Annotated in this window: 57 protein-coding genes (1 of these 57 running past the window's edge); 28 read left to right on the top strand and 29 right to left on the bottom strand. The window is 43.0% G+C overall.

Going from position 1 to position 57,671, the window contains the following annotated elements:
- On the bottom strand, positions 1–659 hold the 5' portion of the coding sequence (locus DS891_RS12160) for an AraC family transcriptional regulator (protein WP_174169928.1). The gene continues 310 nt to the left of window position 1, outside the view; the window shows 659 of its 969 coding nt (coding positions 1–659); it begins with the start codon at positions 657–659; the stop codon falls past the left edge of the window.
- A gap of 121 nt (positions 660–780) precedes the next feature.
- On the opposite strand from DS891_RS12160, the gene DS891_RS12155 reads away from it, so the two are divergent.
- Positions 781–1,629: a sterol desaturase family protein gene (locus tag DS891_RS12155; RefSeq protein ID WP_174169927.1), complete on the top strand. Its 849-nt coding sequence runs from the start codon at positions 781–783 to the stop codon at positions 1,627–1,629.
- A 2-nt stretch (positions 1,630–1,631) separates the two neighbouring features.
- On the opposite strand, the gene DS891_RS12150 is transcribed toward DS891_RS12155, so the two are convergent.
- The gene (locus DS891_RS12150) at positions 1,632–2,543 is read right to left on the bottom strand and encodes a LysR family transcriptional regulator (protein ID WP_174169926.1); all 912 of its coding nucleotides are present in this window, start codon (positions 2,541–2,543) and stop codon (positions 1,632–1,634) included.
- A 96-nt stretch (positions 2,544–2,639) separates the two neighbouring features.
- On the opposite strand from DS891_RS12150, the gene nfsB reads away from it, so the two are divergent.
- The 3 genes from nfsB (at position 2,640) to DS891_RS12135 (ending at position 5,994) form a co-directional block, all read left to right on the top strand.
- Positions 2,640–3,299 carry an oxygen-insensitive NAD(P)H nitroreductase gene (gene nfsB, locus DS891_RS12145; protein ID WP_174169925.1) on the top strand — a complete coding sequence of 220 codons (660 nt, stop codon included), beginning with the start codon at positions 2,640–2,642 and terminating at the stop codon, positions 3,297–3,299.
- A gap of 387 nt (positions 3,300–3,686) precedes the next feature.
- Entirely contained in the window at positions 3,687–4,799 is a 1,113-nt protein-coding gene (locus tag DS891_RS12140) for a M35 family metallo-endopeptidase (RefSeq protein WP_010606245.1), read from the top strand.
- A 133-nt stretch (positions 4,800–4,932) separates the two neighbouring features.
- A complete protein-coding gene (locus DS891_RS12135) occupies positions 4,933–5,994 on the top strand; it encodes an endonuclease/exonuclease/phosphatase family protein (RefSeq protein ID WP_174169924.1) in 1,062 nt (353 codons plus the stop codon).
- 104 nt (positions 5,995–6,098) lie between these two features.
- Here the strand turns inward: DS891_RS12135 and DS891_RS12130 are convergent, their stop codons facing one another.
- The 4 genes from DS891_RS12130 to DS891_RS12115 all read right to left on the bottom strand — a co-directional run bounded on the left by DS891_RS12130 (position 6,099) and on the right by DS891_RS12115 (position 10,087).
- Positions 6,099–7,967, bottom strand: a complete 1,869-nt coding sequence (locus tag DS891_RS12130; protein ID WP_174169923.1) for a DUF885 family protein — start codon at positions 7,965–7,967, stop codon at positions 6,099–6,101.
- Between the two features lie 255 nt (positions 7,968–8,222).
- Positions 8,223–8,909 (bottom strand): transposase, encoded by a 687-nt coding sequence (locus tag DS891_RS12125; protein ID WP_102057280.1) that lies wholly within the window; start codon positions 8,907–8,909, stop codon positions 8,223–8,225.
- Positions 8,910–9,319: 410 nt separating this feature from the next.
- Positions 9,320–9,493, bottom strand: coding sequence for a hypothetical protein (locus tag DS891_RS12120; protein WP_157782802.1), 174 nt, complete (start codon positions 9,491–9,493; stop codon positions 9,320–9,322).
- Between the two features lie 129 nt (positions 9,494–9,622).
- Positions 9,623–10,087, bottom strand: a complete 465-nt coding sequence (locus DS891_RS12115; RefSeq protein WP_010606241.1) for a CreA family protein — start codon at positions 10,085–10,087, stop codon at positions 9,623–9,625.
- Positions 10,088–10,426: 339 nt separating this feature from the next.
- On the opposite strand from DS891_RS12115, the gene DS891_RS12110 reads away from it, so the two are divergent.
- The 3 genes from DS891_RS12110 (at position 10,427) to DS891_RS12100 (ending at position 15,536) form a co-directional block, all read left to right on the top strand.
- Complete coding sequence (locus tag DS891_RS12110) at positions 10,427–12,874, top strand: TonB-dependent receptor (protein WP_174169922.1); 2,448 nt, start codon at positions 10,427–10,429, stop codon at positions 12,872–12,874.
- 54 nt (positions 12,875–12,928) lie between these two features.
- Entirely contained in the window at positions 12,929–14,413 is a 1,485-nt protein-coding gene (locus DS891_RS12105) for a sulfotransferase (protein WP_174169921.1), read from the top strand.
- Between the two features lie 64 nt (positions 14,414–14,477).
- Positions 14,478–15,536, top strand: a complete 1,059-nt coding sequence (locus DS891_RS12100) for a hypothetical protein (RefSeq protein ID WP_174169920.1) — start codon at positions 14,478–14,480, stop codon at positions 15,534–15,536.
- A gap of 6 nt (positions 15,537–15,542) precedes the next feature.
- Here the strand turns inward: DS891_RS12100 and DS891_RS12095 are convergent, their stop codons facing one another.
- Positions 15,543–16,124 (bottom strand): YqaA family protein, encoded by a 582-nt coding sequence (locus DS891_RS12095; RefSeq protein ID WP_102057285.1) that lies wholly within the window; start codon positions 16,122–16,124, stop codon positions 15,543–15,545.
- A gap of 156 nt (positions 16,125–16,280) precedes the next feature.
- Here DS891_RS12095 and DS891_RS12090 point away from each other — a divergent pair, with 156 nt between their 5' ends.
- Positions 16,281–16,877, top strand: a complete 597-nt coding sequence (locus DS891_RS12090) for an ACP phosphodiesterase (RefSeq protein WP_174169919.1) — start codon at positions 16,281–16,283, stop codon at positions 16,875–16,877.
- Between the two features lie 174 nt (positions 16,878–17,051).
- On the opposite strand, the gene DS891_RS12085 is transcribed toward DS891_RS12090, so the two are convergent.
- Positions 17,052–18,497 (bottom strand): serine hydrolase, encoded by a 1,446-nt coding sequence (locus DS891_RS12085; protein WP_174169918.1) that lies wholly within the window; start codon positions 18,495–18,497, stop codon positions 17,052–17,054.
- A gap of 104 nt (positions 18,498–18,601) precedes the next feature.
- Complete coding sequence (locus DS891_RS12080) at positions 18,602–18,985, bottom strand: rhodanese-like domain-containing protein (RefSeq protein WP_174169917.1); 384 nt, start codon at positions 18,983–18,985, stop codon at positions 18,602–18,604.
- Positions 18,986–19,218: 233 nt separating this feature from the next.
- Here DS891_RS12080 and DS891_RS12075 point away from each other — a divergent pair, with 233 nt between their 5' ends.
- Complete coding sequence (locus tag DS891_RS12075; RefSeq protein WP_174169916.1) at positions 19,219–20,100, top strand: LysR family transcriptional regulator; 882 nt, start codon at positions 19,219–19,221, stop codon at positions 20,098–20,100.
- Here the strand turns inward: DS891_RS12075 and DS891_RS12070 are convergent.
- Positions 20,078–20,464 carry an MmcQ/YjbR family DNA-binding protein gene (locus DS891_RS12070; RefSeq protein ID WP_010606232.1) on the bottom strand — a complete coding sequence of 129 codons (387 nt, stop codon included), beginning with the start codon at positions 20,462–20,464 and terminating at the stop codon, positions 20,078–20,080. The genes DS891_RS12075 and DS891_RS12070 overlap by 23 nt on opposite strands.
- A 132-nt stretch (positions 20,465–20,596) precedes the next feature.
- Positions 20,597–21,607 carry a hypothetical protein gene (locus DS891_RS12065; protein ID WP_174169915.1) on the bottom strand — a complete coding sequence of 337 codons (1,011 nt, stop codon included), beginning with the start codon at positions 21,605–21,607 and terminating at the stop codon, positions 20,597–20,599.
- Between the two features lie 155 nt (positions 21,608–21,762).
- Here DS891_RS12065 and DS891_RS12060 point away from each other — a divergent pair, with 155 nt between their 5' ends.
- From DS891_RS12060 to DS891_RS12050, 3 genes are all read left to right on the top strand, one after another.
- Positions 21,763–22,080 (top strand): hypothetical protein, encoded by a 318-nt coding sequence (locus DS891_RS12060; protein WP_010606230.1) that lies wholly within the window; start codon positions 21,763–21,765, stop codon positions 22,078–22,080.
- Positions 22,081–22,112: 32 nt separating this feature from the next.
- Positions 22,113–22,853 carry a YafY family protein gene (locus DS891_RS12055; protein ID WP_174169914.1) on the top strand — a complete coding sequence of 247 codons (741 nt, stop codon included), beginning with the start codon at positions 22,113–22,115 and terminating at the stop codon, positions 22,851–22,853.
- A 111-nt stretch (positions 22,854–22,964) separates the two neighbouring features.
- Positions 22,965–23,519 (top strand): hypothetical protein, encoded by a 555-nt coding sequence (locus DS891_RS12050; protein WP_174169913.1) that lies wholly within the window; start codon positions 22,965–22,967, stop codon positions 23,517–23,519.
- Positions 23,520–23,689: 170 nt separating this feature from the next.
- On the opposite strand, the gene DS891_RS12045 is transcribed toward DS891_RS12050, so the two are convergent.
- The gene (locus tag DS891_RS12045) at positions 23,690–24,058 is read right to left on the bottom strand and encodes a hypothetical protein (protein ID WP_010606227.1); all 369 of its coding nucleotides are present in this window, start codon (positions 24,056–24,058) and stop codon (positions 23,690–23,692) included.
- 95 nt (positions 24,059–24,153) lie between these two features.
- Between DS891_RS12045 and DS891_RS12040 the strand changes: the two genes are divergently transcribed.
- From DS891_RS12040 to DS891_RS12025, 4 genes are all read left to right on the top strand, one after another.
- Positions 24,154–24,408: a helix-turn-helix transcriptional regulator gene (locus DS891_RS12040; RefSeq protein WP_010606226.1), complete on the top strand. Its 255-nt coding sequence runs from the start codon at positions 24,154–24,156 to the stop codon at positions 24,406–24,408.
- The gene (locus DS891_RS12035; protein ID WP_174169912.1) at positions 24,408–24,794 is read left to right on the top strand and encodes a hypothetical protein; all 387 of its coding nucleotides are present in this window, start codon (positions 24,408–24,410) and stop codon (positions 24,792–24,794) included. Before DS891_RS12040 ends, DS891_RS12035 begins: the two co-directional genes overlap by 1 nt.
- A 9-nt stretch (positions 24,795–24,803) precedes the next feature.
- On the top strand, positions 24,804–25,403 hold the full coding sequence (locus tag DS891_RS12030) for a hypothetical protein (RefSeq protein ID WP_174169911.1): 600 nt from the start codon (positions 24,804–24,806) through the stop codon (positions 25,401–25,403).
- Positions 25,404–26,566: 1,163 nt separating this feature from the next.
- On the top strand, positions 26,567–26,854 hold the full coding sequence (locus DS891_RS12025; RefSeq protein WP_010606223.1) for a hypothetical protein: 288 nt from the start codon (positions 26,567–26,569) through the stop codon (positions 26,852–26,854).
- Positions 26,855–26,982: 128 nt separating this feature from the next.
- On the opposite strand, the gene DS891_RS12020 is transcribed toward DS891_RS12025, so the two are convergent.
- Positions 26,983–27,939, bottom strand: coding sequence for a GlxA family transcriptional regulator (locus DS891_RS12020; protein ID WP_095729380.1), 957 nt, complete (start codon positions 27,937–27,939; stop codon positions 26,983–26,985).
- Positions 27,940–28,033: 94 nt separating this feature from the next.
- On the opposite strand from DS891_RS12020, the gene DS891_RS12015 reads away from it, so the two are divergent.
- Positions 28,034–28,441 (top strand): MAPEG family protein, encoded by a 408-nt coding sequence (locus DS891_RS12015; protein WP_174169910.1) that lies wholly within the window; start codon positions 28,034–28,036, stop codon positions 28,439–28,441.
- A gap of 180 nt (positions 28,442–28,621) precedes the next feature.
- Entirely contained in the window at positions 28,622–30,103 is a 1,482-nt protein-coding gene (locus DS891_RS12010) for a diguanylate cyclase (protein ID WP_254605853.1), read from the top strand.
- A gap of 3 nt (positions 30,104–30,106) precedes the next feature.
- On the opposite strand, the gene DS891_RS12005 is transcribed toward DS891_RS12010, so the two are convergent.
- Positions 30,107–30,289 (bottom strand): alternative ribosome-rescue factor A, encoded by a 183-nt coding sequence (locus DS891_RS12005; RefSeq protein ID WP_010606219.1) that lies wholly within the window; start codon positions 30,287–30,289, stop codon positions 30,107–30,109.
- Positions 30,290–30,501: 212 nt separating this feature from the next.
- Between DS891_RS12005 and DS891_RS12000 the strand changes: the two genes are divergently transcribed.
- Both DS891_RS12000 and DS891_RS11995 read left to right on the top strand, forming a co-directional pair.
- Positions 30,502–31,509, top strand: a complete 1,008-nt coding sequence (locus DS891_RS12000) for an alpha/beta fold hydrolase (RefSeq protein WP_174169908.1) — start codon at positions 30,502–30,504, stop codon at positions 31,507–31,509.
- A gap of 248 nt (positions 31,510–31,757) precedes the next feature.
- Positions 31,758–33,302, top strand: a complete 1,545-nt coding sequence (locus DS891_RS11995) for a basic secretory protein-like protein (protein ID WP_174169907.1) — start codon at positions 31,758–31,760, stop codon at positions 33,300–33,302.
- Between the two features lie 86 nt (positions 33,303–33,388).
- Here DS891_RS11995 and DS891_RS11990 read toward each other — a convergent pair whose 3' ends face one another.
- From DS891_RS11990 to DS891_RS11970, 5 genes are all read right to left on the bottom strand, one after another.
- Complete coding sequence (locus DS891_RS11990) at positions 33,389–33,706, bottom strand: hypothetical protein (protein WP_010606216.1); 318 nt, start codon at positions 33,704–33,706, stop codon at positions 33,389–33,391.
- Between the two features lie 9 nt (positions 33,707–33,715).
- Positions 33,716–34,438, bottom strand: a complete 723-nt coding sequence (gene bla / locus DS891_RS11985; protein ID WP_174169906.1) for a subclass B1 metallo-beta-lactamase — start codon at positions 34,436–34,438, stop codon at positions 33,716–33,718.
- Positions 34,439–34,558: 120 nt separating this feature from the next.
- Positions 34,559–35,689 (bottom strand): sodium ion-translocating decarboxylase subunit beta, encoded by a 1,131-nt coding sequence (locus DS891_RS11980; RefSeq protein WP_102057296.1) that lies wholly within the window; start codon positions 35,687–35,689, stop codon positions 34,559–34,561.
- A gap of 10 nt (positions 35,690–35,699) precedes the next feature.
- Complete coding sequence (gene oadA, locus DS891_RS11975) at positions 35,700–37,481, bottom strand: sodium-extruding oxaloacetate decarboxylase subunit alpha (protein ID WP_174169905.1); 1,782 nt, start codon at positions 37,479–37,481, stop codon at positions 35,700–35,702.
- A 12-nt stretch (positions 37,482–37,493) separates the two neighbouring features.
- The gene (locus DS891_RS11970; RefSeq protein ID WP_010606212.1) at positions 37,494–37,742 is read right to left on the bottom strand and encodes an OadG family protein; all 249 of its coding nucleotides are present in this window, start codon (positions 37,740–37,742) and stop codon (positions 37,494–37,496) included.
- Between the two features lie 440 nt (positions 37,743–38,182).
- On the opposite strand from DS891_RS11970, the gene DS891_RS11965 reads away from it, so the two are divergent.
- A complete protein-coding gene (locus DS891_RS11965) occupies positions 38,183–38,695 on the top strand; it encodes a YcxB family protein (protein WP_248298742.1) in 513 nt (170 codons plus the stop codon).
- A gap of 76 nt (positions 38,696–38,771) precedes the next feature.
- Here the strand turns inward: DS891_RS11965 and csrA are convergent, their stop codons facing one another.
- The 6 genes from csrA to ribA all read right to left on the bottom strand — a co-directional run bounded on the left by csrA (position 38,772) and on the right by ribA (position 45,041).
- The gene (csrA, locus tag DS891_RS11960) at positions 38,772–38,957 is read right to left on the bottom strand and encodes a carbon storage regulator CsrA (RefSeq protein WP_010375935.1); all 186 of its coding nucleotides are present in this window, start codon (positions 38,955–38,957) and stop codon (positions 38,772–38,774) included.
- 90 nt (positions 38,958–39,047) lie between these two features.
- Positions 39,048–40,271: an aspartate kinase gene (locus tag DS891_RS11955; protein ID WP_010606210.1), complete on the bottom strand. Its 1,224-nt coding sequence runs from the start codon at positions 40,269–40,271 to the stop codon at positions 39,048–39,050.
- Between the two features lie 7 nt (positions 40,272–40,278).
- Complete coding sequence (alaS, locus tag DS891_RS11950) at positions 40,279–42,882, bottom strand: alanine--tRNA ligase (RefSeq protein WP_174169904.1); 2,604 nt, start codon at positions 42,880–42,882, stop codon at positions 40,279–40,281.
- A 4-nt stretch (positions 42,883–42,886) separates the two neighbouring features.
- Positions 42,887–43,375 (bottom strand): regulatory protein RecX, encoded by a 489-nt coding sequence (locus DS891_RS11945; protein WP_010375943.1) that lies wholly within the window; start codon positions 43,373–43,375, stop codon positions 42,887–42,889.
- A complete protein-coding gene (locus DS891_RS11940; RefSeq protein WP_227386932.1) occupies positions 43,375–44,172 on the bottom strand; it encodes a BPSS1780 family membrane protein in 798 nt (265 codons plus the stop codon). Before DS891_RS11940 ends, DS891_RS11945 begins: the two co-directional genes overlap by 1 nt.
- Positions 44,173–44,414: 242 nt before the next feature.
- Entirely contained in the window at positions 44,415–45,041 is a 627-nt protein-coding gene (gene ribA, locus DS891_RS11935) for a GTP cyclohydrolase II (RefSeq protein WP_010606207.1), read from the bottom strand.
- Positions 45,042–45,201: 160 nt separating this feature from the next.
- On the opposite strand from ribA, the gene DS891_RS11930 reads away from it, so the two are divergent.
- The 3 genes from DS891_RS11930 to DS891_RS11920 are packed head-to-tail and all read left to right on the top strand — an operon-like array spanning position 45,202 to position 48,405.
- Positions 45,202–46,425, top strand: coding sequence for a hypothetical protein (locus DS891_RS11930; protein WP_174169903.1), 1,224 nt, complete (start codon positions 45,202–45,204; stop codon positions 46,423–46,425).
- Positions 46,425–46,847 carry a hypothetical protein gene (locus DS891_RS11925; protein WP_010606205.1) on the top strand — a complete coding sequence of 141 codons (423 nt, stop codon included), beginning with the start codon at positions 46,425–46,427 and terminating at the stop codon, positions 46,845–46,847. The genes DS891_RS11930 and DS891_RS11925 overlap by 1 nt, the downstream gene beginning before the upstream one ends.
- Positions 46,840–48,405 carry a sensor domain-containing diguanylate cyclase gene (locus DS891_RS11920; protein WP_010606204.1) on the top strand — a complete coding sequence of 522 codons (1,566 nt, stop codon included), beginning with the start codon at positions 46,840–46,842 and terminating at the stop codon, positions 48,403–48,405. The genes DS891_RS11925 and DS891_RS11920 overlap by 8 nt, the downstream gene beginning before the upstream one ends.
- A 54-nt stretch (positions 48,406–48,459) precedes the next feature.
- On the opposite strand, the gene DS891_RS11915 is transcribed toward DS891_RS11920, so the two are convergent.
- Both DS891_RS11915 and DS891_RS11910 read right to left on the bottom strand, forming a co-directional pair.
- Positions 48,460–50,274 (bottom strand): DUF3413 domain-containing protein, encoded by a 1,815-nt coding sequence (locus DS891_RS11915; protein ID WP_227386931.1) that lies wholly within the window; start codon positions 50,272–50,274, stop codon positions 48,460–48,462.
- A gap of 110 nt (positions 50,275–50,384) precedes the next feature.
- A complete protein-coding gene (locus tag DS891_RS11910; RefSeq protein ID WP_174169901.1) occupies positions 50,385–50,891 on the bottom strand; it encodes a DUF3087 domain-containing protein in 507 nt (168 codons plus the stop codon).
- A 168-nt stretch (positions 50,892–51,059) separates the two neighbouring features.
- Here DS891_RS11910 and DS891_RS11905 point away from each other — a divergent pair, with 168 nt between their 5' ends.
- The 3 genes from DS891_RS11905 (at position 51,060) to DS891_RS11895 (ending at position 53,158) form a co-directional block, all read left to right on the top strand.
- The gene (locus DS891_RS11905; protein WP_174169900.1) at positions 51,060–51,695 is read left to right on the top strand and encodes an energy transducer TonB; all 636 of its coding nucleotides are present in this window, start codon (positions 51,060–51,062) and stop codon (positions 51,693–51,695) included.
- Positions 51,696–52,002: 307 nt separating this feature from the next.
- Positions 52,003–52,560 carry an RNA polymerase sigma factor gene (locus DS891_RS11900; RefSeq protein WP_010606200.1) on the top strand — a complete coding sequence of 186 codons (558 nt, stop codon included), beginning with the start codon at positions 52,003–52,005 and terminating at the stop codon, positions 52,558–52,560.
- On the top strand, positions 52,553–53,158 hold the full coding sequence (locus tag DS891_RS11895) for a hypothetical protein (RefSeq protein WP_174169899.1): 606 nt from the start codon (positions 52,553–52,555) through the stop codon (positions 53,156–53,158). The genes DS891_RS11900 and DS891_RS11895 overlap by 8 nt, the downstream gene beginning before the upstream one ends.
- Positions 53,159–53,167: 9 nt before the next feature.
- On the opposite strand, the gene DS891_RS11890 is transcribed toward DS891_RS11895, so the two are convergent.
- A complete protein-coding gene (locus tag DS891_RS11890) occupies positions 53,168–54,544 on the bottom strand; it encodes a Na+/H+ antiporter NhaC family protein (protein ID WP_174169898.1) in 1,377 nt (458 codons plus the stop codon).
- 212 nt (positions 54,545–54,756) lie between these two features.
- On the opposite strand from DS891_RS11890, the gene DS891_RS11885 reads away from it, so the two are divergent.
- Positions 54,757–55,605 carry a MurR/RpiR family transcriptional regulator gene (locus DS891_RS11885; RefSeq protein WP_174169897.1) on the top strand — a complete coding sequence of 283 codons (849 nt, stop codon included), beginning with the start codon at positions 54,757–54,759 and terminating at the stop codon, positions 55,603–55,605.
- A 55-nt stretch (positions 55,606–55,660) separates the two neighbouring features.
- Here the strand turns inward: DS891_RS11885 and DS891_RS11880 are convergent, their stop codons facing one another.
- The gene (locus tag DS891_RS11880) at positions 55,661–56,821 is read right to left on the bottom strand and encodes an exo-beta-N-acetylmuramidase NamZ domain-containing protein (protein WP_174169896.1); all 1,161 of its coding nucleotides are present in this window, start codon (positions 56,819–56,821) and stop codon (positions 55,661–55,663) included.
- Between the last annotated feature and the right edge of the window lie 850 nt (positions 56,822–57,671).

Here is a 57,671-nt window from a genome sequence, read left to right as displayed (position 1 = left end):
AGCGCTGATACGCTTTTGGCAACCGCTTGCTCAATATGTTCGTGCATTAGGCTGTCGACGGTAGCGACTGGCATGGTAAGAAAATCTAACGGAAACGACAGCGTATTTTCAGGGCAGTTTTGTGATACGGGGCAGCCAAACCAACTTTGCAAACGCTGTAATTCTAGGCCACACACGCTAAAGCTAAGCTGGAGTTGGTTAGGCGATAAAGTTGAACGCAAAAGCTGCCTTGCAGCGCTCACCCAAGCGGTCATATTACGCAAAATGGCTTGCTTACCCAGCGGGGTTTTTGGTTGCCAAGTTAACTTGGCATTGTCACTATCACTTGTGAATACGGCGAGGCCAATATCGGCGACAATTGCGTCGTAATGCAATAATGAGGCTATAGCCTGCTGCAAGTCTTTACTGGTTTCGACCAAGTAGCCAAGCGCCCCATAGTCATGCAACTGAATGGCTTTACCCAGTTCAAAACCAATTAAGGGATCGCCGCTTAACTCCTGCCCTACCTCAAGCAACCGCTCGTACTCAACGAGTGTTACACGTTCAGGCCGTGACGCTACCAGCTCAGCAAACTCGCCTTGCAGTCTCTTGTCATCGGTAAAATAATCATGAAGATAGACCCACGCACTATAAAAATATACAAACGAAGTGGAGTGCATTGCAGTTCCTTTTGTCGTATTTGGACAAATTGTTGGCGCAGTTTGGCAGGATTGTCAATGGCTAACCCGTTACGCTAGTGCATATAAAGTACCAAAACTATGGCTAAAGAAGGAGCTATATATGATTGATGTATCGCTAATTTTACTGGCACTCAGTCCCGTCTTTTTACTTTGTGTTGTCTGGGAGTATATCAAGCACCACGAACACTATGATTGGCGAGATTCATTACTCAATGCCCTACTTGCGTTGCTACATCAAGGCAGCGACGCGTTGGCTTTACTTGTACTGATGCCGCTCTTTTACTGGCTCCATCAATTTGCCTTATTCACAATCGAATTAAATACCTTCACTTTGCTCTTTGGGTTTATCTTGCAAGATTTTTTGTATTACTGGTTTCACCGCGCATCACATTGTATTCACTGGCTTTGGAGTGCACATGTGGTCCATCACAGTTCTAACAACATGAACTTTACCACTGCATTTCGCCAAAGCTTGCTATACCCAATTGTCGGTATGTGGCTGTTCTGGCTGCCTATGATACTTCTTGGATTTACCCCGACCTTGGTATTTACCATCGTCGCAATCAACTTAGCTTTTCAATTTTTTGTTCATACACAAACGGTTAATCGATTAGGGATGGTAGAGCGAATTTTTAATACGCCTTCCCACCACAGAGTCCATCACGCCAGTAATCCTGACTATATAGATAAAAACTTTGCCGGGGTGCTGATCATTTGGGATAAGCTTTTTGGCACCTTTATCGAGGAGCGTGAAGACATACCAATTTGTTATGGAATAAGAGGTGCGGCACCAAAGCAGACCCCTTTAGATGTTAACTTTGCTCAGTGGCGTCATATGTTCCACCGCTTTTCACAAGCAAACACTTTAAAAGGCAAATGGTTGGCGCTGTTTGGTTATCCAACCCACTTACCCGACAAGCTAAAAAATACGGACTCTGCCAAATCCTAGAGCTATTTATACCGCTCGGCCTTTTCTACAAGCGCTTGGCAGTACTTTCTTAGTTTATCGCGCAGCACTCTCACACTTGGGTTGATCATTTGCTTTGACGGGCAGATCAACCACAGCGGCTTACATTCAACGCGATAGTCATTTAATATACTTTGCACCACACCTTGTTCTATTTGGTCTGCTACGTCTATCGCGGATCGCAATGAAATACCCGCTCCTTGCGCACACCAGCGCTTTACCACATCCGCATCATTACTGGTTCTACGCCCTTTAAGCACCACTTTGTAAGTTTGCTCATTTTTCGTCAGTTTCCACGTATCAAACTTACTGCCTCTGATCAAAAAGAATAGCCCTTGGTGCTCGCTTAATTCCTCGTGATCCTTTGGCGTGCCTTGTTTTTCTAAGTATTCCGTAGAGGCACAAAGCAGTAATGGCACATCACAAATTTTAAAGCCGTAGAAGCTACTGTCTTCAGGCGCACCATAGCGCAGCGCGATATCAACACCGTCACGATAAAAGTCGAGATTGTGATCATTAAGAATAAGCTTCAGGGCAAGTTTGGGGTATTCATCAAGTAATTCGTCTAGCCAAGGAAGGAGAATATTACGGCCAAAATCTGACGGAGCGGTTAACCTTAGCTCACCGTCAATTTCGTTGTCGTTATCGAGCACCTGCTTTTTGCCATCAGCCAAAAGCGCAAGTGCCTGCTCGCAAATTGGCAAATAGGTTTCACCTTGCTTTGATAGCCTTAAGCTACGCGTAGAACGCACAAAAAGTTGAAAGCCAAGGTGCTTTTCCACTCGCTTTATCGCAGCGCTCGCCGTGGCAACTTGCATATCTAACTGCGCAGCCGCCGCACTAATATTGCCAAGCTGAGCCGTTTTCATCACGACGATTAAATCTTGTGTATTCATTTTCAAAAAATTTTTGAAACTATTTAACTCATTATCATCTTTTTATTGATTATGTAAAACCCTATTATCTCTTGAAAGCAATTTTAGGAGTCTGTTATGTACACATTACGCGATGCAATTCACAATCGTTATTCCACAAAAGCCTTTGATCCTAATAAAAAAATTAGTGATTCAGATATTGAGCTACTTAAGCAAGTACTAAGGCTGAGCCCATCTAGTACCAACGTTCAGCCATGGCATTTCGTCATCGCAAGTACTGAGACAGGCAAAACTCAGGTGGCTAAAAGCACACAAGAGAATTACAAATTTAATGAAGCCAAAGTACTTAACGCATCACATGTTGTTGTATTTGCTGCAAAACAAAATATAGATGATGCACATTTAGATAAAGTGCTTGCCAAAGAAAGTGCCGACGGCCGATTTGAAAAAGGCTCTGAAGTAGAAGCACAAATGAATAATGGCCGTCGCTATTTTGTCGGCTTAAATCAAACCAGCGATGAAGCAATCAAAGCATGGACTGGCAAGCAAGTTTACTTAAATCTTGGGCAATTTTTGCTAAGCACTGCACTACTCGGTATAGACTCTGTACCCATTGAGGGTTTTGACGCTGAAATTCTCAGCAATGAACTTGGGTTAACTGAGCAAGGCTTTGATGCCCTTGCCATTGTCGCATTGGGCTATCGAGACGAAGGTGATTTTAATGCTAAATTGCCTAAATCTCGCCTTGCTATCGACGATATCATTACCGAAATCTAATACCCAGTTTGGCACTGATAATGGTTTGCTAGATAACATCAGTGCCACTCCAGCTTCTGTTGGAATACCATTTCAAACACCACAATGTAAATCAATGTGAATGAAACAATAAATTCACAACTTTCCTTTCCTCAGTTTTGTATTAAATTTATCCATACTTTTCAATAACATTACAGTTATTTGAAATTATTGGTAATTTTTTAATGTAAACTTTTTAGCTCTATTGTGAAAATTCTGCTTGAAACATCGAATATATTATTGTTAATTAAAAGTGAAGAGTGAATTCACCTTTAAAAATAACGAAATGACAACAAGTAAACTCAGTCCTCACAACTGGTTTTGTACCTGCCAGCCGAGAGACTGTAGCAACCTCAACAGGAAGAAATAATGAAGCTACTATCACGCACACTATCTACCGGGTTACTCGCAGCAGCCGTAACCGCATCACTGAATGCTCAAGCAATGAATAAAGACCTAGCGGTAAGCGTTGATGTCGACACAAAAAGCAATGGCGATGTTATTGCGACGCTAAACATCACCAATCAGGGTAAAGGTAACCAAAAAATCTTAAGCTGGTATACAGATCTCGAAGAAGAGCATATTTTTAAAATTACGCGTGATGGTAAAGAAGTTAATTTCTTTGGCCCTCACTACAAACGCCCAGCTCCTACCGAAGCTGACTTTATCAAGCTAAAGTCTGGCGAAACGCTCACTAAATCATTTGAGCTTTCGGGCCTTTATGATCTTAGCCAGCCAGGTAACTACGAAATTAGTTATGATGTTGAATCATTTGACCTTTTCGGTAAAAAAGAAATCCCAAGCATGACTACAAGAACGATGGGGCAGCAATCGATGATGCGTGCCGATGTAGCAGAACTCAGTTCAAATTCGGTCAATCTTTGGCTTGAAGGTGTAGCATTAAGCAAAGGTAACCTCCAAGTTAACGCAAAACCAGTCGCTGGTGCAGCAGACTGTACTGATGGCACTTGTTTTACAGGTCGTTGTAGTAACAGTGAAAAAACCAGTATTTTGTCAGCACTGAATGCTGCGGACCAAATTACTAATGACTCTGTTGCTTACTTAAATAGCCACTCAGCGAGCAACCCGTCTACGCGTTATCAAACTTGGTTTGGCGCAGCGACAAGCAGCCGCTATGCAACCGTGAAATCTAACTTCAACGCAATCAATGATGCAATCGACAACCAAGATCTCACTTTTGACTGTAGTTGTAACAAATCATACTTTGCTTATGTATACCCAAATCAACCATACAAAGTATATCTATGTCGCGCATTTTGGAGCGCAAATGAGCTAGGTACGGATTCACGTGCGGGCACGATTGTTCATGAGCTAAGCCACTTTAATGCCGTTGCAGGTACAGATGACATCGTTTATGGCCAATCTGGTGCGAAAAACTTAGCAAATTCAAATCCAAGTCAAGCAATTCAAAATGCTGACAGCCATGAATATTTTGCGGAAAACACTCCGTACCAAAACTAATCTCGACTTATTTGGTATAGATATCCCTGACGAGTATCGGGTTTAGGCAAGCGCCTAGACCCGATGCTATTCACAGCGATTTCAGCTAACATGAAATATACTTCTTAAATTCATCTATTTGCTGAGGAATTTCATGACTTGGGTTATCGTCGCGCTGTGTGGTTTTATCCTACTAGCTACGCTATTGCCACTTGCTAAACATCCGCATTGGAGTGTGAGAGCAATGGAGTTCCCGCGGCTTCAGCTCGTTGTTATTACCGCATTTACGCTACTGCTGTCCATTTTCTATCTTAATCTTCAAAGTGTAGCCGCGCTTGCTGCCATTTCTCTATTAGGTTGTTTAAGTTTTCAACTGTGGTGGATTTTACCCTACACCCCGCTTTGGCCTGTCGAGGTAAAAAAAGCGACAACCAATACTCACACAATTAGTTTGATCACCGCCAATGTACTGCAAACCAATCGGCAGTTTAATTTGCTGCTGGAGCAAGTCCGGGTACATCAACCTGATATTTTAGTCACGTTAGAAAGTGATGAGATATGGGAGCAACAATTAGACTCATTGTTGGACATACTGCCCTACAGCGTTAAATGTCCACAATCCAATTTATACGGCATGCACGTTTATTCTCGCTACCCGCTAGACGAGGCAAAATGTGAGTATATCGTTGAAGAAGGCGTACCTTCGATACATGCAAAACTCAGGATAGCTCCCCATATCGTGATCCAAACCCATTTTTTGCATCCGGCACCGCCAAGCCCCACCGAAAACGAAACGGCCATTGAGCGAGATGCGGAATTGGTGGTTGTCGCCAAACGCGTCATAAATGAGCCTCTGCCCACCATTGTCACTGGCGATCTCAATGATGTTGCTTGGTCACCAACCACGAGGTTATTTAGGAAAATAAGTGGGCTTCTTGATCCGAGAGTTGGCCGAGGCATGTTTAACACTTTTCATGCACAGTACCCGTTTGCACGTTGGCCGCTGGATCATTTGTTTTCGAGTCACCATTTCACAGTGATCGATATTAAAAGGCTCAACAACATAGGGTCAGATCACTTTGCGCTTTATGCAAAACTCGCTTATCAACCGATCAAAAATGAAGATGAAGCAGGACTTGAGCTGAAAAAGAAAGATATACATCGCAGCAAAGAAATTATTGAAAATGCCGTGGCAAAGCCGAATTGCAAATTATGATAGTGAGTTTAAGTACGGTTAGTATGAACGAGTGTTATAAGGTTTTTTAAATAACGTCAACTTGAAGCCAGCATCGTTCACTGACTTCAAGCCGAAAAGTGTATTTACGACTTCAGAGAATTAATCCAAGTCTTGATATCTTCTTCAACAAGCGCCATTGGCCTTGCGCCCTTTAGCAACACCACGTCGTGGAATGCTTTAATATCAAACTTATCGCCCAGTTGCTGTTTAGCATGCTCTCTAAGTTCAACCAATTTAAGCATACCTAACTTATAACCAAGCGCTTGTCCTGGCCAAGCGATATAACGGTCGATAGCCGATACCACATCGCTCATCGCCGTACCAGTTGCATCAGCAAAATACGTGATCGCTTGGTCGCGTGTCCACTTTTTATAATGTAGGCCCGTATCAACCACCAATCGAGCCGCACGATATGCCTCAGCTTGCAGACGACCTAAGTCTCCAAATGGGTCGTCCTTATACATCCCCATTTCGTATGCCAATAGCTCTGAATACAGCGCCCAGCCCTCAACATAACCATTAAATGAGGCATTTTGACGCATCAAACCGATTTCTGTTTGCAACATATTAAGCGCAATTTGGAAGTGGTGACCAGGAACCGCCTCATGATACGTTAAGGTTTTCATCCCAAAGCTTGGTACTGCTTTCATGTCTTTTAGGTTGATTGAAAATACCCCTGGGCGACTGCCATCAAGCGATGGACCGTTGTAGTAACCACCTGGCGCACCTGCTTCCACGGCCTTTGGTATACGTTTAACTTCAACAGGTTGCGGTGGAATTGTAGAAAAATAATCTGGCGCTTTTTGTAAAATTGTCCTTATTTCACCACGCAAGAACGATAATAACGCTTCACGACCTTCGTCAGAATCTGCATATAAAAATCTCGACTCTTCATTAAGCTGCTTCATCCGGTCACCAACTGTGCCTTGTGAATAGCCATTTTGCTTAAGGATTTCGTCCATACGCTTTGAAATACGCTCCACCTCAGCAAGGCCAATTTGGTGGATCTCTTCCGCGCTCATATCAGAATCTGCCAAATAGGTGATTTCATGCTGGTAGAAAGATTCGCCATTTGGTTGGGCCCAAATACCGACATTTTCAGGCGCTTTGCTCTCTAGAGCGTGCATAATCGCAGACACATTTTTAAACTCAGGATAAAGCTTTTGCTCAACTATTTGTGTTGCCTGTGCAACATAATCAGCGGCGGCTTTATCCGTAATACCATCAATATTCGCAAGTTTATCTTTAAACGACGCAACCAAAGGATGTTCTGTACCACTTGGCGCCGTGAAGTTATCTAAATAACCTAGCGTGTTTGGAAATAATACTTTTGGTAAAATTACGCCTTTATTGGCATCCGCTTTTACCTTGCTTGCAACTTGCTTCGTGACTTCAACAAAGGCATTTAGGCGCGCAACATAGTCTTTTGCATCTTGCTCACTTTCAATTCCATGCTGATCTTTTAGCACATTAGGAATATCCAACAATGGGCCAGACAACTGGTTAACAATGTATGGCAGGTGTCCGCCCCAAGTATCAATATAACCTGCTGAGAAGCCTTTATCGCCGGCATAATAACGGGCAATAACTTCATTTACTTTAAGGTGCAACAAGTCATCAGAGTTCGCCACGCCCGATTGTAATTGTTTTAATTTATCTGCGGCTGCGTTCATATCCACCTGTAGCGCCTGCATACCGACAACCGAGTAATCTGGCAGTCTATTGGCGTAGTGACCATATTCACTGCTTGATAATTTGAGCGAAGTGGCAAGTGCGGGTTCGTGGTTAATAAACTGCTTGGTGTACTGTTCTACGACTTTGTCGATTTCTGCACGAGAGAGAGTTGATTCAGTGGTTTTAGCAACAGATATAGTTTCTGTTGTTGGCTTGTCTTGAGCACATCCGCTCAAACCTAGCACAACAGAGAGTGCTACCAAGCTTATTTTATTCATTATTACGCCGCTCCATTAAGGTTGTTGTCAAAGCTAAAATACCAGTGCAGATCTGGCTGCTGATGGAATAGTCATACCAATTTGAAAAAGCAAATGGATATAAGCACTTTATTAAGAATATGAGACTGCAATAAAGTGCTCACGCTATTCTCATAGATGCAACTACAAGTAACATATTTGCGTTTTTGTTACAGCTATAAAAGACGGAAAATTGCGAATTAATTGACTTTTCCGAGCTTTTTCCAACAAACTAGCTTAGCTTTCGAGCACTAGGGGCTTTGGCGTATTAGCGCATTGCGACGGTAACTCAACGATAACGCGCTGCACGCGACCAGATGACTTGTCAAACACAAAGCAAGCATGTGGCCTTTGCTCTAACTGTAAGCTGATGGTGATACTCAAACTTTTGGGTAAAGCTTGGGCTATCACATCTCTCGATGCTTCGGTAAAGAGTACAGATTCAGGGGTAAATTGATAAAACTGCCCAAACTGCAAATCACAGTGGTCGCCTTGCTGTAAGTCCTTTCTATATTCATATTGATAGAGCTTGCTGCCACAACCGGGGCCAAAATAACAGGTCGTCAATGCCGTAAAATTGTAGTCCCGCACTTGTGGAATAAAGCAGCGCTGAGTTCCCCGCTTTGGCGTTGGATGCCAAATCTGTGCACATACTTTAAAAAATGGTCGTTTATTTTCATAAAGTACATATAGATCATCATTGTCCACCATCCCTCGCGCATGATGTTGGTAATTACTACTACCCGCAACTCGTGCCGCGAGAAATTGCTTATTTTGCGATAGCCGATACAACATTTCAGCTAGCAGCCTCAATGTACTGTCATCCAAGCAAGCTGGACCTGTATATAAGCTAGAAACACAATTAACAAAGTCACTAAAGCTAATTGCCCCATGACTATAAAAGTTATCAAATTGGCGTGCCATATTTCTTCCTTGTTTGTAAGCGTTTTAGTCAGACGAATAGCGAGTGCGTCAGCTAAAATTCGAGTTTTTTTAAAACAGAAACTTGCAAATATCCGATTGCAAACTGCGCTGCTTTTTTCTTAGTCCCTAATTAAAGCTAATGCAGACTGAGGAGAACGCAACAAATTAATTACAATTTTGCTGGCAGCCTAGCTAAGACTATTAATGAGAAGCGTCAGAGATGGCGGTTTAGAGTTTATACACTATACAGCGCGTAAGTGAAGCATGAATGTATGTCATAAAAAATTCATGCAAATTTATGCACTTAACACCACGCGCGACAGAGACTGAGCCGAGCGCAATATTTATATTATATTTTCATCGTTTCGAATGACATTAATCAGCAAAACAAGATAAATCACGGCCCAAATTTACTTAGATTTGGATTCAGAGATTACCTCGTCTTGGCTAAACATCTCAACCTGAGCAGCTTGAGATGAGATGCTATGTGCATCAGTTGTTAACGTTAAAATAACAAACAATACAGTCATCACTGCAAATGCAATATTGACCGTTTTCCCTAAAAAGCGTGTTTTTAACATCACGATTTCTCCTAAACTTATCACTATTAAGCTTAGTCGAAATCGTGAGCAAAAAGGTTTAATTCAAACAAAAAAAACTCATTAAATGCAATTATCGAAGCGTGTGGGTTTATGTGCTAGCGAACATTCGAGTTAATTGGTTTTATCGCCTTGATAAGCCTGAGTTCCCCATAGTGGCACAGTTGATAAGCTATGCTTAAAACTGCCAGAGGTTTCCTTGGTGGTATAGGCTAAGTACATTAAAGTTTGGTTTTTTGCATCAAAGATCCTTCTCACTTTCATTGCTTTAAAAAACACACTTTTTGATTTTTTGAACACCACTTCACCAGAATCGCTTTTGTCTATATTTGCTAGCATTGCCGGTGTTATTTCGCTCGTTTGACGACAAGAAATAGAGCTATCGCTAGGATCTGAAAAACTCAAGTTATCTTCAACACTCGCGACATGGCAGGTCACGCCCGTTACAACAGGGTCAACCATAGAGTCTAGTTTTATATCTTTGAGCGTAAATAGACCAAGAGATACATCACCAACTTCACTGTCAGAGCAACCGAGTAACGTACAAGATGCCAACAATGCAAACATCAGCTTTTTCATTGTTTTTCCTTAATATTATCGATGTATAAAAGAAGTATACGGAGCTAATACTCTAAGCTATTTAAAAATTTTCGCAAATAGCCGTCTTCCATAAAGAAATAACCATTCAAAAAATCAAAATAATTATTCACAAAATACGAATAAGCATGTTAGCATGCGCCGCAGTTTCAGGGTGGTTAAATTACCTAAAGTAAATACAAAGTATTGCCCGTCTATTTACCGCCAGCTGTATGAAATTTTCTCTAAACTCGGGACTAAAATGTGCTACCTGCATACTTACCCATTTATAAATATTGAAATTTCGTCACGTTTAATTCTAAATTTGAGGTTCCACCATTTATGAGTAAGCTCCATCCAAGCTTAGTCGCACTAGCTGTTAGTTCGAGTTTTTTTGTTGTTAATCAATCACAAGCAGAAGAAAGTAAGGCTCAAGAAAAGTCAATTGAGCGAATTCAAGTAACAGCAACTCGACGCGCAGGCACAGTTCAAGAAGCGCCATTAAACATTACCGCCGTCGACAGCGATGTAATGAGCGACCAAAATATTGGCGACCTTGAAGACGTAGCAAGATGGGTCCCAGGTTTGACAATCACAGAACAAGGTGGCCGTGAAGGTTCACCTATTATTGTTCGTGGTTTGAATACTAATTCGTCAGAACGTGCCTCTGACTCGGGAACCGTGGCAACTTACCTCGGCGAAATCCCAATCAATGTGGATTTGCGACTAACCGATATCGAACGTGTTGAAGTCTTGATTGGCCCACAAGGTACGCTTTACGGCGCAGGCACGCTAGGTGGTGCGATTAGAACCATGCTTAAAGCGCCAGTGCTTGACGTTATTGAGGGTAAACTAAGTGGTGATTTATTCAGTATCAATGATAGTGACAGCCATGGTCATGAAGTGGGTGCTGTCTTCAATATGCCTGTAGTGATGGATGAATTAGCCGTTCGTGCAAGTATTAACCGCTATCACAACCCCGGCTTTATGGATTACAGTTATGTGGTTAAGCAAGCTGGCGTTTCAAACCCAGATCCTGATTGGTCCAATGCTGAGGACGTAAAAGCAAACATCAACGCAGTTGCGGATGCAAATGATGAGACCATTACGACCACACGGGTTTCTCTACGTTGGTTGGTGAGTGAGAATATCGATACCACGCTGAACTATTTTCACCAGAAGCAAGAAAATGGCGCTAACTCAATTTCACAATATCAAAGCCTTGCAGCACAGCACCCGCTTGCCGATACGATCAAACCATACGAGTCAGCCTATCGCGTGCTTGAACCTAACGAACAAGAAGACGACCTGCTTAGCCTTGAAATCAACGCCGATTTAGAGTTTGCTGATTTAGTTTCGGCATCCGGTTGGTCAAGTAAAGAACAACAAGGCCAACGAGATCAAACCGATCTACTTTATGATATTTGGCCGGGTTATGCGGATTTTCCTAGTTTCACCGCATTGACCAAAGACACCACAGATCAAGACACTTTTACCCAAGAGATCCGTTTAGTTTCTAAAGGGGATGACGCGCTAAATTGGATTGCTGGGGTATACTACAGTAAACAAGAAATTAGCTCGGACGATAGAGAGTACACGCCAGGACTCACGGCGTTTTGGGGCGATGAAATCGACAATGTTGAGCAAGACCTTGAGTATATTGCACTTACCAATGCCACCAGCAAAGAGTCTGCATTGTTTGGCGAAATCGGCTACGCATTTTCAGATGATTTTAATATCACAGTGGGCGCTCGTTTCTATCGCTATGATGTTAAAACTGAGTCAGCGGCTGAAACCCCGCTCTATTCTGGGGGCCTGCCAAGCCTCGAACAAATTTCATTTGAACAAGTCAGTGCCAAAGACAATGGTAGTTTGTTTAAGTTTAATGCCAATTACACTTGGCAAGATGGACTGCTGACGTACTTCACTGTCAGTGAAGGATTTAGGTTAGGCGGTGGCAACGGTTTGGAGTCCTGTCCAGAAACACTACCTGAGCAACAAATCATCTGTGCACTGCCGCATGAGCTTAGCTATAAACCAGATACCACCACTAACTATGAGCTGGGATTAAAATCTACATGGCTGAATAACAAGCTACATTTTAATGCCGCATTATTCAGTGTTGATTGGGAAGATGCACAGATCTCATCTGTGACGGTAAACGGCCAAGAGATCATTACCTCTAATGCTGGATCTGCAAACTCTAGTGGGATTGAGTTGTCAACCCGGGCTATGTTGAACGACCAGTGGACGGTGTATGCAACCTATTCTTATGCAAAAGCACAGCTAACTGATGATGCACCGGCCCTGTTTGCGGTATTCAAAGAAGGTGACTATAGCGCTGAAGAAATCGCGCTTTACCAGCCGTACTATGACGGTACAGATGGCGACCGCCTACCTGGCGCCCCAAAACAGCAGTTTTCATTCGGTTTAAGCTACGAGCAGGAAGTGTTCGACGACAAAATGCTTAACGTTAATTATGGAGTAACCGCGCAGAGTGACGTATACACGAAAGTCGGACTCAAAGCGGACGGAGAGGTATTACCAGGCTTTGCCTTGTCTAACCTCAGTGCGAAGCTTTCAAGCGAGCAATGGGCCGTCACTTTTTATGTCGACAACCTGTTTGACAAATTTGCTTTCACCTCGGTAAGACGCGACAAGTCTTGGGCTGGTGAAGCTAAATTCGCGGCGTTAAACAAAGCCTTGCCAGAGCAGCAGCGTGTGTACGGACACTATGTCACAACACCTCGTACCGTTGGGGTCAAGCTTAACTACCAGTTTGAGTTATAATCAGCAAAAAACTAAAATAGAGAGTGAAGCTACCTTCACTCTCTTCACGTTGCGATGACATCATACAATCAGATCCAAAGCTATATTCAACAGCATCAATTTCAAGCGGCGCATCACGCATTAGTCGCTCGCATCAGTACCAATGCCAACGATCATCACGCTTACGCCTTATTGGCCGAATTGAATATCGCTCTCGGTAACCTCAGCAAAGCGCTAAAAATTTACGACAAATGCCTAAGTTTATTTCCCTGCGCACTTTACTCCCTAAGTGCTGCCAAACTTGCGCTTTTTACCCAAGCACCATTAGTGGCAAAGCGCTATATTCTGCATTTACTAGGTAACACACAATTGTCGGGGTCAGAGCACGATACTCTCGCAAATATCTTACTGAGATTAAACCAATATACTGACGCTGGTTGGCATTTTAACCATGCCTATACACGCTCACCACACTGTCCTGAAATCGCGATCAACTATGCAATGCATTTAAAGATGTCTGGTGAATTAGCACAAGCGCGGACGCTGCTTGCCTCTTTAGTGCAAGCAAACCCAAGTAATGCAAAGTGCCAGTTAGCCTACTCAGAGCTTACTCCTGTAGAATTAGCACCGACTCGCATCACTCAGTTAGCAACTGAAATAACAGCGCAAACTGCACCTCTTGCATTACAACGGCTTTACCATGCGCAGGCGCTCGAATACGAAAAGCAGGAAAATTATCCCAAGGCATGGCAAAGCTTTGTGGCCAGTAAACAAGCGATAAGTACCGAGGTTTCCTATTCATCTAAACAAATGACTGGCTATTTTCAAGCACTTGGCAAACTTCTAGACAAGCCTATTGATTTTGCTCCAGAGCAAACGCTTGCACCTGTATTTATCATTGGGCTACCACGCTCAGGCACCAGTTTAATGGAGCAGATCTTAGCGCAATTGTCGCTACAACCGCTGGGAGAAACCAGTGTATTGCCCCAAGCACTTAGGTTTTCTCGTGACTACGACAGTAATATTCAATATATCAGCCACGCCTATAAAGAGGCTAACGCCATTGGGCAATACCGTCTCTTCACCGCGCAGTCCGTTGCTGGTGCTCAACGTTTTGTAGACAAACAACCATTTCATTTTTTCTTTATCGATTTGCTTGCAAAGGCGTTTCCACGCGCGAAATTTGTCGTGATGAAACGAGACAGAACAGATACTTGTATCGCAAACTTCCGTCAATTATATCAAACGAATAGCCCCTTTCATGGCTACTCATACCGGATGCAAGATATTCAAGCTATGTATGATAATACTTATGCGTTTTTGCAAGATGCCGCACAAAAACATCCGACTCAAATTAAATTTGTGAATTATGAATCGCTGGTAGAAATGCCTCAGGCTGTGATGAGAGAAGTCTGTCAATTTCTCGAGTTGGATTGGCAAGACAATGCACTTCACTTTTATAAGCAGGGTTATTACTCAGCGACAGCCAGCAAAATGCAGATCAGACAACCATTGAACAATGCAAGTGTGGACAAATATCGAAATGTATACCCAATATAGGAATATTGCCCCATTGCAGTGATGATGCTAACGTTAGACAAAAGGAATACAAAACAATAACGATATGAAGCAACTATTCCCTACTCTCTGTTTCGCAACACTTGTGGCTTGTACACCGGTCGAAATAACAAAAACCGAGCAAGCACTCACACAAGCTCAACAGCAAAGAGACATAGAAGCACAAGCACAGGCGCTCAAGACACTCAGTGAATACGACAGCGCCACATGGCAAAGCTTATATCAAGAAACACAAAATGCCTCAGCTTTACTACTAGACGCACAAATTGCTTATGAAAACGCTGATATCGTTACGGCTCAGATAAAAGCCGCGCAATCAAAAGCACTTAACAATTCACTACAAGCGGATACGTTGCTGCGCACCTTATCTGCCGACTATCCTCTGACGGAGCTGATTGATACATTGGTAAAGTTACATTCTGCGCCAAACCGGCATGAAATTGCACTCACGAGCTTCTTTAACCAACCTCCTAGTAAATGGAACATAATCGACGTCAATCAGAAATTGTCGCTGATCAACGCTCATATTCAAGCAATTCGAAAGCAGATTGCTGCTATTACTGAAGGTAAAAAGCACAATGCAGTGTACCAAACTGTACTGACGGAGGCTGAATCTCAAATTGAACAACTAGGTAAGCAGGAGAGTTTGCTTTTGCGCAACCTTCAGCAGCAATTAAGTACCATACATGCGGAGCAATTTATACAGCTTCATCACACAGTGACAGAGCAACTGAATAACTTTGAAGAACGAGTAGTAGCCTCAATGATCCGCCAAGATCAAAATAAATTAATAGAGACAATGCAGCACCAAAGCGAGCTGCTGTATAACATTGATCTCATGTTAAAGCATACAGGCTCTGCAAGACATGCTGAGTTTGAGCCTTTTTACCTTGCTTATATTCAACTGCTGAATAAGTCCAAAGATTACAGAGAGTATGCTCGGCAAGGTAAAGCAGCCCTCGCATTATTTGAGCGCGCCGGAGCCCCTAATAACTTTTATCAACAGTATCAAATGCTGGTGTCAGAGCCACTAACACTGAGCGATGATTTACTCGCTTTTGCACGCTCACAAAATGAATCAAAATTTTTGTATAGAAAATACTAGGCCCTACTAGCGACTAGTTATCCACCATGCGAGCAACACAATTGCCGTTGTGAGAATAACGGCTTTTATTTTATGTTGTTTAATTAGCTTTTCAGCCTGATCACCAGCAAAGTAAACGACCGCCGCCAAGCCAAAATAACGTAGTGAACGGGCAATACAGGTTGCAATTAGAAATTGTAATAGTGAAAACTTTGTGGCGCCAGCTGCTAACATGGCAATCTGAAAAGGTACTGGCGCAATACCTAAGGTCAACACAAACCAAAATCCCTGACTTTGCATCTGCGCTTTCACTTGCTCAAACTGAGACTGGCTCGACAGCAGCTCAATAGCGGAATCCCCCACTGCATCAAATAAATAGTAACCCAACGCATAACCAAATAAGGCACCAATCACACATCCAACCGTCGCCATTAGCGCAATTAGCCATAGTTTTTCTCGCCTTGCCTGCATTAGCGGCACCATCACAGCTTCAAGCGGAATAGGCACGATGGTTGACTCTAAAAAAGAGGCAACCGTGATCCCTTTGAGCATATTTTTTGATTCTACTAATCGCTTGGTCTTTTGCTTCAATTCAGCCGTTAGCGCCATCACACTTCCCCTGATGTTCTGAGTAATGGAGACAAGCATAGCCTAAGCTATGTTTCTCCTTCCTGAATTAAATGGTTATTCATATATGCTGGTATTTGTATGTGCGGACAAATGCGATACTCTGTTTTAGAGTGAATTATTGGGGGGGATGTTTCTGTGAATTATTTGGCGCATTTGTACTTTGCCAAACCAACTGCCGCATCGCACTTTGGCAACTTGCTCGGTGACTTTCAAAAAGGCGTGAATATACAAGTACTGCCCAAACCTGTGCAACTTGGTCTACAAACACATATGCAAGTCGATAAATTTACTGATAGCCACACGATAACAAAATCTGCTAAACAACTTTTTTCGCCCGCGCGTCGCCGCTTTGCAGGCATTGCACTGGATGTGTTATATGACCACTTTTTGATTAAGCACTGGCAGCAATATCACAGCACCTCGCTTGATGACTTTAAACGTCAGAGCTTTTCATTGCTGCACGATAACTTGCACATCATGCCTGCGCACATGCAACGAGTCGTTAGCGCAATGACACAAAATGATTGGTTTGCCACCTATGAATCCGTAACTGGTGTGGGTCATGCGCTCGATAACATCGCAAAACGTATTCGTTTTCAAAACCAATTTTCAGGCACTGAAGTGGATATAAAAGAGCACTACCACCAGCTTGAATCTGGATTTCAAACCTTTTTTCCGCAGTTGGTTGAGCACATAAGGCAGCAATCCATAGAGCACCAGAAAATAGAGTAAACTGTCGCCGTGTTACTCAATACCAACTCGATTGCAAGGTTGCCAGGAAGGGCTGCCCCCCCGCTGGACACCTGTTCTTTGGCTGCTATCTAACCAGTCAAAACGGTACATAAACGCTAGATGTATTTTATACCAATACCAGAGACAGACTACTCGTTGAAGTGAAGCTTCCGATTAAATCCGCTCAAAACGATATAGGCCACGCCAAATCACCGCAGTGATCTCACCTTTGTCATTCGTTTCAATGGTGACATCTGCGCCCCCTTCAAGCTCAATCAGGGTGTCTTCCTCTGTGGCAACGAATGCCATCAGGTTATCGCGGGCCATATCTAAGACGTTAAATCGCGTCCCCTCTCGGGTGATTTTCATTTTAAACTGATGATCTTTCTCATAAGCATACAGACCTTCCAATTGCTTTGCACGTGCCTCAGATAATGTAATCGCTGTTATTTTTTTACTGCGTAGAAAATCCCAGCCGTAATGTTCGCTGATGGCAATGCGAAGCTCACCAAATACGGTACTCGCTGAGTCGCCATTGGACATCAACACCATACCCTCGCCTTTTTCTACATATGCTTCAAAACGGTTGCTAAAGCCTTTATTTTTACCACCATGGGTGAAAATAAGTCCTTGCTCACGCTGTTCAAGCTCTGGTCCCAAACCCCATACGTCATGATGAACTTCAAGCATTTGCTTCGCCAGCTCTGGCGTGATGGGCCCCACGGTATTGCCGGCATACGCTTGTTGTACGGCCATAATATATTTAGCAAGATCCACCGGAGTGGTCCAAAGACCAGCAGCGGCTTGTTCTGGATAAACATGCCAGTCCCCCTCGACTTGCTCGCCTTTATCGTCAAACGCAGCACTGGCTTTTGACCATAGCGTTTTTGGTAGTGGTTGCGCATAGGTACTATTGTGCATACCCAACGGAGTTAAAATTGCCTGTTGGACATACTCTTCAAATGGCATTTTTGTCACATCTGCCACGAGCAATTCCATTACCGTGTAACCACCGCCAGAATAGCGCCAAGCTTTACCTGGCAAAGTGTCAACCGTCACTAAGTCGGTATTGCCTTTACCCATTAAGACTTCAACATCGGTTGGAATTTTACTACCACGCACGTAGCCCGGAAAGCCATGTTGAGTGAGCCCCGAGGTATGAGTCATTAACTGTCTCAAAGTAACAGGATTGGCTTTGGTAAATTCGTTTGTTGGTACTTTCCAAGAGGTGAGATATTGATTAACGTCAGCATCTAAATCGACTTTACCGTCTTGTGCTAACTTTAATACCGCAAGCGCTGCAACGGGCTTACTAATTGACCCTGCCTGAAACAGTGTTTCAGTGGTCACTTTTCGATTTTGCTTTTTATCTGCAATGCCAAACCCCTCAGCCCACACCACTTTACCATCTTTGATCACGGCAAGGCTTAAGCCCGGCAAATGCGTTTCTTGAAGACGCGTCTGCAAATCTACAGGTTTATATTTTTGGCCTTCCAACTGCACTTTAGGTAAGAGGTTATGTGCAACTTGTTGAACTTGATGTTGGGCCGAGTCAGTGGCGAAGGATGTCTGACTTAGCAACGACGAGCAAAAGATGGCGCAGTACAATAATTTCGACATGATATTTCCCTTGTTATTATCGTTATTCACTCACTTTACACATTGATAAATGTGCCGTGAATGAATAACAGTATAATCACGAGATAAAGAAAAATGCACCTACATCAACTTTGTGCCTGAGACACTCGGCGATTAACGGGATAACGCTCAAAATCCTCCCAGTAATGAATTCCACCTATCATCTCTTTTACTTGATAGCCCATTTTTACAAGCTTATAGGCGGCCTTTGTTGCGCCATTACACCCAGGACCCCAACAATAAACCACGATTGGCGTGACCTTGTCATACTTTGCCATCGTCAGTTCGCTTATGTCTGCGCTTGGCATATTAACTGCGCCTTGAGCATGACTTTTGGCAAAGGCTTCATTCGACCTGACATCAAATAGCACAAAATCCTGCTGCCCCGTTAACATCGCCTGATAAACATCAGCACAATCCGTTTCGCAAGCCAGCTTCATTGCAAAATACTGTGATACTTCTACTTTCATCTTTTAACTCCTATTTAAATACCTTGGGTCCTAAATAATCTGAGCTGCGGATAATTATTTAACCTGAGGTTTGGATAAGGAATGAGCTAGCTCATTGTTTTTTAACCTCACCCGAGATCAACTACGTTACGCACTTGATAGGCGTTAATGAATTCATATTTTTTGAAGGCGATGTTCATCATTTCAGAATAGGCAATCACAGCAAGCTCATTTAAACTGGTGGTATTCAATACGTGATTGAGTTTAGTGCAATGGAGTTTTACCATTTAAGGTCGTTTGTTGCGGTTGCAGAGGCCCAAAATCTAACAGCAGCAGCGAAACGACTGTACACCACACCACCTGCTATCAGCGCCCATATCAAAGCGCTTGAGGAGGAACTCAATACCGTATTGTTTCATCGTTCTAGCAAAGGGATGCAGCTCACAGAGCAAGGTAAGATCTTGCTAGACAAAGCTAAGTTAACGCTTGCAAGTGCAAATGATTTAATGCACACCGCAGCGCAAGCCAAAACACTGCTCACAGGCGAGTTCAGACTTGGCTTGAACCACCCTATTGGCACCTCGAGCGAACTTGGCACACTAATAAAAACCCTCAACCAGCACTTTCCAAGTCTTTCTTTTTCGCTGGAATTACTCTCAAGTGGTGTCATCGTCGACAAACTCAGTGATGGGCTACTTGATGGTGGGGTTATTTATGGCGAAGTACCTGCACATTTTAGTGCTGTACCGCTCACAGAAGTTGCAGTTACCACCGCTTATCCTGCATCTTGGCCTACGCCATCACATAAAGCCGAATTGGCACAGATGACGTGGATACGTATGGGAAAAGGCTGCCCTTTTGATAAGCAACTTGATCAACAGCTAAGCGAAGTAAACGCGGTAAATATTAATGCTGCGGATGAGCGCTCCCGCTTGGCTTTAGTTAAGGCAGGGCTCGGCGTGAGTTTTATTGAAGCCAACGCCATTGCAGATCAAGGAGCAGAAGTTGCCTTGTCGAGTTTGCTAGACTTTTCGCTCCCCGTACATTTTGTTGTGGCAAATCAAGCGCTCACAGAGCCTAAAGTGAACGCCGTGTACCAAGTCGTTTGTGCGTCTATTGATGCTGCGCAAGGATAATCCCCTGCTGCTTTTTCGGCATTTTTTCGACTACAAGGCGAAATGAGTTATCCATCATCCGCTCAAGTTCTCCTGTAGGAATGGAGCCATCGAGCACCACCGTGTTCCACAGCTTTTTATTCATGTGGTAACCCGGTAACACCGCACTAAAAATGTCTCGCAGCGCTTGCGCTTCATCAGGATCGCATTTGAGATTTACGCGCCAATGGGGATGCTCGTCATCTTCTTTGCCCATTTTACCAAGCGCCAACGTCGCGAACATTTTGTCTTTCACTTTATATACATCAACGCCTTCACCAAAAGGTTGACTTACGCTGGTATAGGGTTTTGCAAGCAAGTAGTCATGTACTTGTTGATGATCCATCTTATTCTTCTACCTTTAGATTAATCGTTGCCGCTTAGTAGTAAAGCATAATACCAAGCGGCGTAGTAGCATAAATTACTCAACCTGAGGTTTGAATAAGAAATACGCTAACTCATTGTTTTGAAGCTCAGGTTACTCAGGTTGTGGTGCCTGTCCTTGCCAACTCCAACTTGGAAATAGTTCGCCATTCACGACGGCATTATTACCAGAAAACAGTGAGTGCGGCCTTTCTTGCGTTACCCAATTTGTCGCAGAGGAGTGCTCCAACTCAAAAACCACGTTCCCAAAGAAGCTGTAAGGCCCTGACAAGGTCGAGTTTCTATAAGCAGCAAACAAGGTTTGGCCGCCCATCATCAGTTCACCAACACTACTTTGCTGGTCGATTTCGGCGGCGCCTTTACTCCAGATCATCAATAGATTTATATGCGACTGCCCATCTGCTAAAAAGTAGCCATTTCCAGCAACTTGTACTGCGTCGAACTGGTTCCCTTGGGTACTTCTAGCATTGGCGGTGTCAAACACATATGCTGTCATCGCCTGATTTCCGGCTACAAATTCAGCAAAAGCGCCCCCTGCTATTTTCACTTTGACTTGGTTTAGATTACTTAAGTAAAGATTACTATTATCTGTCACGATATAGTGGTATTCAGGCTCAGTGCCTTGCACTTGAGTCGCGACATTATCCAATCTTGCCATTCCCTGCGCCGTCACCGTTACGCTACTTTGCTGAGCGGTACTGACAAGCCCTAAGTTATTGAGCTTAGCCGAGCCAGACTCCACTAATATGGTCGGCTGTACGCCGCTTAGCGCCGCAGTGATAACATCTTGGGTATTATCAGACCCAGTAATGGTGATACCACGTCTCGTGATCTTAATTGGGCCCTGACATTGTCCTTGAATAGCAAAGGTAATTTCATCGACAGGCCAACTTACTTGCTCAACGGCACGTTTCAGTAAGCTGGGGTTAGTATGACAGTTGATAGCAAAAGTATACGACCCACTGACGCTTTGTGATGCGACTTGCTCTGCCAAGACATGCAGCCTTTTGACATCGCTGTCATTTATATCATTTGCAAAAACATGGGAAGCGCAGATAGCGGATGCAACCAAACTGGTTGCAAATATGCTTGTACTTAATTTCATTTCCTTATCCTTTACACGGTTAATCCTGCCAATTGCAGTACCCTAAATCCTAATACAGATCTAGATATAAAATGCACTGTATATTTAAACACTACTGACACTCCCTGACACAACATCGTGGTTTACTCTTTTTGAACTCAAAAAGGAGAAAGACCATGCAACAAAATGTCGTAGAGATTGTAAAATTTAAATTGGCTCTTGGTGCTACAGAGAGTGACATTATGGGTGTAAACCCAGCTTTTACCGAGTGGGTTGAACAGCAACCTGGGTTACTATATCGTTCGTTGACTAAAGACAGTCAGACTGACGAGTATTTAGATATTATTTATTGGCAATCGATGGAGCATGCTAAAGCGGTTTCGGCACAATTCCCAACAACCGAAGTATGCCAAAGATTAACGCAATACATAGACAGCGAGAGTGTCACCATTAGTCACAGTAATGTGCTCTCTCAAACCCCATGTAGCGGTTAATCAATCTGAGATTTGAATAACAAGGAAAACTCGTGCATAAATCAGAACGTCTCTTTCAGTTAGTGGATCTGCTCAAGGGTCGACGATTAGCGGTTACCGCTAAATCATTGGCCGATCACTTTACGGTATCTGAGCGTACGATTTATCGCGATATTCAGGACTTACAAAGTTCTGGCGTGCCAATTGAGGGGGAAGCAGGTGTCGGCTATATTATTGGTGACTACCCACTGCCCCCTATGATGTTTAGCTATGATGAACTCACCGCACTGTTACTTGGCAGTAAAATGGTTGGAGCATGGACGGATCCCGAACTAAGCGCACATGCAAAAGCGGCCATTGCCAAAATAGAGGCCGTGCTACCCGCTCACCTCAAACAACAGCATGACCACTCCCCTTATTTGGTTTCGAGTTTTAAACACGGACCACAACAACAATCCTTTAGCGCTACACTCAGGCTCGCCATTGCGGCTAAGCAGTGTGTACAACTTGAATATCAAGACGTTGCAAAGCAACAAACCCAGCGTATTATCGAGCCTCTCGGATTGGTTTATTGGGGTGGAAAGTGGACGCTGGTCGCATTTTGTCAGCTCCGCAGTGATTACCGTGAATTTCGCTTGGACCGTATCACCGCGATACATAAAAGTGAGCGGACCTTTACCGTAAGTCCTGATAAAAACCTCAACCATTACGTTGAACTAGTTAAGGCCAAATACGCCGAAGAAATTGCACAGCACCAATGCCAAGCGCCTGATAAAAGTAGCAACTCATTCTAAGCTCACTGCCCGATTCATATTTTGTTACTAATACTTGCGCATCTAAAATCAACCTTTTCAGACTGCACCGCGACTAATTTTGTAAATCAGACTTATTCCTTCGAGGTGCTTATGAAAACCACAAAATCAATACTCATTATTTCGGTAACACTGGCTTTGAGTGCCTGCATTGGCTACTCCAATGCAAATACAACCGAGCCGCAAACACAAGGCAGCTACCGGCTTATCGCTTACCAAGACTGTAACCCAATAATCAAACACACCATGGACGCCGAACAGGTGGCCGCATACAAAGCACTCAAAGCGGCAGAGCTTGATATGTCAGCTTCTGAGTTACCAATGAAAGATGTTGAAGACAAGCTCGCACTGCTCAGCAAAGAAATGGAAGTCATTAGTAAAGAGGCCATACAAGAAGACGACGATCGACTTGTGATCAATAAAGCGCTACTGGCAAAACAAGAAGAAAAGGCCAAGCAGATTGAGGCAGTAATTGAAAGTCACGCAGCTAATTTTGATGCCATTGACGACTATGCCGAAAAAATCGAAGCCGCAGCAAATCGCTTTGATAAAGCTTTAAAACCCATAATTGGTGACTTAAAAGAGGTCAATATTAATATCATCGAACCCGGTGAAACCCCAAGTGCCCGTTGCCTCGCGTCAAACTAAGCAAGTTGAACTGATTGAATGGAGGAAAATATTCCTCCAACTGTATTTGCTCATCACTTGCCTTACCATTTAGACAAAGTGATATGGGCTTTAACTGACAGGCGGTTTTGAGCAAAATACGACTACTTATACCCGACTAGAATTAAAAACGAAGAGGAGACAGCTACTTTTTACAGTAAAACGTTTCTAATCACTTGTGAGATAGTATCTAAATTCTTCAAGCGTGGTTCTACCTCGATCACTTCAAGTCCCTTTATAGCCTCTATATCATCCATAAAAAAGGCAGAATCATATCGCCCTGTAGTTTTGCTCTTTACATAAACTAAAAAGTAACAGTGTTGATGTGCCTGATCGAGCCTACGCAAAAAGTCTATTTCTTCCGCAGTTATATTTGGTTTCACTAGCGAATGAATTTTGGATACAAAAACATGTTTTATGTAAACCACCTGTTGACCTTTGGTATATTTAGAAATATCGTGTAACCCATAGCCCGGCACGGCTGTGACTACAACTTCATCAATTTTTAGTAAATTTAGCATGTTCATTTTCTGTTTTAATGTTTCAACTTTATTGTTAACATTATGTTTAATTAGATGCGCAAAAGTCTCCGCATCATAGAAAAAAGGAAAAGGACGTGATTAATGGCGATGATTTAAAAGCAATGAGAAGAAAGGCCGGTATCTCGCAAGAACAGATGGCAAAAAAGCTTGGATGCGATCGTAAAACCATTAGTAACTATGAGCTAGACGTAAGCGATATAAGATCAAAGCAACTTTTTCAGTGGTTTATGTTCTGCAAAATAGACGCTAAATCTTTACTTAATCAGATCAAAGAGCTGAGTAGTACGATGAATGGCTCTGAAAAAACAAAAATACAGGATGATGACTAATGAAAAAGGTAAATTTTCTGGGCTTAATACAATGCTTTTTATTCTCCAAGTCTTTGTTCAATAAAGGTAGTACCAAATCAATACACTGTGATTCTATTTATAGCTTCCGCACGCATAATCCCCCCAGAGAAAAGATAGATAACCACAATACAAGTCAACTTTCTACTGGTATATGCTCTTCGGTTGCGGGCGGCAATACTGCTTTTAAACCCCCTAGGACGCAGCGTGATACAAATAGAAATGGACAAATCGTGAAAAAATATGCAAATTGTCTCACATCAGAAATGTGTCTCGTCGTGACTGCTGGTACTGGTGCCTATAAACCACCGAGAGAACAAAGTGTTGAAACTACCACTGCATCCGATAACCCAGCTATTAATTCTTAAGGATGAGTAATGAAACTTTCAAACTTAGTGTTACTTAGCACTGCCACAATAGCATTTTTCTACATACAATTGTGGGATCCGCGTATTGTAATGCCTCTTTATCTTTCTCTACTGGTAGTTAGTACGGTATATGGTTTTTACGCCAAAAATATTAATGTGCTTCATATCTCTAGTTTTATCCTTATCTGTACCGGAATTAGTTATGTGATTTTTGAGGGCGGTATAATTAGTTATGTTCTACCTGATGAGAATAAATTACTGCAAGGCACAGTTGTCTATGGTACACAGCTTTTATTAAGTGTTATAGCTTTCATTGTAATGATTTTTAGAGTCCAGCTATCCCGATTCATTTCTAAATCTAATGATATTGAATTAACTTACTTTGATGGACTTTTCCATTGGATATACATGTACACCTCCTTAATTTACTTACTGGGGCTAGTAGAAAATATAGCGTGGTCATACTTCAACCTAAAATCATGGACATTTATTTACGATAATTTCGAAGGCTTAATCTATATCGCATGGGCGATATGTTGCGGTGCGGTACTGACCATGATGATATGCTCAGCAAAATCAAACGACTCCCAAGAACCAAGACTGTCGTAAGCAATCAGCAAAAGTGTAAAAAACCAGATTTCTATCTGGTTTTTTTGCTTTTGTATTCACAAGCTGTAGTAAGTAGAACCTCTATGCTCTGATGACAGATTTCAACGCCCACCCAAGTGCCACGACTTACGATTCTTTGATGTCCAAAGAATCGTTGCTCAAAAGAAAAGGCACTCCCAACATCACACTGTACCCTCTCTATCTCACCACAAAAGCATAACTTCTCGGCGGGTGAACCGCCTCCCACAAAACTATTTACACTGTGAGTTAGGAGGCTACGCTGATAGTTTTTGCAATGCTTTAAAGCAACTTAATCATAAAAATCGTAGAAGATCTCACAAGCAACGTATTCCCCCTCCATCACACCCGAAAATCATAAGTCGATATGCAATGTGCCGACAGGATGTCGGCCAAGTCTTGTCAGGCACAGGGACGTACCTTACAAGACGGTTGCACTATATCGGCTTAGGGTTTGAGGATTGAGTGTGATGCTGGGGCGACGTTTTCTTGGTTCGTTCTTTTTCGTCGTTTAAAAAGAATGAACGAGGAGCGCATGGATGCGCTTTGATATTAAACATGGAGGTTTATGTTGCTAACGACTGGTAGCTCGAAATTTACCGTAAAGTCAGCCCGTCCTCCTGACGGATTTCGACGCCCATCCATGGGCTACGACTTACTTTTCTTTGATGTCCAAAGAATCGTTGCGCAAAAGAAAAGGCACTCCCAACATCACACCCGAAAATCATAAGTCGATATGCAATGAATCTAAACGCAGACATCCACCATAATTTGTAGCTGACATTGTTTGGTTTCCTCAACCCTTGGATGTGTAGAAGTTAGTGGTGATTGCCTGACCCAAATAATATCAGGATAGTTACATTCAAAATAACGAACTCGTTTTTAGATGGCAATTTTAAAGCATAGTGCTCTAGCAAAAGATACAAATTATGCTCCGCTATAGCCTTCAAGACAGGCTACTGCGTTGTATGTTTTAGTGTATTAATTCAGATATAAAGTATGTTATGTTCGTTCATGCTAGCCTCAGCTGTTTAGCTATTCAACAAATTAATTATGGCTCCGCTTTGTATTAAGCGAACCCACGAAAAAGAGAAGGCTAGCACAGTGTGGGAGTCATTATATCTATATATTTCGGAAGGTCGGCAGTGAATGATATTGAAAGGAATAAGTTAATCAAAACTAGCTGGGATTTGCATAGTTTGGTAGAAAGTAGCTACCTTGGCAATCCCGCTACCAAAGGCGATGAGGAATGGCTAGAAAAACAGCGTATTCTATTAGCTGACATGGCCATTCATTTATTACAAACGGCTATTCAGCCAGGTAACATAGAGCTTGATAAATTAAAAAATAATCTGCACTCGATTCTAACAATCACAGATCAATTTTTACCCCATTCAGGACTTAAAGAAGCAACAGAGAAACTTTACAAGTAAACATACAATACATGTCCAAGTTAGTATTTCCGTAGTTTGGTTTCCTGTAGTAGTCATGTTTTGCAGTTAACAATAGCGATAACAGCCGATGTTATTTATTGCACAAAGAAAAAGGTTAACACCCACTATTACGACCCTCTCACTCGATTAAGCGATTGGTTATAGTGCTTTTTGTATTGCTTAGCTAAAGCCTGACTGTCTTGGTAGCCAACCTGATTGGCTATCTGCTCCACACTCATATTAGTGCTATGCAATAGCTGTTTGGTGCGAACGAGTCGCGCAAGTCGCACGTACTCAAAAGGCGTCATACTCGTGTGCTGTTTAAAGCGTCGAATTAACGTACGCTCTGACATACAAGCATGTTTCGCAAGGCTCTGTAAGCTATGCGAAACATCGAGATTATCGCTGATATGGTACTGTGCCTTAAGCAATTGCGCATCTCTATGTTGTAAAAAGCCACTGAGCTGCACAAACTCATTTTGACTCGCTTGCTCGTTTGGTATCGCCAGCCACGCGGCGATTGTTTTTGCCACTTCTGAACCCAGCACGTCGGTAATAAACCGCAGCATCAAGTGCAAGTAACTATGAGCTGCGCCCGCGGTATACACCATACCGCTTTGCTCTGTTACCTTTTGGCTGTTGGGCTTTAAAACTGGAAAGTATCGTGTAAAAAAAGGCGTGAGCCACCAGCTACATGTAAATTGTTTTTGATCCAACAATCCTGCTGTGGCTAAAAATGCGGTACCGCAACATCCGGCAAGTTGATAAGTCGCGGGATGAAATTCAATACCATGCTTGTTTAATTGGGCTTTGACTTGCTGGCATTGTTGCCACAACAAAGGCTCTGACGAAAAGTGACTGCCGAGCCAGATAACGACATCAGCATCAGCCAATGCGCTAAATTCAGCATGACAAACAAATTCTAAACCCTGACTACTCATCACCGACTTTTGCCCTGAAAGCGCAACCGTCTGCCAGCAAAACACCGCCTTACCAGCGACTTTGTTTGCCACGTTCAATATATCAATCACGCCAGTTAATGCGCTCGCAAACACATGTTCAGGACAAAGCAAAATCACCTTCATGGCAATATCAAACCAAAACTAGTCATTATTGACACGATAAGTTAGCAATCAATCTAGTTAAAGTAAAACCTCTTTCAAATTCAGGAGCTTTACTATGTGGATCCATATTCCGGTTTTATTTTTGCTTAGCCTAACGCTGCTATTATTTCTTTTAACCGCAACGAGTAGAATTCGCGCAGTCAAAAATGGTGATATTGCACTTCAAGATATTCGCTATGTTGAAAAACACGCCTTCCCCGAGCGCATAAGATTATTAGGTAATAGCTATGACAGCCAGTTTCAGCAACCGGTGTTATTTATCGCATTACTGATACTTTTGCATATTGAGCAAATGACGGGACAATTTTGGTTTGTGCTTAGCACCGTGTTTGTCGCAGCAAGATATTGGCACAGCTACGAGCACGTGCTAGGCAGCAATTTACGGTTACGAACCCTAGCATTTGGATTAAGTAGCTTTTGCTTGTTTTTTGCCTGGTTTAGCTTCTTGTTCGATAGAATATAAAAAGTCACTGGTTAAAGGGATTTTACACTGGCTAAGTTACGTACAAGTTTGTTACATTAACCACAACAATAACCTTAGGTTTTGGTTGTGCTGCAGTCTAGGTTGAATGGCGTCAAAATACATAGCAACTTTAGTGGGAAGCTTACGCTCCTACTCGCTGTTATTTACGGCGCCGTATTTTTGTTTAGCCCCTCAATTTTTGCGCTTGATGACAATTGCTCGCTCACGACCGCTCACGATGACTCAATTTTGCTTACTATCAATACCACGTCTTATAGCAAAATTGAACGCGGCAACAATACCGTCTCGATAGCCTGCAATTTACATGAAGACAGCGTTTTTTCATTTGTAGATGTTGGCCTTAATCACTATCAGTGGCGAGTCAACGCCCCTTTGCCCGTTAAGTTCTCACAACCCGCATTTATCATTCCAAAAGGTAAGTACACAGCAACCTTAAGCTTGGATTCTATGCAAATTCATACGCCAAGATTTAGGCTGATGAGCATGGGGAAATTTATTTGGGAAAGTCAAAAAAGCAGCCTAGTCATGGGCGCATTTTATGGCCTTTGTTTTACCTTGATTTGCTATGTATTGATCATGGGTAGTCGCCTCAATGATCCTATATTTAGGCTTTACGGCGCTTATATCTTCTGCCTTTGTGGATTTGTATTATTCCAAGAAGGGCAATTAAATCTTTTTGTTTCATCTCAGTACAAGCCATTACTCAAACACGCATATTTACTTAGTATTGGTCTCACTGTGGTTTCGGCAACCTGGTTTATGTTGAGTATCCTACTTGTTGACAAACAGTGGCCAAAACTCGTGTTGTTACTTAAAAGTGCCGCGGGTATCGTGATGCTCCTGAGCATACTTAAAATTCCCACTCAACAAGCACAAGTGTCCTACTTATTAAGCCAAATTATGGCCTATATCACCCTCGTTATTGTCGCCACTATCTTTGTGCTATCTGCTCTTCAAACCAAGCGTAAAATTGGCGAAGCAAGTTTGGTTTTTGCGGCACTGAGCCTAGTATTAGTCGGTATGGTATTTCGCGTGCTGTTAGTGGGATATAGCCCATTTATGCAGCGGTATGCACTTATTTTTGCGTTTGCCATTGAGTCTTTACTGCTTGCCGTTGCGGTATCTAAACGCATTGGACGACTCAGACAGCAAAAGCAACAAGCTGAAAATGAAGCAAATTATGATCAATTGTGCGGCATTTTTAACCGTCGAGGCTGGTACAAACAAGCCAACGTGCTAGTCGAGCAATTTAATAAACGTGGTGGTGTTTTGGCATTATTTTACATTGACTTAGATAAGTTTAAGTTGATTAATGACCAATTTGGTCACGATGCTGGAGATAAGGCGCTTGCCCATGTTGCGACGTTTTTGTCATCAAGTATCAGAAAACAAGATATTGTAGGACGCCTAGGTGGCGATGAGTTTGCAGCCCTGTGCTTATTTGACGACACACAGTCTGCAGAAGAAAAAGCACAACAGCTGCAACAACAGCTCAATACCTTGCAATTTAGTCATGGAAAACAAGAGGTAGCAATTCAAGGTAGTGTCGGGCGAGCATTTTCCCAACACCCGATAACAGATATCAGCGACTTCATCGCACAAGCTGACAAGCAAATGTATCAGCAAAAAACCTTATCTTAAAGCTTAGGCTGCCTTAAGGTAAGGCTCTTGGCCTTTGTGCTTTACGCTACGTTGATAACTACCTTTGCCTTTTTTGCTTTTTTCAACTTTCGCCTTAAACAACGGGCTGGTTACCAACGCTTTTAATGCGTTGTCTTTAATTTCACCACGCTGATGAGCATGCTGAAGTTTGCTTTTTTTAGTCATGACTTACTCCAAATAAGAATCATATAAATTGATAGTGTTGATGCATAATTTCAGACCATCAACAAGCGCGAATATTAACCTAAATGTTTTAAAGCGCAATGGCTTTTAGCAATAAATTTTCGTCTTTTTTGACTGCTATTTTAAAGTTAAGTTCATACCTACGCTCTATACTTAAATGCAGTCCTTTCAAGTCAAGCTAAACATTCGCGACAATGACCGATATCGAGATTGCAACCGGGATCAGCATACATTATCAGGACGAGGGAGCGCATCACGCCCCCGTTATTATTTTGATAATGGGTCTTGGGGCACAAATGACGATTTGGCCCGATGAATTGTACTTTGGGCTAGTCAATAAAGGTTTTCGGGTGATCCGTTTTGATAATCGCGACACGGGATTGTCGAGCCACTTGGATCATCTAGGTTCACCGAGTGTGATAAAAACCATGCTGAGTAAAAAGCTTCCCATTCGCGCTTCTGTTCCCTATACCCTAGAAGATATGGCCGAAGATGTTGTCGCTTTGATGACAGGACTTAAGATTAAACGCGCCCACCTTGTTGGTGCTTCTATGGGCGGGATGATTGCACAAATCGTTGCTGCTAAGCATAAAAAGAAAGTGGTAAGTTTGACCTCAATTATGTCAACCTCAGCGTATCCCAAGTTTACCGCAGCAAATGTAAAAGTCATGCTGCAACTGGCAAAAGCACGGCCAAAGTCAGACTGCCACCAATCTGCCATTCAATACAATATAAAACTCAACCAGCTGATCGGCAGTCCTGCCTACCCTCAAGACGAAGGGACGCTACATCAACAAGCCAAACACAGTATTGAACGCGCGCATAACCCGCAAGGATTTAAGCGTCAGCTTGCGGCGATTGTCGCAAGCCAATGTCGTAAGCACACGCTAGAAAAGATCAAAACGCCTACACTTGTGATCCATGGTACCGACGACCCTATTTTTCCCGCGGCCGCAGGCCAGCAAACCGCCGCGACTATTCGCAAATCCAAACTAAAACTGGTCAATGGGATGGGTCATGACTTCCCTCCAATGCTCATGCAGAAGATTGCCAAATGGGTGGCAAAACACGTAACTAAAGCAGAGCGAAAGCGATTAAAAAAGAAACAGCGCAAACAAAATGCAGTCCAGGAGACTACAAATAAAAAAGTCCCGAAAAATCAATCAAACACGCCCCAACAAAACACAGTTCAAAATAAATAACATCCTCTAACATCACGCCCTGTAAAGCCTGATAGTGCTAGCCTTCACAGCGTAATTCAGCCTAAATGAGAAGCAACAATTTCACCCTTATCGTTAAATTAAAGTAAATTTCTATTTGACAAACGCACATAAAAGCAACAACAATTAAACCGTTCCAAACTTATTTGGGCACCAAAATAAAAATAACCATGGATACAACATCAACAATATCTTTCCGCAAAAAGTGGAACGATACAAAAGAGGTCAACATGAACATCATTATAGCTAAAACGCGATTCCAACGTTCTTTTATAGCAGCCGCTTTAGTGAGCCTAGGCTTAAGCTCGGCGCACGCAAACAGCGATCTGACAACTGCCAATGCCGCTGCTATCAGCGTTTCAGGAGAAAACCAACCCTATGAAGGTAAAGTCAACGCATTTGATAATAACCACTACAGCAAGTGGCTTACTTTTTCAGCTTCCGGTTGGATAAGTTATGTGTTTAGCGAAGCGGTTAATTTAACAGCTTACACACTCACTTCCGCGAACGATGCACCACAAAGAGATCCTAAAAATTGGACGCTTCAAGGCTCTCAAGACGGTCAAGTGTGGTTCACTATAGATTCGCAAAACAATCAAAGTTTCGCTTCGAGACATCAAACTAAGCAGTTCAATGTCAGTACCAATCAAGCGTACCGCTTTGTGCGCTTAAATGTCACCGCAACGCAAGGTGCCAATTTATTACAGCTTGCAGAAATCGAATTTATCGGTGCTCCGGCAAACGGTGGTACAACCTTGCCATTTAACCAAAATGGCAGCGTTACCCCTGGCCAATGGGCACATTTTGGGCCATTTACAAGCTCAGCTCCTATCACAGCAACCTTGACTGGCAGCGGTGATGCAGATCTATACCTAAAAGCAAATAGCCAACCGACCACCACAAGTTATGACTGCCAAAGTATCAATGATGCCAGCTCCAACGAGCGCTGCGATATAAGCTCAAATGCGCCGGTTTATGTTTCTGTATACGGTTTCCAAAGCGCCAATTATGAATTAGCCGTCAGTAGCGATAGCACACCACCAAACGACACGTGGCAACGTCCGGAAGTAAACTTTGTTGATGTAAACCCTGAAACACAAGGCTCGGCATTATTTAAACGGATCATACCAAACCCAGCTGCACACATGGCCGAACGCTGTGTGGATGTAGCAAAAGTGCTATACCGCGACGCCAGTGAATCCCAGCGTTTTAGAAAATTGCAGTTTGAGTTGAGAGCCAAAGATCATTGGGGTAAGGATTTCGTTGCCTATAAGATGGGACGAGACGGTTCAGGTGAGATGACTATCGTCGTTAGCACTGCGCACTTAGAACGTATTTATCGCGATAATAATAACAACGATGCCGTGATCCGTGATGAAATCGACGGCATTTTATTCCACGAAGTCACCCATGGTTACAATAACTCGCCGCTGACTCATGACAGCTATGGTGATGGCAAGGCAAACTGGGCATACACCGAAGGTCTAGCTGATGCCGTGCGGATCGGTGCTGGTTTTCATAAGTCACGCTCACCAGATATCATCAACGCTAAACGCTGGCTTAGTGGCTACACCACAACTGGGTTTTTCTTACATTACGTCAAACAACAGCACGACTCTGAGTTTATCTACAAGTTTAATAAAGCGGCGAAAGATATGGGTAACTATACCTGGTCATTTGATGCTGCATTTCAACATATCTTGGGCCGAAGTGTTGAAGATGTTTGGAACGAATATGTCGCCTTTATCCAAAATGGCGGACAGCTGGAGTATTAATTTTTAAATAGTAGCTCTGCCGCGTAAAAGGGTCTAAGAAATTTCTCTGAGAAGCTCCTCTATGAGACTCCTTTACGTGGTATTCGTTATTTTTGTAACGCCTGCTCATGGGACATTGTTTTTAGTTTAATCGCGAGGCCACAGGAGAAGTAGATCTTCACCACTCCAACAATGATCAAATGAAAGTTTGGGTGGGAAAGCAAATCTAAGTCATAGATATAGGCTGCTTTTATTGGCGCGTCGCCATTTTCTATCATGGCTATTAGCCAATGATAGATTGCAATCCCCTCTTTGATAACCCCAAGCACTATCAAGGCTACACCCGTTAAAAACAACAAGCGACAATACCACAGCGCAGTTTCTAAACCCGGACAGCGTAAATTACGAAATGGAATAAATTTCATGTCAGTCCTTTATTTACCTTTTGATTGCTCGATTTTGATTAGCTTAACGGTATGGCGCAACAAAGATAAATCCCCTTCTTTACCATGCCCTGGAATAACCATGTTTGCTTCCGGATATCGGCTCAATACCTTGTGTATAGACGCTTGCCACTCATCAACCGAAGCATCCTCCAAGTTACCTAAATTTTTACTCGCCATACTTTTCACAAAGCATCCTGCGAATAAAATCTTAGATTGTGGCAGCCACACGACAATATTATCTTTCGAGTGTCCTGCACCTGGGTAATAGGTTTCAACGACACCTGACTTTATCGCTGCTGAGGCTTGCGGCAAATTATGTGACGCGATAGCGCTGTGTTTTTGGGCTAATAGATGGTTAGTTTGGGCTGATGCATAGGTTGGGATCTGATGTTTATTTAATACCGCTAGGCCACCGCTTGCATCTTGATGATAATGCGTGACCACCGCCCCTTTAATATTGAGCTTGCGGTCCTCGGCCCACAATAGCAGTGCTTCTGTGTCTTGCTCGGTCCAAGGTGTATCAACAATGTAAGCATCTTGACCGTCGACCACAATCAGCCCAGAGCCTGCCACTAACCCCCAAGGTTCAACGTGTAGCGAAGATTCATGTTTATAAACATGCTCTGCTATCGGTGTTACCACTAAAGTCGATGTTTCCGTTGCAACTGTCACACAGGGTAACAAAAATAAGAAAGGAGCTAAAAACTTCATCTGAAGTTGTTCGTGTTAATTAAAAGTGACGAAAGACTATCAAGTTCAAGAATATAAAGTCCAGAAATAAAAATGCGCGGCAACCTAAAATCGCCACGCAAATGGTTGGAGAAGTGTAAATTAGCCTACCAGTGCAAGCAAAATACCAGCAGCAACCGCACTGCCTAATACACCCGCGACATTGGGGCCCATCGCATGCATTAGCAAGAAATTATGCGGATTGCTTTCAAGGCCAACCTTATTGACCACGCGCGCAGCCATCGGGACTGCGGATACCCCAGCAGCGCCAACTAACGGATTAATGGGGGTATCACTAAATCTATTCATGGTTTTAGCCATTAATACACCTGCTGCGGTACCAATCCCAAAAGCCACGGCACCTAGCGCTAAAATCCCCAACGTCTCAACCGTTAAGAATTGCTCAGCTGCCAACTTTGAGCCCACCGCCAACCCGAGGAAAATAGTAGTGATATTAATCAACTCGTTTTGCGCCGTTTTACTCAAACGGTCTACTACACCGCACTCTTTCATCAAGTTACCCAAACAGAACATACCAACCAAAGGTGTTGCAGCAGGTAAAAACAGTATCGTTAGGCCCAGTACCGCCAGAGGAAATAGGATTTTTTCGGTTTTTGATACATGGCGTAGCTGTGGCATCGCAATCTGGCGCTCTTCTTGCGTCGTGAGTGCTTTCATGATTGGTGGTTGAATAATTGGCACCAACGCCATATACGAATAGGCTGCCACCGCAATTGCCCCTAGTAACTCTGGTGCAAGCTTAGACGCGAGGAATATCGCAGTTGGACCATCTGCACCGCCAATAATGGCGATTGCAGAGGCGTCTTGCAGGGTAAATTCAAAGCCCGGAATATAGTTCAGCAATATAGCCCCAAACAAGGTGGCAAAGATCCCAAATTGAGCTGCGGCACCAAGCAACAGCATCTTGGGGTTAGCTATCAAAGCACTAAAGTCCGTCATCGCACCCACCCCCATAAAGATCAGTAAGGGGAATACTCCGCTGTCTATACCGATGTAATACACGTAGTATAAAAGCCCACCAGGATCGGCAAGCCCAGCGACAGGAATATTCGTGAGTATGGCACCAAAGCCAATAGGCACCAATAGCAACGGCTCAAAGCCTTTGGCGATCGCAAGATACAAAAGTCCGCAGCCCACAGCCATCATGCAAAGTGCAGGCACGGTGAAGTTGGCAAGTCCTGTTGCTTGCCATAAATTAAGTAACCCTTCCATCACGACATCCTTATGCTAAAGACATGATGGCATCGCCAGCACTGACGGAGTCGCCTTCAGAGACGAGTAGCTCCGCGACTTGCCCACTGTGTGTTGCGCGCACCTCGGTTTCCATTTTCATGGCTTCCATGATGAGTACCACATCGCCTTCTTGCACCTCATCTCCTGCGCGCACCATAAGCTTAAATATGTTGCCAGCAAGTGGCGCATTCAAAGTTTCACTGGAGCTTACCGAGGTTGACTGAGGAATAAGCTCACTGTCTTTGACTTGTACTTCTTGTAACTCTCCACCCGGCGCAACCACCACATCGTATACTTTGCCATCCACTTTTACGCTGTAACGCTCACTAGTTGATGACTTGGCTTTAGCAGGCGTCGCTGCAGCTTTTTGCTCTTTGCTTTCAACAAGCGTCGGTTTTGGCTCAAACGCATCTGGATTATTGCGATTTTTCAGGAATTTAAGGCCAATCTGCGGGAATAATGCATAGGTAAGCACATCATCAATAATCTCGTCGGCTAAGGTAATTTGCTCCTCTTTTGCCGTCGCGACTAACTCGCTTTGTAAACTATCCAGCTCAGGTTCAATTAAGTCTGCAGGACGGCAGGTAATAGGCTCTGCGCCTTCAAGCACGCGTTGTTGCAAAGCTTGGTCGACTTGCGCTGGTGTCGCTCCATATTCGCCTTTCAGCACGCCAGCAGTTTCTTTGGTTATAGACTTGTAACGCTCACCAGTAAGTACGTTTAATACCGCTTGCGTCCCGACAATCTGTGAGGTTGGTGTTACCAGCGGTAAGTAGCCAAGTTCTTTACGCACACTTGGAATTTCTTTTAGTACTGCGTCAAGCTTGTCACCTGCACCTTGCTCTCGCAGTTGATTTTCCATATTTGTTAACATGCCACCAGGCACTTGTGCAGATAGAATACGACCATCTACTCCTTTTAAGCTACCCTCAAAAGCTGCATATTTCTTTCTCACCTCACGGAAATAGGCTGCGATCTCTTCTAGCTCCAGTAAATCAAGCCCTGTATCACGTTCTGTACCTTCCACAATCGCCGCGATAGTTTCTGTTGCACTATGGCCATAGGTCATACTCATCGAAGAAATCGCCGTATCGAGCATATCGATACCCGCATCTATGGCTTTTTGATAAGTTGCAGTACTGAGCCCTGTGGTTGCATGGCACTGCATTGCGATAGGAATAGAGACGGACGCTTTAAGCCCAGAGATTAACTTTTCGGCATCATAGGGTTTCAGTAATCCAGCCATGTCCTTGATACAAATGGAATGACAGCCTAAGTCTTCGAGCTGCTTGGCCTGCGTGAGCCACATTTCCAGCGTATGAACAGGGCTTACGGTGTACGAAATCGTGCCCTGCGCATGCGCGCCCACTTTGATGGCCGCTTTAATAGCCGTTTCTAAGTTGCGCACGTCGTTCATTGCATCGAATATTCTAAATACATCTACCCCGTTATGGTGGGCACGTTCAACAAACTTTTCGACAACATCATCAGCATAATGACGATAGCCCAATAGATTCTGACCACGCAGTAGCATTTGCTGTTTGGTTTTTGGCATTGCAGCTTTCAGTGCACGGATCCGCTCCCATGGATCTTCGCCTAAATAGCGAATACACGAGTCGAAGGTTGCTCCCCCCCATGATTCAACAGACCAGTAGCCCATATTGTCGAGCTTCTCAGCGATAGGAAGCATATCTTCCAAGCGCATTCTGGTGGCGAGTAATGACTGATGCGCATCGCGCAGCACTAATTCGGTTAGCTTTAACTGTGACATGCAAAACCCCTATTAATTGTTTTTTCTGTAGGCTGCAACGGCAGCGCTAATGGCTGCAATATGTGCCTGTGGCACACCCTGTGACGATGTTGCTCTAGTTGTTTTTGATCTTGTGGTACTTGGCTCTACTTCTTTAAATTGAGCAGCAAAGTTGGCCAACAGTCGCATCGCAAAAATCAAAATGGACAGAAAAACAAAAACACCAACCATACCGGTCAGCATGAGATTTCCTGCTTGCAGTAGCTGCGCTCCAATATCCATTTTTACCCCTTACTTGCTGTTTGGTTTTCCTGTTCGATGTTAACGAACTGGTATAAACCTTCACTTTTTGTAGATATTTATTCACCTTATAACAAAAAATGTTCCACTGTAAAGTGCATTGTAAATTGGTATTACCAAAACACTTAACTTATAAACAATCAGTAAGTTAGCTTTGAAATCACTAATAAATATGGAAAACCAACGTAATAAATATGAAAAATATTCAAAATAGCGCCGACTAATACAGTGATTTTAATGAATATAGAATGGATTTTTGATTACGCAAGATAAATTGTAAATTGGACTGACCAAAAGTTAACGCTTACGTAAACGTCACGCTGTATAACGCGTATTTCGCTGGATATAGTAAAAGGGAACTGCAAACAATTTATTCGCATTACAGCTTTTTCAATATAGATGGGTATAATAAGGGGAAATTTTTGCCACAACGAACGTCTATGCCCTCCCTTGAACAAAATGAAAATTTATCTTTTCAAAGCCAATTTAAGTTAGATAAAGCCTATTATCGAGAGTGTTTTGAAGAATCTGAAGCCAATGGACTTGCTGTTAAACCGAAATATGGCTTGCTTGTACTGCTAATTGCACTGGGGCTGTTTGCTATTTACGGTTTGCAGGAGCACTACGTCGGGAACTTTCTTATTCTATTGGCTGTGGTTGAATGCGTCGCTTTCTACTATCGTAAAGCTTGGTGGGTGATAAGGCAGTCGTATTCTCGCGCTGCTGGCAATGTCGTCAAAGTTTCAATCACTAAAACTGGTATTAGCACCAAAGCGACACATGCCGAATTTTCTTACCCATTTGACGACTTAGATAAACTCGTTGAAACGAGTAGAGGTTTTTTGGTATTTCACCAAAACAAACCGAGCTATATCAGTAAATCTGGACTTAACGAAGAAGCGATTGCTTTTTTGTCTGGGCAAAGCCAGAAATAAGAAACCCCGCAGTGGCGGGGTTTTTTTATGCCAGTCAAACTATGTTAACTAACATCGTAATTCAATATTTGGTCAATTACATATTGCCCGGGCTAGATTTCTCAGCCTGAATTCGCATGTAAATTTCTTCACGGTGAACTGAAACATCTTTAGGCGCATTTACACCAATACGTACTTGGTTACCTTTAACACCTAGTACTGTTACAGTCACTTCATCACCAATCATCAGGGTTTCACCTACTCGACGAGTTAGTATTAGCATTCTCTTGCTCCTGTTATTCCAAAATTTAAAAGATTCCGCGTCAAATCCATTTTAAATAAAAGTTCCTAGAAAAGTAAGCAAAAACTTCTTTTACTCAGTACTTTCCAATTCGAATTTGGCATGTAAAGCCCGTACAGCTAGCTCTAAATATTTTTCTTCTACCAGTGCCGAGATTTTTATCTCTGATGTAGATACTAATAGAGTGTGAATATTTTCTTCGGCCAATGCCATAAAAAAGAGACCAGCAACACCTGAATGAGATTTCATCCCGATGCCAACCGCTGAGATTTTTGCCACGTTAGCATTAACCTCTACGGTTGCGCCACCTAAATTTTGTGCATGTTGCGCTAAAACTTCTTCCGCCAGAATACAATCATTTGTGTGCACAGTAAAAGCATAGTCTATTTTTTTCTCACTGTGGTTCAAATGGTTAATCATATCGACTTCGATATTATGCTCACCAAGAAGAGAAAGTATATTGGCTAGATTACTAGGTTTTGCATCTACATTGTTAACTAAGATAAGCGCTTCGTCTTTGACACTCGCTACCCCAGAGACCACTTTAGTATTTTTCATCTTACCTTCCTCATAGCTAATTAAGGTGCCGTTGTCAGGAGAAAACGAAGAAAGTACACGCAGTGGTACATTATATCGACCAGCCGCTTCAACCGAACGGATCTGCAAAACTTTAGCGCCCACACTGGCCAGCTCCAACATCTCAGGAAAAGTAATATGTGATAAACGCCTTGCATTTGGCTCTATGCGCGGATCGGTAGTATAAACGCCATCGACATCAGTATATATCTGACATTCGTCTGCTTGCAAAGCCCCTGCGATTTCAACTGCTGAGGTATCTGTACCACCACGCCCCAACGTGGTGATATTGCCTTCTTCATCGCGCCCTTGAAATCCGGCAATAATGGTTATTCGGTTATGCTCAAGCTCTTGCTTTAAGCGGGTCGTGTCTATTTCTGTGATCCGCGCTTTAGAGAACATGTTATCGGTTTTAATACCAACCTGATCGGCAAGTAAGCTCACGGCAGAATGCCCACGCTTAATGATGGCCATCGCCAATAACGCAATAGAAACTTGTTCGCCGGTGGTGATCAATACATCTAGCTCACGAGAACTCGGACGTGCATCGATTTGTTGGGCAAGGGAAATGAGACGATTTGTCTCGCCTGACATTGCAGACAACACGACCACCACTTGGTGGCCTTGTTGTTGTGTTTTGATAACGTGTTCGGCAACCGCCTCAATACGCTCTACCGAACCTACCGAGGTGCCGCCAAACTTTTGTACAATCAGCGCCACTTGCTGATTACTGCGTTACTTCATTTAACCAAGTTGGAACACTGTTTAGTGCTGCGTCTAGGTTTTCTGGTTGTGAACCACCAGCTTGCGCCATATCAGGACGACCGCCACCTTTACCACCGACTTGAGAAGCCATGTGATTAACTAGCTCACCTGCTTTTACCTGACCAACTAAGTCTTTCGTTACGCCAGCGATTAGGCTTACTTTATCGCCATTTGCTACACCTAGCGCGATGACACCTGAGCCAATCTTGTTCTTCAGGTCATCGACCATGCCACGTAGTGCTTTAGACTCAGCTCCTGCAACGTTCGCTACGAGTAATTTAATCCCATTCACTTCGGTTACAGAGTCAAGTAGCGTTGCACCCGCAGCACTTGCTAGTTTGTCATTTAGTTGAGCAACTTGCTTTTCAAGGCCTTTTGACTTTTCAAGTAGCGCAGATACTTTTTCTAGCACTGATGAGGTATCACCCTTAACCAAAGCCGCAATTTCAGAAAGCACTTGCTCTTGCTCATTAACATAAGCGATAGCATCAGCACCTGTTACCGCTTCGATACGACGAACACCCGCTGCGATACCGCCTTCTGATACAATCTTGAAGAGACCAATATCACCAGCGCGCTTCACGTGTGTACCACCACAAAGCTCGATTGAGTACCCACCAATTGAAACGACTCGAACTTCATCATCGTACTTTTCACCAAAGAGCGCCATCGCACCTTTATCTTTGGCAGCATCGATATCCATCAACTCAGTTTGCAGAGCAAAGTTACGACGGATCTCTGCGTTCACTGCATCTTCTACTTGCTGCAACTGCGCTTTAGTGACGCCTTCAAAATGTGAAAAGTCGAAACGAAGACGATCCGGCAGTACCAATGAACCTTTTTGAGTAACATGGTCACCCAACAAATCGCGCAGTGCTTTGTGCACCAAGTGCGTTGCAGTATGGTTTTTCTTCACTCGCTCGCGACGCTCAGCGTCAATACGCGCATCGGCTTTATCGTTAACACCAATACGGCCAACCACATGACCATGGTGTGCAAATGCATTACCTAGCTTTTGCGTGTCAGTAACCACAAACTCGCCGTTAGCCACTTTTAGTACACCCGTATCACCAACTTGGCCGCCTGACTCAGCATAGAAAGGCGTGCGGTCAAGGATAACCACACCTTGTTCACCATCTTCTAACGTATTGGTATGTTGACCGTCTTTAAAGATTTCAACCACAGTGCCGGTATAGTGCTCAGCATCATAGCCTTTAAAGTCAGTGTTTTTATCAGACTTCAAGCGCTCGTTGTAATCTGCACCGAACTTGCCAGCCGCTTGTGCTTTTTTACGCTGTTCTTCCATGCATGCTTGGAAGCCACGCTCGTCAATCGTCATAAAACGCTCACGCGCCACATCTGCCGTTAAGTCTGCAGGGAAGCCGTAAGTGTCATACAGTTTGAACACTAGATCGCCTGGAATAACGTCGCCTTCAATACCTCCAAGGCTGTCTTCTAGGATAGTCAAACCACGGTCTAGTGTTTTACCAAACTGATCTTCTTCAATACGTAGTACTTTTTCGATAATCGCTTGTTGCTTCACTAATTCTGGGTAAGCTTCACCCATTTGCTCAGCAAGTGCGGCAACTAACTTATAGAAGAATGCCCCTTTTGCACCGAGTTTATTGCCGTGACGAACTGCACGACGAATGATACGACGTAGCACGTAACCACGACCTTCATTCGATGGCATGACGCCGTCAGCAATAAGGAACGCACACGAACGAATGTGGTCAGCAACCACACGTAGTGATTTATCTTCTAAATCTTGTGCATCTGTTACTTTTGCAGCTGCTTTAATCAGCGCTTGGAACAGGTCAATCTCATAGTTTGAGTGCACACCTTGCATAATAGCCGAGATACGTTCAAGACCCATGCCGGTATCAACCGACTGCATTGGCAGCGGCTCCATTGTGCCGTCTGCATGACGGTTGTACTGCATGAATACTAAGTTCCAGATCTCAATGAAGCGATCGCCGTCTTCTTCTGGTGAGCCCGGAGGTCCCCCCCAAATGTGCTCGCCGTGGTCATAAAAGATTTCAGAGCAAGGACCGCAAGGACCCGTGTCGCCCATTGACCAAAAGTTATCCGCCGTCGCAATACGGATGATCCTGTCTTCTGGAACACCAACTTGTTTTGACCAGATATCAAATGCTTCGTCGTCTTCATGATAAATAGTAACTAGTAGCTTTTCTTTTGGCAGCTTGATCACATCCGTAAGGAAACCCCAAGCAAATTTTATTGCGTCGGTTTTAAAATAGTCACCAAAGCTAAAGTTACCTAGCATTTCGAAGAAAGTGTGGTGCCTTGCGGTATAACCTACGTTTTCAAGGTCATTATGTTTACCACCAGCACGAACACAGCGCTGTGAACTGGTTGCTCGCGTATAAGGGCGTTTTTCCGCACCCAAGAAGGCATCTTTAAACTGCACCATACCAGCGTTGGTGAACAGTAAGGTGGCATCATTACCCGGAATTAACGAGCTTGAAGGCACCACTTGGTGCTGTTGTTTAGCAAAGAAATCTAAGAAGCTTTGCCTGATTTGTGCGGTAGTCATATGCTGCATGTGATCATTCACCCTTTATTTCTTCTTGCTCTGCTGCAGTCATTGCAGCTTCAATTGCAAAATCTATTTCATCAAAACTAAAGCCACGATAACTCATGTAACGTACGCGCTTAGTTTTTTCTTTATATTCTATCGGTTGTGCGCAAAGACCGTACTTTTTTTCATAGGTTTTTGCGGCTTGCATGTACCAATCAATTTCGCGCTCAGCGATTAGCGTATGCAAAGTCTCTCGGCTCACACCCTTTTGCCCTGCATCCATTAATACACGCTTTTCTCCAAGTCCTTTTGCAATCTGGCGGTTTAAAAAGCTCTCTGCATAGCGGTCGTCATTAACGTAATCGAGCGACTTTAGCCAAGATACCAATTGCTCCGCGACTGCCGCTGTAGCCCCTTTTTGCAGTAGCTTTTGCGTCAATCCAGACTCAGAGTACTCTTGTCTCGACAATAACCAAACCGCATAGTTTTTTAGCTTTTTAACTTCTTGTTCATCCATCAGGCGTCAAAGCGTCCTGAGTCAGACTGAGAGATGTTAGCATTTTCATCATTTTCCTTCTTTTCAACGATAATTGGCATAAACATCGCTTGAAAAGAAACAAAAAAGCCTATCATGGCGACCGGCATGATAATAATCGCCGGGATCATCGACAGCGGTATAGACGCAACGATAAACGCTGCGACGACCAGGCCGTAAATACTCAGCGCGGCCATATTATGATAAAAAGCGGCAAGCGAGCACTTCATCGCGTGAAAAATACGTTTTTCACCTTGGAAAAACACCTGTGGCACGACAAAAGCGAAGGCCATCATAATGACCGATTGTGCAATCACAAATACGGCAACTTCGGCAAAACTAATATTGCTCGCGATAAGTCCGATAAGTTCATTCGGATCGGTATTTGGGCCAACACTCTCCAGCGCAGTCGCCACATCACTGAATAGCACACCGGCAACCATAGTCAGCAACAGCGCACCTGCCATTTGATAAATACCAACTCGGAACAAGTGTAATCGGCGGCCTTTTGCTGCAAAAGGCTCAAAAATATCAGCTAACTTTATTGGTTTATTGATCTGTTTATTGATAACTGCAAGGTAGAAGCCAGCGCTTAAGAAAGGACCAGACAAGGCAGCGATGATATGAAAAATAGGTGCGAACAGGGGCAATAGACTTACTACCGCCATGAAAATATACATCAACATGAAAGTCATAGGCTGGGTTTTGAAAATTGCCCACCCGGCTTTTAGCCACTGCACGCCCATGCTTGCTTTGAATGTTCTAATTGGTGTCGACATAGTCCACTTAATTTAAGCTATAACGTCTTTGATTATACTGATTACCGCGTCGAGTGAAAAGGCATGAAAAGCGGATTTGTCAGCGCTTTTTAGCATATTTTAAACAAATACTGACGGTTACCATAACCTATGTTGGACATCTTAAGTTTGAGAGAGTTGTAATGAGAATAGTATGTTTGATATGACAAGCCAACCGAAGCACTTATCTAGTCGGCTTGTTGTAGTAAGCATATACGCTTCGGCTAATCAGCTTTTGATATCTTTTTGATATCCAGCATGTGGGCACCGTGTTGGATCTTGGTTTTTAGATACTGTTCATTACCAGAAACCCCAGCCTTAACATGCGCCTGAGTGCCAACTACCTCATCGACAGTAATACCCGCATTTCTCAACGCCTTCAGCTTTCTTGGATTATTCGTCATTAACTTAACGTGGTTTAATCCGAGCGCCTGAAGCATCAACACGGCATCAGAGAAATCTCTTAAGTCATCTTCAAAGCCGAGGTGGTTGTTTGCCTCGTAGGTGTTCATCCCTTGTGATTGCAATACATAAGCATCGATTTTATTGTACAAGCCAATGCCACGACCTTCTTGGCGCAAATATAACAAAATGCCGCCTTGTTTATGCATCGCCTCAATACATTCATTTAACTGTTCGCCACAATCACAACGAGAAGAATGAAAGACATCGCCGGTTAAGCACTCAGAGTGCATACGAATTAGGGGAATTTGCTGCTGACTGTCTGCGCTATTAAATACCAGCGCAACATGTTCCTGGCCATCTTTTAGCCCTGAAAAAGAAACTATTTCTGCAGGGATATTACTATGCTGCCCTACATTCAGCCCGACTCTCGCTCTTACTTCTGCCACGTCTTAATCTTGCCTAATGTGATAATATAACAATATGCTACCATACATGGGATATGGTGTCTCTAAGTTCATTATACAAGGCCAAGGCGGACATCGCATTGGTAAATGTCAAAATTCGAACTAGGCTATATAAAAAGGAAAGCGAAAACATTTATAACTCATGCGCTCTGTTTTTATCTGCCTACTATTTTTAACCACATTCAGCTACGGCTCTGACATTGATTTCAGTGGCTTTGCTACGCTCAAGGCGGTTAAAACAGACTCCCATACCGCCAAAATCAGAGAATCCATCTCACATCCGCACGGTGTGGAAAAAGATGAGCTCGACTTTTCATTTTCTTCTTTGGGCCTACAGGCAGAGTGGCATGCAAATGATAATGTAGAGTTTGTTGGGCAACTGCTATTAAAAGAGCAACACGATGACCGAGTCAACAATGCAATAAAACTGGCTTTTCTACGCTACAACCTAAATTCGAACTGGCAATTTCGTGCCGGACGCACCGGGTTAGACCTATTTTTGATGACTGAATATCGGGATATTGGCTATTCAATGGATATGGAACATCCGCCTGTCGAGTTTTATTCTATTATTCCTCACCAAAACCTAGATGGCGTTGACTTGCAGTATCGCGCACCGCTTGATCAGGGCATCGCCAGCATCAAAGCATATTGGGGCCGCTCCGAATCGCCTATCTACAGCGATTATAAGTTTTTTTGGAATGTAGAACTTAAATCTATCTTGGGTGTAGCGGTACAGTACGAAACGTTAAATTGGCTGTTTAGAGCCAACTATACAACAACAAAAGCAGCTAATGAGCATGAACAGCAAAAGCAGTTACGTGAGGCTCTCGCGCAAGTTCCTCTACAAGTTTGGCCAACCAAAAATGAGCTTATCGACTCTCTTTATATTATCGACAAGCGCTTCACCTATAGCGCACTCAGTATGAGATATGATGATTCGAAGTGGTTGGTACAAAGTGAATTATCGCTGACGGATTCAAATTCCAGCGTGCTCAACCGCCTAAAAGCAGCTTATATCACACTAGGCAAGCGCTTCGATTTAAACACTTTGTCTTTCACCTACTCAGTTGCCAAGTCCGATAATGAGCCAAGTGTAGAACCCGGTCCGCTCGTCCCATTACCTGAATTAATACAAATATACGAAGCTGCTTCCATGCACTCTGGTTTTTATCAACTGGATCAGCATAGCACCTCACTAACTTGGCGACGCGAATTGAGCCCGACGTTAGCACTAAAGTTCAATTGGAAGCATACATCAGCGGACCATTTGCCCAGCGCTTTTTACCTTCACGATACTGAGCAATTTAGTGATCCCGACCTTTCTTTTAACACCTTCACACTTAGCTTTAATTGGGTGTTCTGATGAAAAGGTTACTTACTGCTGTTTTCTTCCTGATTTCTTACCCAATTTCAGCAACAGCTGATATTGCCGTCATAGTTAACAAAGACAACCCCATCGAGTCAATATCGCAGCGCCAACTCATCGACATGTACATGGGAAAATACGTTGCCTTTCCCAACGGCGATATGGCCGTGACCTATGACTACGAAAAATCACACCCTTTAAGAGGTCCTTTTTTCTTGGCACTGACAGGACGCAATGAAAGCCAAATCAATGCTTATTGGTCAAGAATAAAGTTCAGCGGCAAAGTTTCTCCCCCACAGTCATTTTCCTCACCGTCGACTATACTTGAAAATATCAGAAATACGCCAAATGCAATCGGCTATGTTCCAGCAGACTTTGTGACGGGTGATGTGAAGGTAATTTATCAAATCGATGACTAAATATGGGCTGATCGTGCGGCTAGCACTCGTGCTTGTTGTCTCGACTTTTATTTTTTCAATGCTTTACGCTAAGTTATATCACGACCATATTGTTGAGCGTGAACTTCGGCGTTCTAATACTATTATTGGGCAAATTGGCCAAACCGTGTCGTCGTCTTCCTCTATTGCCACTTATCTCAATGACAAAGACCTTGCTGTAGAAGTTATTAATGGCCTAGTCAGTAACGACGTTATCTCTTCGGCCGCAATAAAAAGTGAGGATAAGTGGCTCGCTCAAAGTGTAGGATTTAAATCGCAAAATGCGACCATTATTTCGCTTAATCATCCGTTTTTATTGAGTGAAATTGTTGGTGAGATCTATATTCAACCAAATTCCGTTTTTATCGAGCAAAGTGCTAGAGATATCGCCCGTTCAAGTGTTCAAACTTTGTTGGTTGTCATCATCCCAATCTTAGTCATCTTCACCGTTGTTACACATTTTATAGTTACAAAACCCCTGAGTAACTTAAGTAGTCAAATTGCTAGGGTTATTCCTGGAACACCATTGGATTTAGTCGTGCCTAGGGGGCATGAATCAAGTGAAATTGGTGATATTGCGAGCAATACCAATCAACTTATTGCTAAAACCGCTTCCATGTTCGAGCAAGAGCGCCAACTGCGAGCTGATATTGAAATACTTGAGAAGCGCTTTAGGCTGATGTTTGAGCGCTCCTCTTCTCCCACCCTACTGGTAAAAGACAAAGGTGAAGTGATCTTAGCTAATGATGCCGCTTGTGATTTGCTGGCAGGCATGGCAATTGACCTTGATGAATATTTTCCCGAAAGTTTTGGTCGCTACTGCAAAACTCCGGATATTCTCTACACCTTTACGGAGCATACCTTGGAGCTTAACCAGCCAACTCAGTCAGAGTTTGAGTTTATTAACCCCATGACCGAACAACCTGTTTGGCTGAGTGTCATCATGCTTAGAGTGGAAAGTAGCGGGCAATTCTATTTACAGGTGTTTTTATCAGATATCACGCTTAGAAAAACTGTGTTTCAAGAACTCAATAAAAAGGCTAACCGCGATAAGCTAACAGGCCTCTACAATCGCCATGGTACTGAAATCAAGATCAACGAGTGGTTAGATAACGAAACTCCGTTTAGCTTATTTATTATTGATTTAGATGAGTTTAAACCAATCAATGATATTTATGGCCATAACGCCGGTGACGCTATGTTAAAACACATCGCCACTCAAATTAGTGCTCAGGTGAGAGAACAAGACGTGGTTTGTCGTTGGGGAGGTGATGAGTTTTTGATTGCCTTGCACTGCGCTAAAAATGAAAAATTGCAGCGCATCGCTGAAAACCTGTTAGGGGCGATAAACACCGAGATGATTTGGCAAACGTCAGAAGGGAAATTACTTCCACTGCGAGTTGGTGCGAGCATAGGTATTGCAAGCTACCCAAGAGACGCGGTTGAGCTAAGCCAATTAATCGAATGTGCCGATGTCGCCATGTATACGGTTAAAAAAGACAAGAAAAACGCCTTTCAATTTTACTCGTTAAGCGCTTAGTTATACCGCTCAAGTTAGCACGACAGTCCGCCAGCACACCTAATCCTCTTTTATCTACTGAAAGTGGCTTATCTGCTGCATTGCCTCTTGAATATATTCAAAGTTTGGCTCTTGCTCAGCTGGCTGGTTAGTTTCATCGAGCATCTCATAAGTTCCCATGGGCGAGACTTCAACAATTTGCTGCTTACTCACAATCGCATATTTATTGTAGCTACTGAGTAATAGCCAGTTTCTCTTTTTAACTGTTCCGGTTAAGTTATAACCCGTACTATAATCTTCAAGTGTGTTTTTAACCCCTAAGTACTCATTCATCAACGTCGGCACGACGTCTAAGTGACTGGTTACCACATTTGAGGCTTGCCAATGCTGCCACTTTTCGCTTTTTGGTCCTACAACAATAAATGGCACCTTTATCTGCGGCTCAGTAAAATTACTATTGTGTCCCCAGTAATTAAGCTTGTTGTCATTAAGCTCTTCACCATGATCTGATGTGATAATCACCAGTGTATTTTCTATATCAAGCTGCGCTAATACCGATGCAGCAAGACTATCTACAAAGTGTGTACTGGTAAGATAACGATTTAAAATTGGTTCTCTATCATAATCGTTGTCCAATAACATATGGTTAATGGGGCCGTGCATTGGCCCAAACCCGGCATGGTAACCCTCAGGAACTGCGTAGCCATGGATTGCATCATAAAAGAGAAAACTGAAAGACGGCTGGTTTGGATCTTTATTAGCATACCATTTAACCCAATTTTTGGTGATCTGCTCATCCCTAGCTAATACGTCATCACCTTTTGTATGCGTTTTTAGCCCCTTAATGCGAGCAAACACGGTTTCATTAAACTCAGGGCGAACAAGTTGTGCAGACGAAAATACCCCAAATTGATAACCCAAATCGCGCATTCTATCCATCAATAATGGCGTAACTCGATTGTTGTAAATATCCTGCCAAGCAGTGCCTGGCAAACCATAAAACAGTCCGGTGATCCCTGTTCGTGTAGAATTTCCAGTAGAGAAGTGTTGATTGAAGACCACACCTTGTTGTGAGAACCGCCAAATATTGGGAGTAACTTGTGCCGTGAAAGCATCATACCGCCATGAATCCAGTACCACAAAAACAATATCAAGAGGCTTTTTAACTGACTCTACTTCAATAGGTTGTAAAGGATAGTTAAATTGCCCTTGTGTTAAAGACATTGATTTCTGCTGCGCCAATGCAGCCTCATCTAGCAAATCATATTTACGCAAAAAAGAGTTTGCTGTTGCAGGTTTGTAGAGGGGTAAATACTTACTGAATCCTGTGATCGGTTGATATACCGTCGCACTTGCCCAAGCATGAATTGTATTGCTCGCCAACAGGGCAATAATGGTTACGCTAGTGAACTTTCGACCAAAGCGCAGCTGCATTACGGCTCGGGGCTTACTTAACCACGTTAACAGGTAAAACTGGAAAGCAAATATCATAACAAAAATGGCTACCGCTTGAGCCCATGCAATTGGCGAGAACTCAATGACTTGGCCTGCAAGCAGCATATCGACAATAACACCGTTAATATGAAACTTGTAAAGCTCAAAGCACAAGCTATTTGCAATAAGTGCTACGAAAAACAATGCATAAAATAAAGCAAAGCATACGGATCTCACTTTATTTGACTGTAACCATACTAAAGGCATAGCAACAATACTCACTAACGCTGTGAGTAAAGCCATATGGCTCCACGTTGATACGGAAACGTAAAATAATGTCAGTCCTTGATAATCAACAGGGTTGGTATTTACAACATTTATGGTAATTAAGATTGAGCAAAGAGAGTTGATAAGAACCAACCAGCCGAACTGGTGAAACCGATGATGCAATAGCACAGTTCAAAGTGTTCCTTTAATAGAAAATTTGACTGTTATATTACCGTTCTGACACATTAGTGTCACATTAAAAATTGTGAAAAAGTTTAACGCCGAAACAAGCCGCTTTGTTAGTACTGTTTCAATATCGTTTCTTTATAGTTTTCTGCTTTTATTTCAACTTGATACTTGCTAGCCAGTGAATCCAGCTCTGCTTGCCACATCGCCAAATCATCCATCGTTACGGTGTTGTCATCCAATTGCCATAGCTGACGAGATCCCGCATAGCTATACTGAATCGCCGTCATCGCGTCCACATCCCCCTGCTGCGCAGCCTGTTTTAACTTCGCCATTTTACGGGTGATTTTGTTCAATGATTGCTTTAAGTCCCACACATAACTGACTTCAGTCATAAAGGGATGCGCTTTATGCTTTTTGAGCACGAGCCCAATGACGATGCAGGTCACTACTACACCAGTTAGATTCCAATGAAAATGGCTACCATCTACATCAGGAAATAATTGGATCAATAACTGAGCAATCCCTAAACTACCGAGTGCTAGCGCCACAACGCAAGCAATAATTACTTGATTTAAATGTTTGCGATAACGCGCTTTATTGATCTCAACTAACTTCATAACTACCTATGATCACGAAAAATTAAATAATGTGCTCTGCTCTTCGTGCATTGTAATCCATGGCCTGTAGCCAAACCAAGATACATATCAAAAAAATCTAAAAACTTTCACCCCGTTTCAGTTACCCAAACGTTTTATATACGAAAACAATATAACAGGGATAAAATCATGACGACATTAGCCACTCTTCAACAGCCTAATTCAGCAATTCCAAAACTCGCACTATCGCTTGTTGGCGCAGTTATTATTACTTTTGCCACCTTTGGCTTTATGCAAAACTTAGTTTCTCAGGAACTCACTCCCCCCATTGTCGACATAGAAGTATTTGATCTTACTATTGCAACGGATAGAGAGGACTCTCCAGTCGAAGAAAAAAGGGTAATGCCAGAACCACCAAAACCAATAACGGCCCCAGTTAGACCGACTGAAAATATCGTTGATACAGGAGATAATCTACAAATTAGTAGCGAGACACCTAGCGTAGATTTAGGTAAGTTTACTAACACAATGACGCTGCAATTCTCCACCGATGGGCAAGCGACTCCACTTGTTAGAAGCAACCCTAACTATCCGCCCGCGGCTGCTAGAGATGGAGTGGAAGGCTGGGTAGAAATGGAGTTTGCCATTTCTCCACAAGGCGAAGTGATTGATGTTAAAGTGACGAATGCGGAGCCTAAAAGAGTATTTGATCAGGCTGCTGTCAGAGCACTCAGGAAATGGAAGTATAGACCACTTATTGTTGATGGAAAGCCGCAGCCGCAATACGCTCAGCGCGTTGTATTAGAGTTTACACTGGAAAAATAACAGCCATTGATACGTAATCAATTTGAGTCGCTGAGTCACGAAGTAAACTTCTTAATTTAACCTGAGGTTTGGATAAGGAATGAGCTAACTCATTGTTTTTAATACCACATTAAATTATCCCCTTATCTAGCCTGACAGTTTTAGGGATAACAAGGCGAATTTATGCACCAATAGCTGGCTATTGGAAGTGAATTCAACGCAGTTAGCGCTAAAACTGGCTGCTAGAAAGGCATTAATTATCCGAAGCTCAGGTTAATTTAGCTTATTGATATTAGGGTCTGTTGACCCTTGAGACTTAGGATTGCCTATGCTGAGTAGCTTGAAAATGTGGCGTGCTCGCGCCACCAGCAACGTAGAAGATCCGCTTTATGAATATGCGACGACGGGTAAAGTAAAATACCTAGAGCAAGTCATTGAGCGCTATCAAGGTGATTTATTTCACTTTCTAAAAACACAAACACAGGCGGCGTCGGCAGAAGATATATGTCAAAAAACATGGCTAAAAGTCATCGAAAAGAAAAGCGCTTATCGACAACAGGGTCACCCCAAGGCTTACTTGTTTCACATTGCACGTAACTTGCTAATCGATTCAATCAGGGCGTCAGGTAAACTCTCTGAGTTGACAGATAGTAAAGTAGGTATGACCAACTCCAATGAGTTCACAAAAACATCGGAGGAACAGTGGCTATACCAGCAAATTGCTACACTTCCTTTATTACAAAAAGAGGCGCTAAGCTTACAGTTAGAAGGGTTCAGCTTAGCTGAAATAGCACAAATTGTAGGGGCCACACAAGAGACTGTAAAAACTCGAATTAGATACGCAAAAGAGACTCTAAAGTCTCAAGTGGGTGAAGATCATGAGTAATTTAGACAAATTTGACGCCAAGTTAAAAGCGGCTTACCAAGCTAACAAGCAGGAAAAACCGTTAACTTTGGCTACTCGCATCAAGGTGCGACTAGTTAGCTTTGCCCATCATTATTTGGGTCGTATAGAAACTTGGCAGTGGAGCGCGGTTACTTGTTCAGTCGCTTTACTTTTCACCTTATGGTATCAAAATCAACATTTTGATATTGATAAAGAATATAACTCAAATGCTCATTTAGTCAGTTATGGAGATTTTCAACACATCGAAACGCATGAGCTACAGCAAGGCCAGTATCTTGCCCGTATAGATGAACAGAAAAAAGTGCTGGATGCTAGATTTGAGGCTGCGCAACAACAAGTTCAAGAACAGCGTTACGGTCGACTCGTTGCAATTAACGATGATGCTTGGTTAATTGAAGAGTGTAATACCCATACCCTCATCGAGTTAAAACAGAGCTTACTTAGCGCCATGCCGCAACCAAAAACCAGTGTCATTAATTTTAATACGCCAGTTATGCTAGCACTGTCGACCGCCAACAACGGACAAATTATTGCTATTGAAAGTACGGGGCACAACCAAGTTTTGGCTTGCCCCTAACAGGCGCTCTTAAATCATAATAAGGCTGGCAATAAAGAAGCAGATAATAGCTAATACGCCCCCCACCAGTGCATAGGGTAATTGGGTTTTAACATGAGTCAGTAGGTCACACCCTGATGCCAGTGCCGATACCGCGCTGGTATCAGAGATAGGCGAGCAGTGATCGCCAAATATACCACCGCTTAAAATAGCACCAAGCACAAGCGACGGCGGCAAGCCAAGCGCTTGAATCAGTGGCACACCAATCGGTATTAATATGGCAAAGGTGCCCCATGATGTGCCAGTTGTAAATGACATGATTGCACCTGTAATAAAGAGTACAGGTACTATCAAGTAAATAGGCAGATAGTCACCAACTAAAGACGCAACAAAAGTCCCTGTTCCCAACTCTTTTAGACTTGCACCTAGAGTCAAAGAGAGTAACACAATGCTTACCAATGGCAGCAGCTCCCCCATCCCCTTAAAGCCAACATCCATTAGCTCGTGATGACTAAATCTCTTACCAGTTAAAAGCAGCAGGTACGCAACGGTTGAAGCTAAAATTGTGGCATAAAGTACTGACTTAGAACCACTACCATTTGCCAATACACCATCGCCTGTCCAAAACATAAATCCAATCATACTTACAATCAGCGTTAATAAAGGGATCAGCATATAACGCGATTTGGTGGCACTTGGCCCACTACTTATTTCAGCTGTATGGTGCTTTAACTCTTGCTCTGCGGCCCTCATCGGTCCATGAACTTTATCAAAGACAATCGTATAGAGAACAATTAACAGTGCAATAATCGCATAAAAATTAAACGCGACACTACCCCATAAAATACTCACTGCCGACTGCTCAAGTTCGTAGTTACTCAGCAATCCAAGCACATAAGCACCCCAACCATTAAGCAAAATCAAAATACATACAGGAGCGCTAGTACTATCGATGATATAAGCCAAACGAGCCCGACTCATTTTGAACTTATCAAATAGTCCCCTCGCAACAATACCAGAAGTTAGTACACTCATATTTGATTCGATAAACACAGCCGTGCCAGTAAACATGGTCAGTAAGCCAACCTGACGCTTACTCTTAGCGACGCCTCGATTAAGCAGCATATTCACCGTTGCAGCAACCCCACCTGACTCTCGGATGAAGGCAAGCAATGCACCGATCACAATGCTAAAAATCAAGATCCGGCTGTTACCTGCCGATGTCGCAACCTCAATAACACGTTCGATACTGCCTACAAATGTGCCAGCAACTAGCGACTGCTGGCCATGTACAGCCAATAAAAATTCGGAAGAAACTAACGCTAAAATCAAAGCGATAATCACTTCTTTACGCCAAAACACGACTGCAATCGCAATCAAAGGTGGCAAAATCGAGTACCAAGCCATATAGTTTAGTCTATAAATTCAAAACACTTAGCTTAAGTTAAGCGGTTTAAAACACCAAGTCTTTGCGACTAAATTAAATTTAAGTCAACATTTAACCCCAATACTGGTACAATGAGTGTGTTTTGTGCAATGATATTCCTTTTTGGTCTATCGTAACGTTCCAATTGAACCTATAATATGGACAGATTAATTTAGTTCGGATTGAGTATCGTATGTCTACATTTGTCAAAATAAAAGCACTTCGTCCATCACTCTCAAATAGTGAAGCAAAGCTTGCTGACTTTACCTTGAACTCGGGCGATAAAATCCGTGCGCTTTCCTCCGTTGAGCTGGCACGCGAAGCCGGTGTCAGCCAATCTAGCGTCGTAAAATTTGCCCAAAAGCTGGGGTATAAAGGATTTCCAGCATTTAAACTTGCCGTCGTTGATGCGCTCAACGAGCAAACAGATACCAGCGCAGCAATTGATGAGTTAATTTCCAGTAATGACTCAATCGAGTTAATCGCAGATAAATTACAACTAAAACAGCAAAATGTTATTTCCGAAACTCGAAAACTTAACTCAGCAAAACAGTTTGAGAACGCAATTCAGTTGGTGAAAAACGCACGAAAAGTCATCGTATGTGCACTTGGTAGTACCTTCACTATGGCCCAAGATTTAACTTGGAAACTCCAAAAGCTTGGTATTCCGGCAATTGCTCAGGTCGATGAAATCAGTGCCTCTAGCTTTATTGCAACGATGGGGAAAGACGATCTTTTTATTGTGATCAGCAATACAGGAACCAGCAAGAGCTTGCTAACCTTGACTAATCAAGCTCTGGATAATGGCTGTAAATGTCTTGCCATTTCACGTTATGGTAGCCACTCACTCGCGGAAATGGTAGATGCGATACTATATTGCATCAATGAAGGGGAGCCACTTAAGCATTCAGGTATGCTGTCTCGTACTTCTCAAGCCTACCTTATTGACGTTTTATTCACGGCACTTGCACAATCAAACCTGCATTGGCAAAAACGCGTGGATAAGGCCAATGAAAACATGCAAGTATTGCGTAGCGAGTAAGACTTAAGCCACTCACGGCAGACTCGTGCTGCCGTTTACCTCTAGCAAAAACCCGTTACAGTCTCGGGTATAATAAATACTTTTTCCGCTGCTTTAAAAAATCTTGTACATCCTGCTGCCACAGTTTTCTCAGCTCTGATGCCGATTGGCCAGATTCAATGGCTTTGCGGATTTTGTCCGTGCCTGCAAGCTTATCGAGAAAATCGGGGGACTGAAAAAACGCTTTATTCTCGTGTTTGAACTGTGCATATGCAGCAACAAACCAAGTTAGATCAAAACCTCGTACATTGCTGTTTCTTAAATCCTGTCCAAACGCAGTCACACCATTTAATTTAGGATTGGAAGCCGCACCTAGTACTGGTCGGGGAGTGAACTGAAACTCACCCAATTTAGGATCTGGATAGCCAAAAACTTGAAATGGAAAATCCGTTCCACGACCAACAGAAATAGGTGTCGCTTCAAAAAAGCACAAAGATGGATACAAGTAGATTGCTTGTTGGTTTGGTAGGTTAGGACTTGGTGGTATCGGCAATCTGTATTCGGTGGCACCGCTATAATTTCGCATTGGAAATACACGTAACTGTGGCGCTGTAAGCGAGGTTAACCACCCTTCTCCTTTAATCATAGTCGCCAGTTCGCCAACAGTCATGCCATGCAATACGGGAATGGGATGCATACCAACAAAAGATTGAAATGGTTTTTCTAATAATGGGCCATCAACATATGCGATATTTGGATTTGGCCTATCAAAAACCCAAAATTCAATATTTGCATCGGCTGCGGCTTCCATCGCGAGGTGCATAGTGCTGATGTATGTATAAAAGCGCAACCCCACATCTTGAATATCAAAAATAAGCACATCGATATCTTTGAGCTGCTCAGGCCTTGGCTTTTTATTACTACCATAAAGCGAAATGATTGGTAGCCCAGTTTTCACATCTGTTGCATCATCTACTTTAGCACCCGCATCATAATTACCACGAAAACCATGTTCCGGTGCAAAGACCTTTTTAACATCCACTTCTTTATTAAGTAAGTAATCAACTAGATGTTGGTCGTCAATGCGGGATGTTTGGTTTACGATTAATCCGACGCGCTTACCTTTTAACACAGGTAAATACTCTTCTGCGCGCTCAGCACCTAATGTAAGCGCTTCAACAGTTAAAGGAACACAACAAAAAACAAGTAGTAATAAAATTCTGAGTGATTGAAACATATAACGCTTTCTCTAAATAAATACGCGATTAGGGTATCAGTCAGAAAAAAAATGAAAAGTATTTCGGGAGTTTAATCATGCAGTAGTGAACCTCCGAGCGTCGTCATATTTAACTTTCGTAAAAGATCGCAGGGTAAACCTGCTCCTACATGGATATTAGACACAAAAAAACCGACTTTCGTCGGCTTGTTTACCTCTTTATTTCACCACTTGAGGAAAAGTGGCGGACGCAGGAGGTGTGTTGTGGAGAGTGAACCTCCGACCGTCGTCATATTCAACTTTCATAAAAGATCGCAGGGTAAACCTGCTCCTACACGATACATTTAAGCACAAAAAAACCGACTTTCGTCGGCTTGTTTATCTCTTTATTTCACCAATTGAGGAAAAGTGGCGGATGCAGGACGTATGTTGTGGAGAGTGAACCTCCGAGCGTCGTCATATACAACTTTTGTAAAAGATCGCAGGGTAAACCTGCTCCTACATGGATATTAGACACAAAAAAACCGACTTTCGTCGGCTTGTTTATCTCTTTATTTCACCACTTGAGAGAAAGTGGCGGATGCAGGACGTGTATTGTGGAGAGTGAACCTCCGACCGCCTGTTTTTACCTTCATTCTTTCACCACTTGAGGAAAAGTGGCGGATGCAGGACGTGTATTGTGGAGAGTGAACCTCCGAGCGTCGTCATATTTAACTTTCGTAAAAGATCGCAGGGTAAACCTGCTCCTACATGGATATTAGACACAAAAAAACCGACTTTCGTCGGCTTGTTTATCTCTTTATTTCACCACTTGAGAGAAAGTGGCGGATGCAGGACGTGTATTGTGTTCATTCTTTCACCACTTGAGAGA

The organism is Pseudoalteromonas sp. JC28, from assembly GCF_013319255.1.
Lineage (GTDB): Bacteria > Pseudomonadota > Gammaproteobacteria > Enterobacterales > Alteromonadaceae > Pseudoalteromonas.
The sequence above is the reverse complement of the archived record's forward strand: the minus strand, read 5'-3'. Positions and strand labels throughout refer to the sequence as shown.

Coding starts and splice junctions, on each gene's coding strand:
- DS891_RS12105 (WP_174169921.1), top strand. CDS start 12,929: ATGACATCATACAATCAGATCCAAAGCTATATTCAACAGCATCAATTT.
- DS891_RS12130 (WP_174169923.1), bottom strand. CDS start 7,967: ATGAATAAAATAAGCTTGGTAGCACTCTCTGTTGTGCTAGGTTTGAGC.
- DS891_RS12135 (WP_174169924.1), top strand. CDS start 4,933: ATGACTTGGGTTATCGTCGCGCTGTGTGGTTTTATCCTACTAGCTACG.
- DS891_RS12020 (WP_095729380.1), bottom strand. CDS start 27,939: ATGAAGGTGATTTTGCTTTGTCCTGAACATGTGTTTGCGAGCGCATTA.
- DS891_RS11995 (WP_174169907.1), top strand. CDS start 31,758: ATGAACATCATTATAGCTAAAACGCGATTCCAACGTTCTTTTATAGCA.
- DS891_RS11990 (WP_010606216.1), bottom strand. CDS start 33,706: ATGAAATTTATTCCATTTCGTAATTTACGCTGTCCGGGTTTAGAAACT.
- nfsB (WP_174169925.1), top strand. CDS start 2,640: ATGTACACATTACGCGATGCAATTCACAATCGTTATTCCACAAAAGCC.
- DS891_RS12000 (WP_174169908.1), top strand. CDS start 30,502: ATGACCGATATCGAGATTGCAACCGGGATCAGCATACATTATCAGGAC.
- DS891_RS12035 (WP_174169912.1), top strand. CDS start 24,408: ATGAAAAAGGTAAATTTTCTGGGCTTAATACAATGCTTTTTATTCTCC.
- DS891_RS11890 (WP_174169898.1), bottom strand. CDS start 54,544: ATGGCTTGGTACTCGATTTTGCCACCTTTGATTGCGATTGCAGTCGTG.
- DS891_RS11900 (WP_010606200.1), top strand. CDS start 52,003: ATGCTGAGTAGCTTGAAAATGTGGCGTGCTCGCGCCACCAGCAACGTA.
- alaS (WP_174169904.1), bottom strand. CDS start 42,882: ATGCAGCATATGACTACCGCACAAATCAGGCAAAGCTTCTTAGATTTC.
- DS891_RS12110 (WP_174169922.1), top strand. CDS start 10,427: ATGAGTAAGCTCCATCCAAGCTTAGTCGCACTAGCTGTTAGTTCGAGT.
- DS891_RS11885 (WP_174169897.1), top strand. CDS start 54,757: ATGTCTACATTTGTCAAAATAAAAGCACTTCGTCCATCACTCTCAAAT.
- DS891_RS12125 (WP_102057280.1), bottom strand. CDS start 8,909: ATGGCACGCCAATTTGATAACTTTTATAGTCATGGGGCAATTAGCTTT.
- DS891_RS11925 (WP_010606205.1), top strand. CDS start 46,425: ATGAAAAGGTTACTTACTGCTGTTTTCTTCCTGATTTCTTACCCAATT.
- DS891_RS12015 (WP_174169910.1), top strand. CDS start 28,034: ATGTGGATCCATATTCCGGTTTTATTTTTGCTTAGCCTAACGCTGCTA.
- DS891_RS12080 (WP_174169917.1), bottom strand. CDS start 18,985: ATGAAAGTAGAAGTATCACAGTATTTTGCAATGAAGCTGGCTTGCGAA.
- DS891_RS12095 (WP_102057285.1), bottom strand. CDS start 16,124: ATGGCGCTAACGGCTGAATTGAAGCAAAAGACCAAGCGATTAGTAGAA.
- DS891_RS12140 (WP_010606245.1), top strand. CDS start 3,687: ATGAAGCTACTATCACGCACACTATCTACCGGGTTACTCGCAGCAGCC.
- DS891_RS12115 (WP_010606241.1), bottom strand. CDS start 10,087: ATGAAAAAGCTGATGTTTGCATTGTTGGCATCTTGTACGTTACTCGGT.
- DS891_RS12060 (WP_010606230.1), top strand. CDS start 21,763: ATGCAACAAAATGTCGTAGAGATTGTAAAATTTAAATTGGCTCTTGGT.
- DS891_RS11945 (WP_010375943.1), bottom strand. CDS start 43,375: ATGGATGAACAAGAAGTTAAAAAGCTAAAAAACTATGCGGTTTGGTTA.
- DS891_RS11980 (WP_102057296.1), bottom strand. CDS start 35,689: ATGGAAGGGTTACTTAATTTATGGCAAGCAACAGGACTTGCCAACTTC.
- DS891_RS11970 (WP_010606212.1), bottom strand. CDS start 37,742: ATGGATATTGGAGCGCAGCTACTGCAAGCAGGAAATCTCATGCTGACC.
- DS891_RS12155 (WP_174169927.1), top strand. CDS start 781: ATGATTGATGTATCGCTAATTTTACTGGCACTCAGTCCCGTCTTTTTA.
- DS891_RS11910 (WP_174169901.1), bottom strand. CDS start 50,891: ATGAAGTTAGTTGAGATCAATAAAGCGCGTTATCGCAAACATTTAAAT.
- DS891_RS11920 (WP_010606204.1), top strand. CDS start 46,840: ATGACTAAATATGGGCTGATCGTGCGGCTAGCACTCGTGCTTGTTGTC.
- csrA (WP_010375935.1), bottom strand. CDS start 38,957: ATGCTAATACTAACTCGTCGAGTAGGTGAAACCCTGATGATTGGTGAT.
- DS891_RS11940 (WP_227386932.1), bottom strand. CDS start 44,172: ATGTCGACACCAATTAGAACATTCAAAGCAAGCATGGGCGTGCAGTGG.
- DS891_RS12050 (WP_174169913.1), top strand. CDS start 22,965: ATGAAAACCACAAAATCAATACTCATTATTTCGGTAACACTGGCTTTG.
- DS891_RS12150 (WP_174169926.1), bottom strand. CDS start 2,543: ATGAATACACAAGATTTAATCGTCGTGATGAAAACGGCTCAGCTTGGC.
- oadA (WP_174169905.1), bottom strand. CDS start 37,481: ATGTCACAGTTAAAGCTAACCGAATTAGTGCTGCGCGATGCGCATCAG.
- DS891_RS12085 (WP_174169918.1), bottom strand. CDS start 18,497: ATGTCGAAATTATTGTACTGCGCCATCTTTTGCTCGTCGTTGCTAAGT.
- DS891_RS12100 (WP_174169920.1), top strand. CDS start 14,478: ATGAAGCAACTATTCCCTACTCTCTGTTTCGCAACACTTGTGGCTTGT.
- DS891_RS12005 (WP_010606219.1), bottom strand. CDS start 30,289: ATGACTAAAAAAAGCAAACTTCAGCATGCTCATCAGCGTGGTGAAATT.
- DS891_RS11895 (WP_174169899.1), top strand. CDS start 52,553: ATGAGTAATTTAGACAAATTTGACGCCAAGTTAAAAGCGGCTTACCAA.
- DS891_RS11905 (WP_174169900.1), top strand. CDS start 51,060: ATGACGACATTAGCCACTCTTCAACAGCCTAATTCAGCAATTCCAAAA.
- DS891_RS11930 (WP_174169903.1), top strand. CDS start 45,202: ATGCGCTCTGTTTTTATCTGCCTACTATTTTTAACCACATTCAGCTAC.
- bla (WP_174169906.1), bottom strand. CDS start 34,438: ATGAAGTTTTTAGCTCCTTTCTTATTTTTGTTACCCTGTGTGACAGTT.
- DS891_RS11880 (WP_174169896.1), bottom strand. CDS start 56,821: ATGTTTCAATCACTCAGAATTTTATTACTACTTGTTTTTTGTTGTGTT.
- DS891_RS12070 (WP_010606232.1), bottom strand. CDS start 20,464: ATGGATCATCAACAAGTACATGACTACTTGCTTGCAAAACCCTATACC.
- DS891_RS12030 (WP_174169911.1), top strand. CDS start 24,804: ATGAAACTTTCAAACTTAGTGTTACTTAGCACTGCCACAATAGCATTT.
- DS891_RS12065 (WP_174169915.1), bottom strand. CDS start 21,607: ATGAAATTAAGTACAAGCATATTTGCAACCAGTTTGGTTGCATCCGCT.
- DS891_RS12045 (WP_010606227.1), bottom strand. CDS start 24,058: ATGCTAAATTTACTAAAAATTGATGAAGTTGTAGTCACAGCCGTGCCG.